This is a genomic window from Pseudomonas sp. WS 5078 (assembly GCF_012985745.1).
Lineage (GTDB): Bacteria > Pseudomonadota > Gammaproteobacteria > Pseudomonadales > Pseudomonadaceae > Aquipseudomonas > Aquipseudomonas lundensis_A.
Genome location: NZ_JAAQWX010000002.1, coordinates 168390 through 225899 on the forward strand (window position 1 = coordinate 168390; position 57510 = coordinate 225899).

At 59.4% G+C, this 57510-nt stretch carries 51 protein-coding genes and 1 pseudogene (2 of these 52 running past the window's edge); 32 read left to right on the forward strand and 20 right to left on the reverse strand.

What is annotated here, in order from left to right; genetic code table 11:
• Together HBN68_RS04080 and HBN68_RS04085 are read left to right on the forward strand one after the other, a co-directional pair.
• On the forward strand, window positions 1-33 hold the 3' end of the coding sequence (locus HBN68_RS04080; RefSeq protein ID WP_094994425.1) for an MgtC/SapB family protein. It extends 642 nt beyond the left edge of the window; the window shows 33 of its 675 coding nt (coding positions 643-675); the start codon falls outside the window, past its left edge; it ends in the stop codon at window positions 31-33.
• A gap of 119 nt (window positions 34-152) precedes the next feature.
• Window positions 153-614: an Lrp/AsnC family transcriptional regulator gene (locus HBN68_RS04085; RefSeq protein ID WP_169962783.1), complete on the forward strand. Its 462-nt coding sequence runs from the start codon at window positions 153-155 to the stop codon at window positions 612-614.
• 30 nt (window positions 615-644) lie between these two features.
• On the opposite strand, the gene metC is transcribed toward HBN68_RS04085, so the two are convergent.
• The 3 genes from metC to HBN68_RS04100 all read right to left on the reverse strand — a co-directional run bounded on the left by metC (window position 645) and on the right by HBN68_RS04100 (window position 2822).
• Window positions 645-1820, reverse strand: coding sequence for a cystathionine beta-lyase (gene metC, locus HBN68_RS04090; protein ID WP_169962785.1), 1176 nt, complete (start codon window positions 1818-1820; stop codon window positions 645-647).
• 225 nt (window positions 1821-2045) lie between these two features.
• Entirely contained in the window at window positions 2046-2261 is a 216-nt protein-coding gene (locus HBN68_RS04095) for a helix-turn-helix transcriptional regulator (RefSeq protein ID WP_169962787.1), read from the reverse strand.
• Window positions 2262-2270: 9 nt separating this feature from the next.
• Window positions 2271-2822, reverse strand: coding sequence for a DUF2975 domain-containing protein (locus HBN68_RS04100; protein ID WP_169962789.1), 552 nt, complete (start codon window positions 2820-2822; stop codon window positions 2271-2273).
• Between the two features lie 268 nt (window positions 2823-3090).
• Between HBN68_RS04100 and umuD the strand changes: the two genes are divergently transcribed.
• Together umuD and umuC are read left to right on the forward strand one after the other, a co-directional pair.
• Complete coding sequence (gene umuD, locus HBN68_RS04105) at window positions 3091-3519, forward strand: translesion error-prone DNA polymerase V autoproteolytic subunit (protein ID WP_169962791.1); 429 nt, start codon at window positions 3091-3093, stop codon at window positions 3517-3519.
• Window positions 3509-4789, forward strand: a complete 1281-nt coding sequence (gene umuC, locus HBN68_RS04110) for a translesion error-prone DNA polymerase V subunit UmuC (RefSeq protein WP_169962793.1) — start codon at window positions 3509-3511, stop codon at window positions 4787-4789. The genes umuD and umuC overlap by 11 nt, the downstream gene beginning before the upstream one ends.
• Here umuC and HBN68_RS04115 read toward each other — a convergent pair.
• Entirely contained in the window at window positions 4783-5271 is a 489-nt protein-coding gene (locus HBN68_RS04115) for a DUF2938 domain-containing protein (RefSeq protein WP_169962795.1), read from the reverse strand. The two genes, umuC and HBN68_RS04115, sit on opposite strands and share 7 nt — an antisense overlap.
• 78 nt (window positions 5272-5349) lie before the next feature.
• Here HBN68_RS04115 and HBN68_RS04120 point away from each other — a divergent pair, with 78 nt between their 5' ends.
• Both HBN68_RS04120 and HBN68_RS04125 read left to right on the forward strand, forming a co-directional pair.
• Window positions 5350-5769 carry a helix-turn-helix domain-containing protein gene (locus HBN68_RS04120; protein WP_169962798.1) on the forward strand — a complete coding sequence of 140 codons (420 nt, stop codon included), beginning with the start codon at window positions 5350-5352 and terminating at the stop codon, window positions 5767-5769.
• A gap of 36 nt (window positions 5770-5805) precedes the next feature.
• Window positions 5806-6327, forward strand: coding sequence for a DUF2867 domain-containing protein (locus HBN68_RS04125; RefSeq protein WP_169962800.1), 522 nt, complete (start codon window positions 5806-5808; stop codon window positions 6325-6327).
• Between the two features lie 301 nt (window positions 6328-6628).
• Here HBN68_RS04125 and HBN68_RS04130 read toward each other — a convergent pair whose 3' ends face one another.
• The 4 genes from HBN68_RS04130 to HBN68_RS04145 form a co-directional block, all read right to left on the reverse strand.
• Window positions 6629-8134, reverse strand: a complete 1506-nt coding sequence (locus HBN68_RS04130; RefSeq protein WP_346010193.1) for a WG repeat-containing protein — start codon at window positions 8132-8134, stop codon at window positions 6629-6631.
• Window positions 8135-8455: 321 nt separating this feature from the next.
• Entirely contained in the window at window positions 8456-8857 is a 402-nt protein-coding gene (locus HBN68_RS04135; RefSeq protein ID WP_169962806.1) for a hypothetical protein, read from the reverse strand.
• 151 nt (window positions 8858-9008) lie between these two features.
• Window positions 9009-9272, reverse strand: a complete 264-nt coding sequence (locus tag HBN68_RS04140) for a PAAR domain-containing protein (RefSeq protein ID WP_169962808.1) — start codon at window positions 9270-9272, stop codon at window positions 9009-9011.
• 59 nt (window positions 9273-9331) lie between these two features.
• Entirely contained in the window at window positions 9332-9769 is a 438-nt protein-coding gene (locus HBN68_RS04145; RefSeq protein WP_169962810.1) for a hypothetical protein, read from the reverse strand.
• Between the two features lie 121 nt (window positions 9770-9890).
• Here HBN68_RS04145 and HBN68_RS04150 point away from each other — a divergent pair.
• A pseudogene (locus HBN68_RS04150) lies at window positions 9891-10022 on the forward strand (GlxA family transcriptional regulator); the annotation flags it as partial.
• Between the two features lie 41 nt (window positions 10023-10063).
• On the opposite strand, the gene HBN68_RS04155 reads toward HBN68_RS04150, so the two are convergent.
• The 7 genes from HBN68_RS04155 to HBN68_RS04185 form a co-directional block, all read right to left on the reverse strand.
• Window positions 10064-10822, reverse strand: a complete 759-nt coding sequence (locus HBN68_RS04155; protein ID WP_346010194.1) for a PAS domain-containing protein — start codon at window positions 10820-10822, stop codon at window positions 10064-10066.
• A complete protein-coding gene (locus HBN68_RS04160; RefSeq protein WP_094994433.1) occupies window positions 10782-11558 on the reverse strand; it encodes an amino acid ABC transporter ATP-binding protein in 777 nt (258 codons plus the stop codon). Before HBN68_RS04160 ends, HBN68_RS04155 begins: the two co-directional genes overlap by 41 nt.
• 59 nt (window positions 11559-11617) lie before the next feature.
• Window positions 11618-12328 carry an ABC transporter permease subunit gene (locus tag HBN68_RS04165; protein WP_169962812.1) on the reverse strand — a complete coding sequence of 237 codons (711 nt, stop codon included), beginning with the start codon at window positions 12326-12328 and terminating at the stop codon, window positions 11618-11620.
• Window positions 12325-13044 carry an ABC transporter permease subunit gene (locus tag HBN68_RS04170; RefSeq protein ID WP_169962814.1) on the reverse strand — a complete coding sequence of 240 codons (720 nt, stop codon included), beginning with the start codon at window positions 13042-13044 and terminating at the stop codon, window positions 12325-12327. The genes HBN68_RS04165 and HBN68_RS04170 overlap by 4 nt, the downstream gene beginning before the upstream one ends.
• Before the next feature lie 122 nt (window positions 13045-13166).
• Window positions 13167-13874: a transporter substrate-binding domain-containing protein gene (locus HBN68_RS04175; protein WP_249275385.1), complete on the reverse strand. Its 708-nt coding sequence runs from the start codon at window positions 13872-13874 to the stop codon at window positions 13167-13169.
• A gap of 118 nt (window positions 13875-13992) precedes the next feature.
• Complete coding sequence (locus HBN68_RS04180) at window positions 13993-14979, reverse strand: ornithine cyclodeaminase (RefSeq protein ID WP_094994419.1); 987 nt, start codon at window positions 14977-14979, stop codon at window positions 13993-13995.
• A gap of 427 nt (window positions 14980-15406) precedes the next feature.
• Window positions 15407-16321, reverse strand: coding sequence for a LysR family transcriptional regulator (locus tag HBN68_RS04185; RefSeq protein ID WP_094994418.1), 915 nt, complete (start codon window positions 16319-16321; stop codon window positions 15407-15409).
• 269 nt (window positions 16322-16590) lie between these two features.
• Here HBN68_RS04185 and HBN68_RS04190 point away from each other — a divergent pair, with 269 nt between their 5' ends.
• The 6 genes from HBN68_RS04190 to HBN68_RS04215 all read left to right on the forward strand — a co-directional run bounded on the left by HBN68_RS04190 (window position 16591) and on the right by HBN68_RS04215 (window position 25353).
• Window positions 16591-17604, forward strand: coding sequence for a zinc-dependent alcohol dehydrogenase family protein (locus HBN68_RS04190; RefSeq protein ID WP_094994417.1), 1014 nt, complete (start codon window positions 16591-16593; stop codon window positions 17602-17604).
• Window positions 17605-18024: 420 nt separating this feature from the next.
• On the forward strand, window positions 18025-19464 hold the full coding sequence (locus HBN68_RS04195) for a hypothetical protein (protein ID WP_169962816.1): 1440 nt from the start codon (window positions 18025-18027) through the stop codon (window positions 19462-19464).
• Between the two features lie 90 nt (window positions 19465-19554).
• Window positions 19555-21204, forward strand: coding sequence for a VRR-NUC domain-containing protein (locus HBN68_RS04200; RefSeq protein ID WP_169962818.1), 1650 nt, complete (start codon window positions 19555-19557; stop codon window positions 21202-21204).
• Window positions 21201-23453 carry an ATP-dependent DNA helicase gene (locus tag HBN68_RS04205; RefSeq protein ID WP_169962820.1) on the forward strand — a complete coding sequence of 751 codons (2253 nt, stop codon included), beginning with the start codon at window positions 21201-21203 and terminating at the stop codon, window positions 23451-23453. The genes HBN68_RS04200 and HBN68_RS04205 overlap by 4 nt, the downstream gene beginning before the upstream one ends.
• 300 nt (window positions 23454-23753) lie before the next feature.
• Window positions 23754-24143, forward strand: coding sequence for a RidA family protein (locus HBN68_RS04210; protein WP_094994415.1), 390 nt, complete (start codon window positions 23754-23756; stop codon window positions 24141-24143).
• Between the two features lie 4 nt (window positions 24144-24147).
• Window positions 24148-25353 (forward strand): amino acid deaminase, encoded by a 1206-nt coding sequence (locus HBN68_RS04215; RefSeq protein WP_169962822.1) that lies wholly within the window; start codon window positions 24148-24150, stop codon window positions 25351-25353.
• A gap of 57 nt (window positions 25354-25410) precedes the next feature.
• Here the strand turns inward: HBN68_RS04215 and HBN68_RS04220 are convergent, their stop codons facing one another.
• Window positions 25411-25686 carry a peptidylprolyl isomerase gene (locus HBN68_RS04220; protein WP_047274612.1) on the reverse strand — a complete coding sequence of 92 codons (276 nt, stop codon included), beginning with the start codon at window positions 25684-25686 and terminating at the stop codon, window positions 25411-25413.
• Between the two features lie 44 nt (window positions 25687-25730).
• Window positions 25731-27899, reverse strand: coding sequence for a hybrid sensor histidine kinase/response regulator (locus HBN68_RS04225; RefSeq protein ID WP_169962824.1), 2169 nt, complete (start codon window positions 27897-27899; stop codon window positions 25731-25733).
• Between the two features lie 253 nt (window positions 27900-28152).
• Here HBN68_RS04225 and HBN68_RS04230 point away from each other — a divergent pair, with 253 nt between their 5' ends.
• The 3 genes from HBN68_RS04230 (at window position 28153) to HBN68_RS04240 (ending at window position 32422) form a co-directional block, all read left to right on the forward strand.
• Window positions 28153-29454, forward strand: coding sequence for an OprD family porin (locus tag HBN68_RS04230; RefSeq protein WP_169962826.1), 1302 nt, complete (start codon window positions 28153-28155; stop codon window positions 29452-29454).
• A 105-nt stretch (window positions 29455-29559) separates the two neighbouring features.
• Entirely contained in the window at window positions 29560-30324 is a 765-nt protein-coding gene (gene cobF, locus HBN68_RS04235; protein WP_094994411.1) for a precorrin-6A synthase (deacetylating), read from the forward strand.
• 100 nt (window positions 30325-30424) lie between these two features.
• Window positions 30425-32422: an acyltransferase family protein gene (locus HBN68_RS04240; RefSeq protein ID WP_094994410.1), complete on the forward strand. Its 1998-nt coding sequence runs from the start codon at window positions 30425-30427 to the stop codon at window positions 32420-32422.
• Here HBN68_RS04240 and HBN68_RS04245 read toward each other — a convergent pair.
• Window positions 32414-33706: a glycosyltransferase gene (locus HBN68_RS04245; RefSeq protein ID WP_094994409.1), complete on the reverse strand. Its 1293-nt coding sequence runs from the start codon at window positions 33704-33706 to the stop codon at window positions 32414-32416. The two genes, HBN68_RS04240 and HBN68_RS04245, sit on opposite strands and share 9 nt — an antisense overlap.
• A gap of 163 nt (window positions 33707-33869) precedes the next feature.
• On the opposite strand from HBN68_RS04245, the gene HBN68_RS04250 reads away from it, so the two are divergent.
• From HBN68_RS04250 to HBN68_RS04275, 6 genes are all read left to right on the forward strand, one after another.
• Window positions 33870-35057, forward strand: a complete 1188-nt coding sequence (locus tag HBN68_RS04250; protein WP_094994408.1) for an acyl-CoA dehydrogenase family protein — start codon at window positions 33870-33872, stop codon at window positions 35055-35057.
• Between the two features lie 113 nt (window positions 35058-35170).
• Complete coding sequence (locus HBN68_RS04255) at window positions 35171-36916, forward strand: FAD-binding protein (RefSeq protein WP_094994407.1); 1746 nt, start codon at window positions 35171-35173, stop codon at window positions 36914-36916.
• Window positions 36913-38610 (forward strand): FAD-binding protein, encoded by a 1698-nt coding sequence (locus HBN68_RS04260; RefSeq protein WP_169962828.1) that lies wholly within the window; start codon window positions 36913-36915, stop codon window positions 38608-38610. The genes HBN68_RS04255 and HBN68_RS04260 overlap by 4 nt, the downstream gene beginning before the upstream one ends.
• An 11-nt stretch (window positions 38611-38621) precedes the next feature.
• Entirely contained in the window at window positions 38622-39383 is a 762-nt protein-coding gene (locus HBN68_RS04265) for an SDR family oxidoreductase (RefSeq protein ID WP_094994405.1), read from the forward strand.
• Between the two features lies 1 nt (window position 39384).
• The gene (locus tag HBN68_RS04270) at window positions 39385-40416 is read left to right on the forward strand and encodes a ferredoxin--NADP reductase (protein ID WP_094994404.1); all 1032 of its coding nucleotides are present in this window, start codon (window positions 39385-39387) and stop codon (window positions 40414-40416) included.
• 19 nt (window positions 40417-40435) lie between these two features.
• Window positions 40436-42043: a FadD3 family acyl-CoA ligase gene (locus HBN68_RS04275; RefSeq protein WP_169962830.1), complete on the forward strand. Its 1608-nt coding sequence runs from the start codon at window positions 40436-40438 to the stop codon at window positions 42041-42043.
• A gap of 53 nt (window positions 42044-42096) precedes the next feature.
• Here the strand turns inward: HBN68_RS04275 and HBN68_RS04280 are convergent, their stop codons facing one another.
• Window positions 42097-42882 carry an enoyl-CoA hydratase gene (locus HBN68_RS04280; RefSeq protein WP_094994402.1) on the reverse strand — a complete coding sequence of 262 codons (786 nt, stop codon included), beginning with the start codon at window positions 42880-42882 and terminating at the stop codon, window positions 42097-42099.
• Between the two features lie 143 nt (window positions 42883-43025).
• Here HBN68_RS04280 and HBN68_RS04285 point away from each other — a divergent pair, with 143 nt between their 5' ends.
• The 10 genes from HBN68_RS04285 (at window position 43026) to HBN68_RS04330 (ending at window position 54336) form a co-directional block, all read left to right on the forward strand.
• On the forward strand, window positions 43026-43811 hold the full coding sequence (locus tag HBN68_RS04285; protein WP_169962833.1) for an SDR family oxidoreductase: 786 nt from the start codon (window positions 43026-43028) through the stop codon (window positions 43809-43811).
• Window positions 43812-43865: 54 nt separating this feature from the next.
• Window positions 43866-44843 (forward strand): OB-fold domain-containing protein, encoded by a 978-nt coding sequence (locus HBN68_RS04290; protein WP_169962835.1) that lies wholly within the window; start codon window positions 43866-43868, stop codon window positions 44841-44843.
• A 10-nt stretch (window positions 44844-44853) separates the two neighbouring features.
• Window positions 44854-45987, forward strand: coding sequence for an acyl-CoA dehydrogenase family protein (locus HBN68_RS04295; RefSeq protein ID WP_169962837.1), 1134 nt, complete (start codon window positions 44854-44856; stop codon window positions 45985-45987).
• The gene (locus tag HBN68_RS04300; protein WP_094994398.1) at window positions 45959-46378 is read left to right on the forward strand and encodes a MaoC family dehydratase; all 420 of its coding nucleotides are present in this window, start codon (window positions 45959-45961) and stop codon (window positions 46376-46378) included. Before HBN68_RS04295 ends, HBN68_RS04300 begins: the two co-directional genes overlap by 29 nt.
• An 18-nt stretch (window positions 46379-46396) precedes the next feature.
• Window positions 46397-47575: a lipid-transfer protein gene (locus HBN68_RS04305; protein ID WP_094994397.1), complete on the forward strand. Its 1179-nt coding sequence runs from the start codon at window positions 46397-46399 to the stop codon at window positions 47573-47575.
• A 9-nt stretch (window positions 47576-47584) separates the two neighbouring features.
• A complete protein-coding gene (locus tag HBN68_RS04310; RefSeq protein ID WP_169962839.1) occupies window positions 47585-48754 on the forward strand; it encodes an acyl-CoA dehydrogenase family protein in 1170 nt (389 codons plus the stop codon).
• A gap of 30 nt (window positions 48755-48784) precedes the next feature.
• On the forward strand, window positions 48785-49975 hold the full coding sequence (locus HBN68_RS04315; RefSeq protein WP_169962840.1) for an acyl-CoA dehydrogenase family protein: 1191 nt from the start codon (window positions 48785-48787) through the stop codon (window positions 49973-49975).
• A 10-nt stretch (window positions 49976-49985) separates the two neighbouring features.
• Window positions 49986-51140, forward strand: coding sequence for an acyl-CoA dehydrogenase (locus HBN68_RS04320; protein WP_094994394.1), 1155 nt, complete (start codon window positions 49986-49988; stop codon window positions 51138-51140).
• A 36-nt stretch (window positions 51141-51176) separates the two neighbouring features.
• Entirely contained in the window at window positions 51177-52865 is a 1689-nt protein-coding gene (locus HBN68_RS04325) for a class I adenylate-forming enzyme family protein (protein ID WP_169962841.1), read from the forward strand.
• Window positions 52866-52977: 112 nt separating this feature from the next.
• Entirely contained in the window at window positions 52978-54336 is a 1359-nt protein-coding gene (locus HBN68_RS04330) for a DUF1329 domain-containing protein (protein WP_094994392.1), read from the forward strand.
• Window positions 54337-54416: 80 nt separating this feature from the next.
• On the opposite strand, the gene bcsC is transcribed toward HBN68_RS04330, so the two are convergent.
• Window positions 54417-57510 carry the 3' portion of a cellulose synthase complex outer membrane protein BcsC gene (gene bcsC / locus HBN68_RS04335; protein WP_169962842.1) on the reverse strand. Its footprint extends 437 nt past the window's final position, so 3094 of the gene's 3531 nt are visible here — the last part of the coding sequence; its start codon lies beyond the right edge, outside the window; its stop codon occupies window positions 54417-54419.

Below are 57510 nucleotides of genomic sequence, written 5' to 3' on the forward strand. Positions count from 1 at the left end.
CCGGGTGTGCGCGAAGTTCTCGCGCCGCATTGAGTGCTATCAGGCGATAGGCAGGCAAGGACGGGGTAGCGCGGGAAGGGCGGGCTGCTGGAGAATGCCGGGGTTTTGCTCAATGCTGTTTACCTTTCATCCGTACAAGGCCTCAACTTCTCATGGACAAGCTTGACCGGGCAATTCTGCAAATCCTGCAGACCGATTGCACACGTGCGGTAGGGGATATCGCCGAGCAGATCGGTCTTGGCACGACGGCCTGTTGGCGACGCATTCAAAAGCTTGAAGAAGCCGGGATCATCCGCGGTCGCGTAGCGTTGCTGGATGGCAAAAAGCTAAACGTGGGGGTGATTGTTTTCGTGTCGATCAAAACCACTCAACACAATGCGCAATGGCTCGACAGCTTTCGTGCCGCCGTGGGTTTGATCGAAGAGGTGGTCGAGGTCTACCGCATGGCCGGGGACACGGACTATTTGTTGCGCGTTGCAGTGCCTGATGTGGCTGCCTATGACGCTGTCTATAAACAGCTCATCAAGGTCCCCGGACTGTCGGACATCAGTTCCAGTTTTTCCATGGAGCAAATCAAATATTCAACCAGCCTGCCTCTGCGCTACGCGCCTTGAACGTTTCATAACCCATAGGCCAGTCCCTGTTCAGGCTACGGCGACGCAAGGCTTTTGCAACGCAATGTCCAGCGCTCGCTGGAAGTCCAGCAACAAGTCGTCAATATGCTCTAGCCCGGCATGCACACGGATCAGATACCCCTGCGGCGCGGGTGTGTGTTGACGTACCGGTTGCCCGACGGGCACAACAAGACTTTCGAAACCGCCCCACGACAGACCAATACCAAACAGTTTGAGGTTATCGAAAAGACGACCCAATACCGTCGCGTCTTGCGTATCGACCTCTACACCGAACAAACCGCTGGCACCGAGAAAGTCGCGCTTCCAAAGGTCATGACCGGGATCGTTGGGCAGTGCGGGGTGCATGACGCGGGTGATGAGGGGGTGCTGTTCAAGGCTATGTGCCAGCGTGACCCCATTGCTCCAGTGGCACTGCAGGCGCACGGGCAGAGTGCGTAGCCCGCGCAATGCAAGGAACAGGTCATCAGGGCTGGCGGTCTGGCCAAAATCATGCGCGCCGGCTTTCAAAAGTGGCCAGGCCCGTTCATTGGCGGTGGCCACGCCGAGCAAGGCGTCCGAATGGCCGACGATGTATTTTGTCGCCGCGTGTATGGAGACATCCACGCCATGCGCAAAGGGCTTGAAGTAGAGCGGCGAGGCCCACGTGTTATCCAGCAGTACGAAAGCACCCACGCTATGGGCCGCCTGGCAAATGGCAGGCAGGTCGCAGACTTCAAACGTCAGCGACCCCGGCGACTCTGTAAACACTACGCGGGTATTGGGGCGCAGTTGCCGGGCAATATTCGCACCGACGGCGGGCGCGAAGTACTCCACCTCCACGCCAAGACGGGTCAGTACCGTGCTGACAAACGTACGTGTCGGGCCGTAAATATTGTCGGTGATCAGTACATGGTCACCGGCACTGACAAATGCCAACAGGGCATGAACACAGGCCGCCAGGCCTGAAGGGAATACCAGGCTGGCATGACCGCCTTCCAGCCCGGCGATTGCCTCCTCAAAGGCGCGGGTTGTCGGCGTGCCAAAGCGGCCATAGTTGGCATACGGGTTACCGTCTTTCTTGCTCGCCTCCCAGCTGTTGAAATCTTTGGCCAGAACGGTTGAGCCCCGGAACACCGGCGTATTGATAAGCCCGCCGTAAGTTTCTGAATCTCGACCGCAATGCAGGTAGTGGGTGGCATCATGCATAGGTGTTATTCCTCAATGAACGTATAAGGAATGATAGGGCCGCTCAGCGTGTTTAGTTTTGCTTTTGTTTCTGTTTTTTTGATGGATGGTAGATTTATTTTCTACCAAATTGTGATATTCGGATTTTTATTTCGACTAGTTGTTTTATAGGCGAAATTTCGCCCGTTTAGGCTCGCAAGAGCAGTAAACGGGCGAGTAGTTAAGTGGCGTGAGCGAATACCTGGCTTAATCGGTTGGTTCTGCCTGGTAATGCAGCAAGTCTCCCGGCTGGCAATTCAAGGCTGAGCAAATGGCTTCCAGTGTCCCGAGCCGAATGCCTTTGACCTTGCCTTGCTTGAGCAGTGAGAGATTCTGTTCGGTGATGCCGATGGTCTGCGCCAAATCCTTGGACTTTACTTTGCGCGTGGCCAGCATCACATCCAGCTTGATTTCTATGGGCATCTTGACCTCTCAAACAAACTGCTGATTTTCACGTGCCAGCATGCAAGCGCGATGCAGGCTACGGGCCACAATCATGACACTTGCCGCCAAAAACAGCGCCACCAGATCCGAAGGGCCAAAGCTCACGGTAAACAAACGCTCCCCCGCAGGCCGCATTATCGTGATCCATACGCTCAGTACAGGGCCGAGCAAGAAGCTGACCAATACCCACAGACCCACACTTTTCCCGACCTTGCCCAATAAATCGGCTGATTCGGGTTCGAAGTACTCACCCTTGGCGTAGAGCTTCAACAATCCGTTCAGCGCCACCAGCCCCTTGGCCAGGATCAGTAGCGGAATACTGGACAAGACAATGCCGCCTGTAATCTGCCACCAAGGCATCTGATGGATATTGGCATCCAGCGTTTCGGTCAGGGCTGTGAGATTGAAGCCAGGTCCATACAGACTCATCACATCCGGAAACAGCCAGTAGGCAATATTGGAGAGCAGCATGAGGGCCACCAGGCCCAACGTTGCGGTTGCAAGGACCTTGCTGTACTTCGCCAAACGATCTGTGTTCATTCAACAATCCTTCTTGTGTGGGAAATATAGGTGAATCGAGTCGCGGCAAGTGTGCGACGGCCGAATCATAAGTGCAGATAAAATGATTGTAAAACAATAATTAAATATTGTTTTGCAGTAATATTTGCGCGGCTCACACGGAGAAAACACCTGCTGTAATCAGTCTGATTTACATGGCCTCTCGTCGTAATTTCCTACAGATAAATTGACCTTCGGCCTGCGGCGCAGTTAACTGTATGAACATACAGTTAATAGAAAGGCGAGCGTCATGGGTTTCACGGTTTTGGGTCCTCTGGCTGAAGGTGGTGTTCGTCGTCCGTGGTGTTCGTTCAAGGTACCGGCCGGTTTTCCCTCGCCTGCGGCTGACCATGTCGAGAAACATATTTCACTCGATCAGGCGCTCAATATTCGAGCGGCTCATGTGTATCTGGTCACTATTGATGGCGACAGCATGCAGGATGCAGGGATTTTTTCCGGGGATCTGGCCGTGGTGGATCGTGCAATTGAAGCAACCCACGGGCATGTGGTGGTGGCGCTACTGAACAATGACCCGATTTGTAAACGGCTTTGGTTCAAAGGCAAAACGGTCATGCTGGTCTCTGAAAACCCCAAATACCCCAATCGCTACATCATGGAAGGTGATGAGCTTTCGATTTGGGGCGTGATTACCCACACGGTACGCAATCATGGCCACTGAGTCCCGACCGGTATTTGCCCTGATTGACTGCAACAGCTTTTATGCAAGCTGTGAGCGCGTGTTTCGGCCGGACCTGGCAAAGGTGCCGATCGTGGTGCTGAGCAACAATGATGGTTGCGTCATTGCCCGTAGTTATGACGCCAAACCGCATATAAAAATGGGCGCGCCTTATTTTCAGATCAAGCAACAACTGGAGCAGCAGGGGATCATAGCGTTCTCTTCGAACTACGCGTTGTACGGCGACATGAGTGAGCGGGTGATGAGCCTGATCGAAGCTCAAGTCCCTGCCGTCGAGGTGTACAGCATCGATGAAGCATTTGCCGACATGACCGGCATTGCAGATGTTACCGAGGTCAGTCGCCAGTTGCGAAAGCGCATCCTGCAGTGCACCGGTATCCCGGTAGGGGTCGGTATTGGTCCTACCAAGACCTTGGCCAAACTGGCCAACCACACTGCCAAACGCTTACAGGCGCATACCGGAGGCGTGGTCAATCTGTGTCCGGATCACGAACGGGCCTGGACGCTGCGCAATACTTCGGTGTCTGATGTCTGGGGAATCGGACGACGTATGACTGCGCACCTGGAAGGCATGGGCATTGTGTCGGCGATGGACCTGGCGCGGGCCGATCCGTGGACGTTGCGTAAAAAATTTAGCGTGGTCATCGAGAAAACCGCTCGCGAGTTGGCGGGCACCCCGTGCCTTGAACTGGACGAGCCCGACCCGCCGAAACAGGAAATCTGCTGTAGCCGAATGTTCGGCAGGCGTCTGACAGCCATTGAGCCGATCAAAGAAGCGGTGGCGACCTACATGATGCGTGCCTCGGAAAAACTCCGGGCGCAACAGTCTTATTGCCACAAGGTGCGGGTCAGTATCCGTACCGGCATGTTCAATCCGGATGAAGCCAAATACGCCAGAGGTATCGTCGTGACGTTGCCCTATCCGACCGATGACGTGCGTCTGCTGACTAAAACCGCCGTAGACGCTGTTGAGCATGTCTTTCAACCCGGCTTCAAATACAGCAAGGCTGAAGTCATGCTGCTGGACTTACGTCAACCGGGCGAGTTTTCCGATGACCTGTTTGCCCTCAACCAGCCCGCCGAAGCCTCCAGGGTGATGGCTGTGCTAGACCAGATCAATAACCGCTGGGGTCGGGGAACCCTGCGTGCGGCAAGCGTCCCGGCCCATCCTGACTGGAGTATGCGCCGGGATTTGATGAGCCAGAGTTACACCACGCGACTGGATCAGTTGTGGAAAGTCTCCTGTCACTGAGCCCATAGCCAGCCCGTAACATACAATCCGATACCGAATGACAGGTGTGTAGTCAGACTCCTTAGTCGCGCCAGTCGGGTATGGGGCGTGTTAGAGGCTGCTACCCCCATACCCAGTGCCGGTTGCATGATCAGCCACGGCGCAGCAACGCTGAACACGCCCATCAGCAGTGCCGGAGTCAGTGTCGGCCGATAAAACCAGTGTTCGCCAGCGACTGCCAGCAGGAGTGCAGCGAAGGCGACGCCTGTCAGGTAATGAAACAGCCAGCCGGTCAGCCGCTCATGGCGTAGCGGTTGAGCGCGGCTTATCGAATCATGGCGAAATCGCCCTGAAAGCATATGCCCTAGCCAGCGGCCAACGAGCCGATAGTCAAGGGATGGCACGTTGAATAAACGCTGGCGAAGCAGGGCAACGATGTCCATGAAAAACGTGGCACCCAGGCCAAGCCCCGTAGCGCTTGCGATCCACTGCGGTGTGTCCATGTCACGTTCTCCTTGTCGGCCAAGTATCGAGTTGTTTGAATGGCCAGTGTGCAAGTTCAAGTCGACTTGAGGTCAAGCATGAAAGAGTTCGGCATTAAGGAAGTCGCAAGGCGCTCCGGGGTTCCCGCTTCGACGTTGCGCTACTACGAAGAAAAAGGGCTGATTCGCTCGGCTGGACGACGTGGCTTGAGCCGGGTATTCAAGGCCGATGTACTGAATCAGCTCGCGTTAATCACGCTCGCGCAGTCGCTGACGTTTTCATTGGATGAAATTGCGTCCATGCTGGCGGCAAATGGCCACGTAGCCCTTGATCGGCAGCAGCTCACCCGCAAAGCGGACATGCTAGATCGTTTAATAGGCAAACTCGCCGGGGTACGTGATGACCTGCATCGTGCAGCCGCCTGCCCTGCGGTCAGCCATGCGCAATGCCCGAGCTTTCAGCAGCGGTTAAAAGATGTATCCCGTGAAGATGTATGGCAGGCCCCCTTTGGCTTTTGAAGGCAATGAAACTATCCGGCAAGGAGCGCAACTTTTATGAACCCACGCGTCACCCCCTGTGCAGTGCCGCCGGGTACGCTGATCAGCGCCCACGTTGAAGGCGCGCAATTCGTTGACAGTCAGCGCACGTTCACCCGGGAGTCAGACCGCACAGCGTTAAGCCACCTGTTGCATATCATGGCGGCCACACCGGGCTGGATCGACGCACTGATGACGACCCGCAATCGTGTGGTCAAGTTGTTGGGGCTCAAAGACCTCGGCCGATTAGGGCATATCGATTTGAACCGGGAAGAAAGCACCTATCAGGTGCATGATAGGCTTGGCATCTTCACCTTGCTGGCCAACACCCCCAATGAGGTATTGGTCGCAGACAAAGACAAGCACCTTGATGTGTACGTGTCATTGAGCCGCTCTGGCGTTCAAACCGATGGCACGCGAGAAATCGTAGTGGCCACTGTGGTGCATACCCATAACCGTCTTGGCCGCCTGTACATGCTGCCAGTCGCTCCGGTTCACCGGTATATCGCACCTTTGATGCTGGCGCGCATACCGGGTTGATCCGCAAGAAGAGCAGGTCAGGCGGGTGTCGGGTTGAATACGGGCAATTCGCGTCACGGCATCAGGCCTTCCCAGCCCGAAAAGCAATACTGGGCGCATTGCGTGTTGAGCAACAGCACCTGCCAGGCCGTGTCCTGCGGTACCCCGTTCAACAGCATGATGCAACGCATCAAATACGCCGTGTGGACACAGGTAAATGCCATGGCGACGCAAGGGTTGTCAGTGAGTGGTAAGTGCGCAAGATCCAGGCCAAACGTGTGCACTTGGCGCCCGTCGGCGCACACCAAGGGGCGCAGCAGTCTCAACCCTGTTGTTGGGTCTCGGCGGCGTCGTCTGACTCACGGCACAAGTGTTCTGGGTCGGTAGGCCATAACACCTTGCCGCTGCCATCGATCACTTGTTGCACGTCGCAACCTACCGTTCGGGTTTGAAAAACGGGGCTACCGTCCAGGCTGTACAAGGCGCGCAAGCTGCGGGTCTCATCAGATGGCGTACCCTCCAGCTCGTAGGCGAAGAGGGCACCACGGTGTTCATCGATAACCACTTCTTGCCAGTGGGCGGGTACCAATAACTTGCCGTTCAGGTCATATAACGCGGTCGTTGCCAGGCGGGATGTACCAGTCCATGCACGGATGAAGCGACCACTTTTATCCAGCGTAAGCGCGACGTATTGCCCGGGTTCAATCAGCACGGAGCCCTTGGCGTCCATGAGCCCCAGCGTTGGCAACTGATGGGGGGCACCCAAGAAAGTAATGGTCCTTTTCGGCGAATCAGGTTTTGCGAAAACAAACCGGTCAGGGGTCAAAACACCGATTTGTGCATATTCCGGCTTGAACAGCTCAACCCCTTTATCGGTGTCGAACAGGCCGAAGTAGACGGTGAGCATGTTCTTTAAGTGACCGGTCTGGGTAAAGCCCGGAACAGACTCGAACATTCCCAGCGGTGAGTGCACCGCCGGTTCTGCCGAATCGAAGCTTGGCTGAATCAGCCACTCTCCTGAACGTGCGAGAAAGCCATATTTGCCCCTGTTTCCATCGTGGCCCACGGCCTTGACCAGTGCGCCTTTGTGACCAAACACCTCGCAAGCGTCGTAGGTCGGCGCGATGGCAACCTGACCTTTAAAGTCCAGATAGCCGCAGAGGCTGTCGAAGTTCTCCTTGAAGGCCACCAAACCATCGCCAGGTACGCCCATCCAGTCATACTTGAACTCGGTCAGTAGCGTATTCGACGCGTCTGCCAACCCTTTTTTTCTGCCCAGTGAAACGACGAAATGCTCATTGGCGTATTCAACGAACTTGTCGAAGCCGACAGACTTGACCTCGCGTGTTTGCAGGTTGATTGCCCAGTTCTGGCCGTCACGTTCAGCACTCACCCAACCACCCGCCAAGGCACTGTCTTTATAGGTCGAGAAAGAGTCGAAGAGAGGGGCTGTGATCACATGCCCCTCAGCGCTGAGCAGACCGTATTTATCGTCCACCCCGTAGACGATGTACTGGCCCAGCGCAGTCCCGCCGCCGGGATAGATATCATCATAAGCTGGCGGTTGAACTTCATTGCCTTGCTGGTCCATGACACCCCACTTGCCATCACGCTCAAATCCGAAAAAACCGGGTGTCAGCAAGCGCAGCCCCTCGGTGAACGCGGGTTTTATAACCTGTGTACCGTCGGCATTGGCCACGTTCCATTGACCGTCTTCGGCATAAATGAACGTGCTGTTCAACGGCACTGAGAGGGCGATGGCATAGGTGTTGTCGCCGTTGACTAACACAGAGCCCTTTTGGTCCAGCACCAGACATTCACCGTTCACACAAACGGGGATCACCATGGCAGCCAAAGGGGCAACTGAGTGCGGGGCAGTGGAGTGGCTAGCAGCGTCTTCATGACAACCCGCCAGAAATAAAGCTGATAACGAAAGCGCTAAAGGCATAAGGCGGGCAATGAATATTTTTTCCATGACAAAACACATCCTTGCAAAGGTAAACCAGACGCGCACTTCCTGATGAATAAGAAAGTGCGCATCTATTCGCGTTAAATCCAACTGACGTTTACCGCGTTGTCAGGCGAGCAACCGATAAACTATCGAAGCGATGAGCCATTAATAAACATCGTGGTTAGATGAACGGACCATTTATTGCTGCATGGATTTCAGGCCTTGACGCAGGCCTTCATCCGCACCTTTGCACCACGCCTCAAGGCCTTGAGGCGCATCGGATATATTCACCAGTTTGCCGTCACTGCCCTGAATGTTGCCTTGACGCCCGTTTTTTTCCATTGCGTCGCCTGAGCTTTTGTCGAACTTGGCTGGCATGTTGTTGACGTAATCCGTCATTTTTTTGGCTTCAGCCAAGCTGTCTTTCTTCAGTACACCCTGGTCGACACAGTACGAAATCAGGCCCGACATCGAACGGCTGGTGTCATAGATTTGCTTGAGGGTTGTAGCATCGGGCATGTCTGCGGCAGGGGCCGCTTGAACGACAGAACACATTGAAACAGAGGCAGCCAACAGCAGAGTTGAAAGTTTAAGGCTCATGTTTAATCCATTAAAGCAGGTGCAAATTTTAGTTTGCAGGGGAGAATCCTGCGCGGATCTAAAAGTACCCGCGCAGGGGGAAAACACAACCGCTTAGAATGAGTTCAATACGGGTGTGCAGTGTTCTGAGTGGTGTGTCATGCATATGTGATCAACGGTTAACGGCACCTTTAGGGCCGCTGGCAATCAACGCTGCGCCACAGGCCGTTTTCATACCGTCGAGCGCAACTGCGATGCCGTCTACGGAGTAAGTTGCGCTGCCCTCGATAATGGGAAAAATCCCTTTGCATAAAGGGCAACTAACCTTATGCCCGACCCCGGCAATCGGTTTGCCGTTAAGGTCAATCTGGGAAAAAGCTTCAAGAACGACGCCCCCATGGGTGGTGGGATCGCCTAGGCGGATGATGTCTTTCATTACGACTCAATTCCTTCTGTTTTTTAAACATTAAACACACAAAATACTCAATGCATTCTCTAGGTAGCGTTACGTTGCCACCATTTTTCTGCACTGTCACGCCGGGTATTTACGCCATTAATTCTAGGGTTCCGTTTTCCATGTTTAAAATGTATTGGTAATGCATACTTAATGCCATGAAATTTCATTATTTCGACTGTCCACGCCGCGCCGGAGCGAGTCTCGGTATCGACTAAAATCGCCTGATCATACTCGGGTAGCCGCTCAGTGCCTAAGGTGTCGAGTCGAGTAGCACCAAGAGCATTCAAGGTTTTTAAACTAAGATTTTCAGAGGATATATCAATCGATTGTGCTTTAGCACCAGCATCAATCCGACATTTGTAGTCAGTATTACATGTGTCATGGTAAGTTTTTCTTTCAGTATGAAAGGCCGCTTCCCACACGATTATCTGATTTATAAACGTTTGAACCCTCTCTGCAGGTGACATTGTTTTCATCTCTGCTTCAACAGTTGCCAGAGCATGGATTGAGATATATTGCGAGACGCAGTACTTGCTTAAAATCTGGCTTTATACAGAGTTGAGTAGGGCGGGGTAGCGTTCTCATCACTGATCGGGTCTGCAACACACGGCGCTGTCACAGGTGGACGTGCTGGTGGCCTGCGGTTTTGTGTCACCCAGTCATTTCAGCAAATGCTATAGCGCCTTTTTTGGTTACAGACCTTCCAAAGAAGTACGTTTGGTAAGGTGACGTGTGCAGGCCGTATTGAGCGACGGTAGTGGCACAGCGGCCTATTCTTTAGGCGTGGCTTTCAAATAGTTGTAAACCGTCGCTCGAGAGATACCGAAATACTCGCCGAAATAATCGATGAAATTACGAATATCCAGCAGTCCGGCGGTGCGGGCTTGCGCCAGGGCTAACATGATTTCGGTACGCCCGAAATCGCTTTGCCGCACGTTGTGCTTAACGGATATCGCCTGGACGATAGCATTGAGCTGTTCACGCCAGTCGGTCCTGAACAAGGGCGCTGGACGTGTCTGGGGCTGCACGCCCACCACGTAGCCACTCAGCAGCTTTTGCACGTGGGTTAACACTGTCACATCGAAGTTCAGGCACAGCAATGCTGCAACCTGGCCGTCTGGCCCACGTGCAGCAATCGAGATTGAGCGCAGGGAGCGGTTGTTCAGTCCCGCTTTTTCATACGGGCCGATGACGTCCAGCCCTTTGTTCAATTCGGGTAAGTCACTGATCAATGAGGCGTCGCCGACCTTGCGCTTGGAAAAGCCGTTAGCAATGTGCGCGATCTGTCCGCTGCGAAGATCGTGGACCACAGCTTCCAGGTCTGGGAAAAGCAGGGCGGCAATGCCGTCTGCTGTTGCGTTCATGAAGGCGATATCGACCATAAGGGGCAGACAGTTCGTGAAAGTTGAGAAGGGGATTGTACGCAATCGACCTGTAATTGACAGGAGACCCGCAGGGTTGAATCGAGCACGCTTGTCATCAATGCGTTCAACGGTGGATTTGTGCCAGAAACGCTTGAGCCCGGTCACTTTCAGGGGCAGTAAAAAAACGCTCGGGGGGTAAGTCTTCGACAATGCGCCCCGCGTCGAGAAACAGTACCCGGTCAGCCACTTGACGGGCGAAGCCCATTTCGTGCGTGACGCAAAGCAGTGTCATGCCTGTATCAGCCAGCTTGACGATAACGTCCAGTACTTCATTGACCATTTCCGGGTCGAGCGCTGAGGTGGGTTCGTCGAATAGCATGATTTTTGGCGCCATGCACAGCGCCCGGGCAATCGCCACCCGCTGTTGCTGACCGCCCGAGAGCTGGCTGGGGTATTTGTTTGCCTGGTTCTCAACCCCGACTTTGTCCAAGAAGTACCTCGCCTGTTCTGCAGCCTTCTGACGTGACAGGCCGCGTACCGAGACCGGGGCGAGGGTGCAGTTTTGCAGAACAGTCATGTGGGGAAAGAGGTTGAAGCTCTGAAACACCATGCCAACTTCCCGCAGCGCCAGGCGTCTGGCCGGTGAGGGTTTCGTCAGGTCGACACCCAATGTATGGATGATGCCCTCTTGGGCAACCTCCAAGTGACTGATACAGCGGATCAAGGTCGACTTGCCTGAGCCGGACGGTCCGCACAGCACGATACGCTCCCCTTGCTGTACCGTCAGGTCGATACCGTGCAGCACTTGAAAAGGGCCATACCATTTATTCAGCCCGCTTATGTGGACTACGGTCTCTCGTGCGGTCAACGCTGAAGTGGACTGATCGTGTGACGCTGTCATGACGGGCTGCATGGCATATTCCCTCGATAAATGTGCGCAGGTTTGGAGTGGTGTGCGGGTCATCCGGCATGCTTGCTCAGTGACTGTTCAAGCCATTTGAGCGCACGCCTGACGCCTTCTACGATCAACAGGTACAGCAGCGCCGCCCACAGATAGACCTGAAAATCGAAACTGCGGGAGAACGCCACTTTGGCCACCCCCATGACGTCATATATCGTAACCAGCGAAGCGAGGGCGCTGGCTTTGATCATCAGAATCAGTTCGTTGCCTAATGGCCTGACAGCCACCAGCAACGCCTGCGGCATGATGATGTTGAAGAAGGTGACGCGACGGGGCAGGCTGAGAACTTGCGCGGCTTCGCGTTGACCCTGCGCAACGGCCATTAACGCACCGCGCAGGATTTCGGCCTGATAGGCAGCCGTGTTCAAGGTAAATGCGAGCAGGGTGCAATACCAGGCATCGCGGAAAAACCACCAAAGCCCTATCGACTCCCAGAACTGTTTGAAGGAGCCGAGGCCGTAATACAGCAAGAACAGTTGAGCGAGCAGCGGCGATCCCCGAAAAAAATACACATACACGCTGCTGAAACCGCGCAGTAAGCGACGGTCAGATAACCGGCTGAGGGCAATCACCAGCCCTAGCAGCATGCCGAGGCTGAAAGAAATCGCCACCAGTTTGCCGGTGACCAACAACCCGTCGACAAAGCGCGGACCATAGCGTTCCAGGAGCTGCGGGTTAAAAAACAGGTCGAGCCAGTCACCGGCACTCATGGCTGTGCACCCCGTTGGTGACGGTTGAAATACTGTTCGAGAACGTGGAACAGGCGGCCGGACAGTGCCGAGAAAAACAGGTAGCCAAAGCAGGCTACGGTGTAAAACAGCATGGGCTCTTTGGTGACACTCACGGCCAGACTGGTCTGACGCATCAGGTCGACCAGAGAAATAGTCGACACCAGCGAGGTCTCTTTAAGCAACGCCAGCCAATTGTTTGACAAGCCCGGTAAGGCCACACGCGCCAGTTGTGGGAGCAGCACGTTGCGAAACATCGCGCTGGTGCTCAAACCCAGCACCTTCGCCGCTTCGAACTGGCCTTTGGGTATGGCCTTGAAGGCGCTTAGCCAGACTTCACTCGAAAACGCCGCAAACACCAGGCTGAAGGCAATCATCGCCGCGACGAATGCATTGATTCTCACGTCTGCCGGGTAGCCCAGCGTGGCAAGGAGCTTCTGTGCTCCGATCTGGCAGCCGTAGTAGATGATCAGTAACGTCAACAGCTCCGGCAAGCCGCGAAAGACCGTGGAAAATGCCGTGGCACTCAGACGCAGCCAGCGTCGCCGGGACCGAGCGGCAAACGCAACGCCCAGGCCCAGCGGCAAGCCCAGCGGCACACAGCTCAACGCCAGTGCGAGTGTTACCAGGGCGCCCATCAACAAGGCTGCGCCCCAACCGCCGCTGGCAAAGGATAACAAGGTCAACTGCTCAGGCATGCCCGAACCCTCTTGCGCGATCTATGAGGGGCATGACGTCGTCGCGCCAAATGGCTGCGCGAGGCGAGGTCACGATGGGGAGCAGGTGCGCCGGGGACCCCGTGGCGCACGCTCCCTGAGGGTCAATAAATGTCGAAGTCGAAGTAACGGCTGACGATTTTTTTGTAAGTGCCGTCAGCGATTATTTCAGCCAGCGCATTGTTCAATCGTTCACGCAAGGCGTTGTCTTCCAGGCGCACGACGATAGCGGCATCGGCGTTAGTGCCCTTTACGTCACCCAGAAACTTGCAACACTCTTTTCCTTTGCCCGGCGCTTTGAGCCAGGCCAGCAACGGGTATTTATCAGCGATGACAGCATCCAGGCGCCCGGCGGCCAGATCGCTGACAGCCTCATCCTGAGAGGGGTAGAGCTTCACAGTGGCGCCGGCAGCGGCGTAATGCTCTTCGGCGTAGATCGATTGTGTCGAAAACGATTGGGTGCCCACCGTTAACCCCTTGAAATCGGTCTGGGCATCGCGGATGGTTGAGTCTTTGGGCACGGCAAGGGACAAGGGTGTGCGGTAATAGCGATCAGTGAAGGCCACCTTCTTTTTGCGCTCTTCAGTGACATTCATCGACGCCACAATGGCGTCGAATTTTTTTGCCAGCAAGGCCGGAATCATGCCTTCCCAATCTTGGGTGACAAATGTACACGTGACCTGCATCCGCTCGCACAGGGCGTTAGCAATGTCGATATCGAGCCCGTGCAACGTATTGTCCGGGTCAATGTAATTGAACGGCGGGTAAGCCCCTTCGCTGGCGATGCGCAGTGTTTCTGCCTGAGCCGTCATGGTGATGGCGAACAACAGGCAAGAGGTGAAAACGGCTGTAACGCGGACCAGGGTGTTCATGTGAGTACCTTCTTTATTGTTTTTGTTGAATCAGGCGCTTTTTACTCAGGGTGCAGGATCAGGGCGGGGTGGTGCGCGCACCGGTAGCGGGTGAATGTTGTGCCCTCTCTACCGCCAGGGTAGCGATGGCAATGTCTTGGGCTGCAAGCCCGGTAAGGTCTGCAACGGTTATGTCGTTATCACTGAGGCGGCCTGGGCGCGTGCCCGCAAGCACATGCCCCAGCGCAACATCCGCGCCTTCTGTAATCAGCCCAGCACGCAAGGCATACGCCAACTCGCCGCGTTCGGCACATTGCTGATGATCGTCGGTCATGATGACTCTGGCTTGAGCCAGAATGTGCGGGTCCAGTTCTTGTTTACCCAGGCTGTCAGCCCCCAGCGCGACAATGTGGGTCCCGGGTTTTACGGCGCTGACAGGGACGATCGCCCGGTTTGAGGGCGTGCAGGTAATCACCACATTGCAGCGTTCAAACACGTCCTCTACCGCCGATACTGCATGGGCATTCAAGGCATTAAGCCGTAATGTTTCGGCCAAGCGGTCAGCTTTTTCCGCAGCCCGGCCCCAGATGACCACCCGCTGTGTCCCGAGGTGGTGTGCAGCCCAGAGCGCTTGCAGTTCGGCCTGATGCCCGCTGCCGAGGATACCCAGGGCTGTAATGCGCGACGGAGCACCCGCTTGTGCGGCCAGGGCTCCGGCAGCGGCGGTACGCCAACTGGTCAACCAGCCTTCATCGTTGAGAATGGCGATTAAAGTGCCAGTCAGCGAGCTGAAAACCAGCATCAGCCCGTTGTTAGTGTCCAGTCCACGGGACGGATTCTCGTAAAAGCCCATGGCCACCTTGACCACAAAAGCGGGAGCACCGCGAAAATATCCGAACCGGATATGGCAATCGCCCGGCGGGTCCTGAAACAGCAGTTCACCCGATTTCGCGCTGATCACCTTGTCGCGCGCATGCTCAACACAGGCGTTGCGCACCACTCGCAGTATGTCGTGGCGCGTCAAGGCTGCGCGCAGACTGTTCAAGTCATAAAGCAGCGGGCTCATAGGCCACTGCCCCTGTGGCAAAAAAGGCTGCGAGCCCGGTGATGCCGCGCACTTGAGCCTGTTTGTGGCAGCCTGCGTTTCACGACGACCATAGTGTTGGACCTGATACGGGGTGTAAGTCTGCTGTACGGCCTATAAGTGGCAATACAGGTTGTGTGGTGCTGTGCTGAGGTTAAATGGTTTTAGACTAATTTTCTAACATGAATACATTGTCTAATTGTTGCGGGCGTGCGGACGCTCTCTGATCAAGGCCCAGATCTTTGGCGTACGTGTCTCTACGCCGAACGCTGCGCGGCCTCAGGCGAAGCGCGTCATTGGACGTGAGTCAAGGGAGTCGTGTTTGGTTCGCTTGCGCAGTGTGAAGCGTGCTCGGGCCGTGCGGCCAAATCCCGAATCGATCTGACCTGGCCCTCAGCATTGCGTGATGTCAGAGGCTGTCCGGATCCCCGAAGAACATCTGGATCCGTGACCGCAGCCAGCGCTCTCCGGGATCGTTGTCTTGAGCGCCACGCCAAGCCATGTGCAGTTCAAAGGTCTGGGTATCCAGCGGCGGGTCTTCAGCCCGAATACCGCCGGCGGCTGTCAAGGCTTCGGCGGTGTAATCGGGCACGGTGGCGATGATATCGGTACCGGCAAGCAAGGTGCTCAGGCCGTTGAACTGCGGAACGGCCAGCACCACGTGGCGCTTGCGGCCGAGTTTTTCCAGCTCGGTATCGATAAAGCCGCTCAAGTCACCGGCAAATGACACCAGTGCGTGGGGGCGGGCGCAGAAGTCATCCAGCGACAGTGCGCCGGGTACGCTATCGGCGCGCAGCAGTTTGGGTTTGCTGCGGCGCAGCACTTTACGTTTGGCATTGGCCGGCAGGTCGTTGGTGTAGCTGACGCCGACTGAAATTTCACCGGATGCCAACAACGGCGGCATCAGGATGTAGTTCACCCGCCGCACCACCAGCACAATGCCAGGCGCCTCGGCACGCAGGCGTTTGAGCAGCATGGGGAGGAGGGCAAATTCCACGTCGTCCGACAACCCGATGCGAAAGACCGAGGTGCTGGTGGCCGGGTCGAATTCCGAAGCGCGGCTGACCGCAGTGGAAATAGAGTCCAGCGCCGGGGACAGCAGTGCAAAAATCTCAATCGCCCGCGCGGTAGGCTCCATGCTGCGGCCGGTCCGCACGAACAGCGGATCATCGAACAAGTTGCGCAGGCGCGATAACGCCGCACTGATCGCCGGTTGGCCGAGGAACAATTTCTCTGCGGCACGGGTCACACTGCGTTCATGCATCAAGGTTTCAAAGACGATCAGCAGGTTAAGATCGACGCGACGCAAGTCGTTACGGTTCATCTCGCTGGCTTCACAGGCGGTTCTTCAGGGACTTAGGTGACGGATCTTACGGGCATACATGCCAAATCGTCACTGCCTAGATTTGCTTTCTGATTGCCTGATCGGATTAACTTTGCGCCTTACGCAGCTTTTTTACGGCCTCTTTGGCACAAGCACTGCGGTCGCGGATCAATGTCAGGCATGTCGACTATTAATGCTGTCTGTTAGTCTTGCGCCCAAAGCCCCGATAAAGTCCCGGGGTATTAGCGATTAATTTGGCGAGGTTTGCGATGTCGCGCACGATCCGTTTTCACAAGTTTGGCTCGGCCGAGGTGCTCAAGTGCGAAGAGCACGAGGTCGCTGCGCCCGCGCCCGGAGAAGTGCAGGTGCGCGTCGAAGCCATTGGTATCAGTTGGTATGACGTGCTCTGGCGGCAAAATCTGGCGCCGTCCCAGGCTCGCCTGCCTGCCGGTATTGGTCAGGAGATGGCGGGGATCGTGACCGCTGTCGGTGAGGGCGTGAGTGACTTGAAACCGGGGGACAAGGTCGCCAGTTTTCCTGCACACAGCGCCAATGACTACCCGAGCTATGGCGAGCGTGTCCTGATGCCACGCTGCGCATTAACCCGCTATCCAGAGGTGCTGAGTCCGGTTGAGGCCAGCGTCCATTACACACCGTTGTTGATCGCCTATTTTGCCTATGTGGATCTGGCGCGGGTCAAGCCGGGCCAAACCGTGTTGATCACCGACGCCAGCCATTGCGCAGGCCCATCGTTCGTACAGATGGGCAAAGCGTTGGGCGCCACGGTCATTGCAGCCACTAAAGAAGCGGCCGAACGCGACTACTTAAGCGAACTTGGCGCCGACAAAGTGATCGTTACCGAAGAACAGGACTTGCTGATGCAGATCAACAAGATCACTGACGGTCGAGGCGTAGACACCGTGTTCGACGGTTTGGGTGGCCCGCAAATGTCTGTGTTGGGGGATGTGCTTGCGCCCCGTGGCAGCCTGGTGCTTTACGGCCTGCAAGGGGGTAATCAAACGCCATTTCCGGCTTGCGCGGCGTTTCAGAAGAACATTCAGTTCTTTGTGCACTGCATCGGTAATTTCACCGGCAAGCCGGAATTGGGCATCGCCCAAGACCAGGAAGCCATGGCGCGCGCATTGCGAGCCATCAATGAATGGACGGCCGACAGGATCCTGCGCCCGCTGGTGGTTAAAGTCTTTCCTTTCGATCAATTTGTGCAGGCGCATCGTTATATGGATGAGTGCCCTTGCCGAGGACGAGTCGCCCTGGAAGTTTGAACCTGTGCGCCACAGTTCTAGCCTCTGCCAATAAAACGCCACGACGCCTCAACGGGTCGTGGCGTTGTTGTATGTATTAATCGAGCAAGTTGAAAAGTCTTGATTGAATGTTTAAAAGTAGTCGCCGTGTTTAAAGGGGGTGTTGTAACTTTTACGGCCTGTTTAAATTTTAACTATGACCGGTCGGTCTAATTATTTATATGCGCAAATAGCTTTTCTTTTGGGTATAAATACTGATAGCTTACTGATGGCCACTCATATGGAAATTGATTGGCGTCGGGCGCATCTGGATGAATGCTAGCTGCGTAGTCGAATTCTTACATTTAAGTAATACCGGTCTTTTTTTATAAGAGGCAGGGTATGCCTGGCCGCTTTGAGTGAGCCTGCAATTACTAACCAGACGTTGCGGAGGGTTAACCCATGAGTACCTTTCATGAGCAGGCCATGAGCTTTGTATATCAACAAGTTCTGCATCGCCTGACAGGCTTCTTCAGTCGACATGAGCGCATTGCGCTGCAATTGTTGATTCAGCGGTTATTGGTGGCAGCCGGAGGGATCGAGCGCATAGGTCAGTTCCGGGTGATGGTGGTGCATGAGGGGGGTAAGGAAAGCGCTTACACCCTGGCGTTTCTCCGCGCCGCGCAGTTGAGTATTGCAGCACGGGCGCCCGTTACGTTTATGTTACGTCTGGCCGTACTACGCCAGCCCAGACTCACCGCATCCGTCATGGCCAGGTTCCATAACCAGTGCAATGAGTTGTTCTTGTATGACGATGATCGGGTTGAATTGCTTCAGGTCGATGAGACGGGCGCCCATCCCGTCACACGTCATACCCCGTTCAGTGAATGCCCGCCAGAAGCCGGGAAACTCGATGTCTTGATGTGGGGGCATGTATCGGAGGGGGATGCACGGGCGACGTTTTTGTACAGCGACCTGTTGTCACGGGCCCCGCTGTTTCAGACAGCTTATAGGTGGGGTGGCGCGGTCAATGCGCTGATCGACAGACGCCCACCGCCGCACTTGGGGGAATACGCCCACTGGATGTTAAAGGTGGCTGAACAGCTGGGGCACTGTGAGGCCAGTTCCACCGACGATGTGCTGCCGGCTGCGCTGGATATGTGTTTAAAACTTGAGAAGGCGTCTCGCTCGATACTGCACCCGCAATCCATACCCGCAGAAACACCCGCGCTGTCGGCGGGCAGCGAGTGGGTTGTTATTAACGTATTTGATTGTCTCTCCTGCGAAGTGGAAGTCCTGAACTCCGAAGCGCTTAACTTTACCGAGGGCCACATTAATGCCGCGGGTGTCAATATTGAAGAGCCTCAAGCCGCAGTGATATTAGTTGAAGCGCATGTGCAAGGGTTGCGTCACGTTTATACCGAAGCCGGCGATTATTGCAGTGGGGTCAGTTCATACTTACATGCGCTGGTTCGGGAGAATGAATGTAATTCTCGATACAAGGGGCAACTTGTGAGTGTCATTGCCGGTGCGTTTAATACACCAAAGCGAATTCAGAAGTTACGCCAGCAGATGGCCGACTATTTAAATGATCTCTATAACGTGAAGGACGAGCAGATCAGTTGCTTTATTCAATCGCCTTTTGTTGAACAAGGCGGGCAACTCGCAGCGTTTGTGCAACGCAACTACCCTGACAAATTACCGTGGGTGCCCGATCTGCACGACGCCTTGCAGGCTCACCCCCAAGCATGTGCGCGTCAGGCAGCCTGGCTCGAAACCGTGAGCGGGCTGCCGTTGAAGTCCCTGCAAGCGCTTTACACCCTGAGCAAGATCGACCTGGCTGAAGGCACCACCCTGATTGACCTTATGGGGTCCCATGACCCGGCCAGACGGTCGCGCTGAACCATTCATCCATTAGCCATTGCCAACCTGCAGGACGAACTGATATCTGTACGCTTATCCAGTATTTAACGTCAGTGGTTCGTTCCGCCTGTGATTTCCAATCCCCTCGAAGACCCGTTGTACTACCTGAAGAACTTCCAGCACGTCCTGCACTGGATCAAATCCCGTTACGACGATCTGCTGAACCTTGAAGAGCAGTGCTTCATCGACACGTTCCTCCAGTTGCCCGGTGCTTCACAGGCACTGTGGGTCAGGCTGGTCATGCGCAAGGGCACGCACTTTCGCGCGAGCAAGCTCAATTACGCCGAAATCGGTGATATCGCCTCTGCCGCGGCCCCCTTGCTGGACCAAGGCTGGGTGAATGACCAGGCGACGATCAACCTGACAGATGTGTTCGAGGTGCTCCAAAAGGCTGAATTGCTGCGTTTTTTCGCTGCGCATATTGCTGATTCAAAAGGCCGAAAGGCCGACTGGAAGGCCCGGTTGAGCCTTGAGCTGACCGATGAGCAACCCCTGGGGAACTGGTGCCCGGGCCTGGAAGACCGGCTGTTTACCCTGACCAACCGTGCCTTGGGTGATCGTCTGCGCCTGATGTTTTTCGGCACCCTCAACCAGAGCTGGTCCGACCTGGTACTGGCGGATCTGGGCCTGTTTACTTACGAAGCCGTGCCATTGAGCCCGGCGTCGCGTGCCCTGCGTTGCCGGGCTGATATCGACGGCTATTTGCACCTGCATGCGTGCCGCGAACAGTTCGAAGCCGCGCAAGACGTCGACCTTGTTTTGCAGCACGTACTTGACTACACGGCCGACAACCGCTGGCTGGCGCGCCGTCGCGCGCGTTTGTTGTTTCAATTGGGGCAATACCACGAGCGGGCAGGCGATCACCTGCGCGCCCTGCACATTTATCCTCACAGCCAGCACCCGCAAGCCCGGGTGCGCACGGTGCGCTGCATGGAGCACCTGCAAGCGTTTGAGCAAGCTTATGCGTTGGCTCAAGCCGCCGAACAGGCACCGCTGACCGATGAGGAGTCTCAACAGTTGCAGCGAATGCTCCCGCGGCTGCGACGCAAACTCGGACTGCCCGCAGAGCCACGTGCCCGCCCCGGCGCCCCGCAACGCCTCGACCTGTGCCTGGAACGCCATGCGGGACGTTCGGTGGAGTTCAGCGTGGCTGCCCATTTGCACACCGAGGATGCGCCGGTGCATTACGTGGAAAACACGCTGATCAACGCCCTGTTCGGGTTACTGTGCTGGCCCGCCATTTTTGCGCCGCTGCCGGGCGCGTTTTTCCATCCGTATCAAAGCGGGCCCGCCGATTTGCTGGAAGACGACTTCCACGCACGTCGATCCGAGCTGTTCGACGCCTGTTTCGCGCAATTGCACGATGGACGATACCGGCACACCATTCGCGACACGTACACCCGAAAATATGGCGTGCAGTCGCCATTCGTGGCGTGGGGCCATCTGAACGAACAGTTGCTGGAGCATGCGCTGAGCTGCCTGCCGCCTGAGCATTTGCAACGGTGGTTCAGTCGATTGTTACTGGACATAAAAGCCAACCGCACCGGTATGCCCGATCTGATCCAGTTTTGGCCCGCGCAAAAAACCTACCGCATGATCGAAGTCAAAGGGCCTGGGGATCGCCTGCAAGACAACCAGCTGCGTTGGCTGGCCTTTTGCGAGCAGCATCAGATGCCAGTCACCGTGTGTTACGTGCAATGGCAAGTGTGTACCGCGTGAGTTATCGCATTGCAGTCAGGGCCTTGTGTGAGTTCACGGCCAAAATTGGCGATCTGGACCTGCGTTTCACGCCGTCCCCGAGTGCGCAACAGGGCATTGCCGGGCATCGCACTGTCGCCTCACGCCGCAATGCTGACTATCAAGCGGAGCTGAGCCTTGAAGGCCAGTACCGCACGCTCTGTGTGCGGGGCAGGGCCGATGGCTACGACCCGGTGAATAATGTACTGGAAGAGGTGAAAACCTTTCGCGGCGACTTCGCGGCCCTCCCGGCCAATCACCGTCATTTGCACTGGGCGCAGGCCAAAGTCTACGGCGGGTTGCTGTGTCAGCGACTGGAGCTGCCTGCGGTCAATTTGGCGCTGGTGTATTTCGACATCGTCAGCGAAAAAGAAACACGGCTGCAGGAAGAGTGGAGTGCCGCTGATCTTCAACAGTTTTTCATACAGCAATGTCAGCAGTTTCTGGCCTGGGCGGAACAGGAAGTCGCGCACCGTGGCGTTCGCGATGAAGCCGCGCGCACGCTGGCTTTCCCCCACCCGGCGTTTCGCACGGGGCAACGCCCGTTGGCCGAGGCGGTGTACAAAACCGTCAGCACCGGCCGTTGCCTGATGGCCCAGGCGCCCACCGGCATTGGTAAAACGGTGGGCACGCTGTTTCCATTGCTCAAGGCCATGCCCACGCAACAACTGGACAAGCTGCTGTTTCTCACTGCCAAAACACCCGGCCGCAAACTGGCTCTGGATGCCGCGCAGGTGCTGTACCCCGACGAAGGGCCGGGAGCGCTGCGCGTGCTGGAGCTGGTGGCCCGTGAAAAAGCCTGCGAATACCCGCAAAACGCCTGTAACGGCGATGCATGCCCGCTAGCCAAAGGGTTTTATGACCGCTTGCCTGCCGCGCGCCAGGCCGCCGTCCAGCACGCGCACCTGGATCAGGCCGCCTTGCGCGAGGTGGCACTGACGCATCAGGTGTGCCCGTATTACCTGAGTCAGGAAATGGCGCGCTGGGCCGATCTGGTGATTGCCGATTACAACTATTACTTCGACTTCAGTGGTTTGTTGTACGGACTTGCGCAGGCCAACCAATGGAAGGTGGCGACCCTGATCGACGAAGCCCATAACCTGGTGGAACGCGGCCGCCAGATGTACAGCGCCAGCCTTGACCAGTACAGCTTGAACGCCGTGCGTCTCAACGCCCCGGCGCCTTTGGACAAGGCGTTCAAACGCTTGAATCGCGAGTGGAACGCGCTGCATCGTGAGCAAGTCGGGCCCTATCAGGTTCATGCGCAGGTACCGGGCAAATGGCTGACTGCGTTGACGGCTTGCATCACCGCCATCGGGGATTACCTCAACGATCACCCGCAAGGCATGACCGGCGAGTTGCAGGGTTTTTACTTCGATGCGCTGCAATTCAACCGGGTCGCGGAGCTGTTCGATGGGCATTTCATTTTCGATGTCACCCTGCGTGAAACCGGCAAGCGCCGCCTGTCGCAGCTTAATTTGCGCAATGTGGTGCCTGCCGCTTTTATTGGGCCGCGCCTGGCCAGTGCCCACAGTAACGTGCTGTTTTCTGCCACCCTGAGCCCACGGGTGTATTACGCCAATCTGCTCGGTCTACCGCCAGACACGGTGTGGATCGATGTGGAGTCGCCGTTCAAGGCTGAACAATTAACCGTGCGCGTGGTAAACCACATTTCCACCCGTTTTACCCACCGTGAGCAGTCACTGGAGCCGATTGTCGAGCTGATGGTTCAGCAATATGAACAGCGGGCGGGCAATTATCTGGCGTTCTTCAGCAGTTTCGACTACTTGCAGCAAGTGGCCGGGCTGCTCGCTGAACGTCACCCGCACATTGCGCAGTGGCAACAGGCGCGTCGGATGGATGAAACCGCGCGCCAAGGCTTCCTCGACCGCTTTACGCTGACCGGGCAGGGCATCGGTTTTGCGGTGTTGGGCGGGGCGTTTGGGGAAGGCATTGACCTGCCCGGCGCGCGCCTGATCGGCGCCTTTATCGCCACCCTGGGACTGGGCCAGTTCAACCCGGTCAATGAACAGATCAAGCTGCGCATGGGGGCGTTGTTCGGGGCGGGCTATGACTACACCTACTTGTACCCGGGCATGCAAAAAGTCGTCCAGGCGGCCGGGCGTGTGATCCGTACCCAAAGCGATCAGGGGGCGTTGTTTTTGATTGATGACCGGTTTGCCGAGCCCAACGTGCAACAGCTTTTGCCCAAATGGTGGTCACTGCGATAACCGATCCACTGATCGGATATTTTCCGCGATAGGAGGGGCGCAATATCACAGCGATATCACTGGCTGATAGACTGCGCGCCGCTGAAAATCTGCCAGTCGTCAGAGCAGATTGGCCCCCTTGCAGTTGAGTACTGAGCGTGAAACGTGCGTTTTTGCTGTATGTGGTCTGCATGTCCCTCGTTTTAGCCGGATTCGCCTGGATCTTCATCACCCTGTATCACTGACTCTTCGCCTGCACGTGTATGGCAAACTCCTACGCCTTGGGCGCATTCGCCGCCTGTACGTATCGAGGAGTTTGTTATGAGCATCAAACGTTTCGGAACCGGCGCCGTGGGCGCAGGTGGTCAGCCGTTGCCCTTTGCCCGTGCCGTAGAAGCGGATGGCTGGTTGCACGTCTCGGGGCAAGTGGCGATGGAACAGGGCGAAATCATTGCGGGCGGTATCGTCGAACAAACCCATAAAACCATGCAAAACCTGATCGCGATCCTCGAAGAAGCCGGTTACGGCCTCGAAGATGTGGTGCGTGCAGGCGTGTGGCTGGCCGATCCGCGAGACTTCTGGAGTTTCAACAAAGTGTTCGCCAGCTATTTCAGCAGTGAACACGCCCCGGCCCGCGCCTGCGTACAGGCAATGATGATGGTGGACTGCAAAGTCGAAATCGACTGCATCGCCTACAAAGCCAAAGGGTGAACCTATGAACCTGCTTGACGTGGAGAAGGGCGCAGCACGGATCGGGGACCACCTGCTGTGTGACGTCAGCCTTCCGGCGCTGGTGATTCATCGCCAGGCGCTGGAACACAACATTCGCTGGATGCAGGATTTCGTCACGCGCAGCGGCGCGGTATTGGCACCGCACGGCAAAACCAGCATGGCCCCTGCGGTGTTTCGTCGGCAGATGGCGCAGGGCGCGTGGGCCATGACCCTGGGCACCGCCGTGCAGACCCGCGTGGCGTATGCAGCCGGTGTGCGCAGGGTGCTGATGGCCAACCAGTTGGTGGGGCGCCCGAACATGGCACTCATCGCGGATTTGCAGGCCGACCCCGGGTTTGAATTTCACTGCCTGGTGGATCACCCGGACAACGTCGCCGCCCTTGGCGCCTTCTTCGCTGAACGTGGTCAGCGCTTGAACGTGATGATTGAGTATGGCGTCACAGGCGGGCGTTGTGGTTGCCGCACAGAAGCGCAGGTTATGGCCCTGGCGGCCGCCATCAGTGCGCAACCGGCATTGGCCCTGACCGGAATCGAAGGCTATGAAGGGGTGATTCACGGTGCACAGGCCGTCACGGACATCCGTGCCTTTGCCGCCTCGCTGGTGCGTCTGGCGCTGGCGTTGCAGCGTGGCGGCGCCTTTAGGCGCGACACGCCGATCATTACTGCGTCAGGTTCAGCCTGGTATGACCTGATTGCCGAAGCCTTCGAAGCCGAGGCCGCCAGCGGACGCTTCCTGAGTGTTCTGCGCCCCGGCAGTTACGTGGTCCACGATCATGGGATCTATAAAGCAGCGCAGTGTTGCGTGCTGGACCGGCGCAGCGATTTGCACGAAGGCCTGCGCCCGGCGATGGAAGTGTGGGCACACGTGCAATCATTGCCGGAACCTGGCTTGGCCATCGTGGCGCTGGGCAAGCGTGATGTGGCCTATGATGCCGGGCTGCCGGTGCCGCTCAAGCGCTACCGCGAAGGGAAGGTGGATGCCTCGGGCGATGACGTGAGCGCGTGCACAGTGACTGCGCTGATGGACCAACATGGGTTTATGACCGTTGGCCCTGGCATTGAGCTGCGGGTGGGCGACATCATCAGCTTTGGGACGTCCCACCCATGCCTGACGTTTGATAAATGGCGTACGGGCTGCCTGGTAGACGAGCAGCTGGCAGTGGTTGAACCGTTCGAGATCGTGTTTTAAGGCGCGTCGGTGTCGGGGAACGAAGCCGCGCTCAGTCGCGCCGCCTCGTCCCCGCGCTTAATCGCGGAAAAACACTTGCACCAAGTGGTAACCGAACTTGCTTTTGACCGGGCCATGCACCACACGCAGCGGTTTTTTGAAGATGATCTGGTCAATCACACCGACCATTTGCCCCGGCCGTACTTCCCCCAAATCGCCTCCGCGTTTGCCAGAAGGGCAGGTCGAGAACTTCTTGGCCAGCACATCGAAGGCTTCGCCCTTGGCGATGCGTTGCTTGAGGGACTCGGCTTCTTCTGCGGTCTTCACCAGAATATGGCGGGCTTGAGCTTTCATGGGGCGTATACCTTGCAGCTATTGGGCAAATTCGAGGGCGCGGATTATGCCTGAGTTTTCGCCGGGATCATTGCCCGAATCAGGGTTGCCAGCTTATCCACCGAGAACGGTTTGCCGATCATGTCCATGCCCGAGTCCAAAAAACCCTCGCGCTGGATGGCGCTTTCCGCATAGCCGGTCATGAACAGTACATTCAGGCCGGGACGCTGTTGACGGGCGATTTCCGCCAACTGGCGGCCGTTCATACCGGGTAACCCCACGTCGGTCACCAGCAAGTCGATGCGCAGCGATGACTCCAGCAGTGACAACGCGGTTTTGGCATCCGGCGCCTGATGGGCGGTGTAGCCCAACTCATCCAGCACATTAAGCACCAGCGTGCGCACGGCGGGGTCATCCTCCACTACCAGCACGCTTTCACCCTCAATGGCGCAGGGGGCATCCGGGCTGACAACCGGCGGGCGGGGTTGCACTTGCAGGTTGTAATGGCGGGGCAAGTACAGGCGCACACAGGTGCCGTTGCCGCTTTCACTGGTGATGGTCACGTGCCCGCCCGACTGTTGGGCAAAGCCATAGATCATGGACAGGCCCAGCCCCGTGCCCTGGCCGATGGGTTTGGTGGTGAAAAACGGATCGAAAGCCTTGGCCAGCACCTGAGGCGTCATGCCCGAGCCGTTATCGCTGACTTCGAGCATCACATAGTCACCGGCCTTGACTGGCTCCAAGGTACTGATATCACTGCCGTCGAGGTAGCTGTTGCGGGTTCGCACGCGCAAGGTGCCGCCCTGAGGCATGGCATCGCGGGCGTTGATGATCAGGTTCAGCAAGGCACTTTCCAGCTGACCCGCGTCGGTGTTCACCGCCCAGATGTTGTCGCCCAGTTGCACATCAAGGGTGATATGGGCGCCTTTGGTGCGCCTGAACAGCTCCTCAAGTGACGTCACCAGATGATTGGGGTCCAGCGGCTTGCGGTCCAGCGACTGGCGCCGTGAAAATGCCAGCAGCCGATGGGTGAGTGCGGCCGCCCGTTGTGCCGAGGAAACGGCCGCGTCGGTGAAGCGGCCAATCTCGGCACTTCGGCCCGCAGCAATGTAGCGCTTCATCAGGTCGAGACTGCCGATGATGCCGGTGAGCATGTTGTTGAAATCATGGGCGATGCCGCCGGTCAATTGGCCCACGGCTTCCATCTTCTGCGCATGGCGCAGCGCATCTTCGGCCCGTTCGCGCTCCTGCATTTCGCGTTGCAGTTGCTCGTTGGCCTCAGCCAGCGCCTGAGTACGTTCGGCCACGCGCTCTTCAAGGGTTTCATTGAGGTGGAGCAGGGCTTGTTCGGTTTTTTTGCGTTCGGTGATGTCCAGCGCTGCGCCCATGAACCGCTGGGCGCGTCCGGGGTCCGCACTGAAGCAACGACCGCGGGCGAAAATCCAGCGGATTGTGCCGTTGGCGTCCAGCAGGCGGTATTCCTCGGCGTATTCGCCATTGCTGGCCAGGCAGGCTTTGATCGAACGGGTCAGCAGCCCCCGGTCTTCAGGGTGTACGCCTTCTAAATACGCGGTAATCGGTAACTGCCCGGACAACTGCGGCTCAATGCCATGCATCTGCGCAAATCGGCTGTCGGTGACGAACAGGTCCTGGTCGATGTTCCAGTCCCATGTGCCCACGCCGTTGGTGACGGTCTGCGCCAGTCGCAGGCGTTCCTCGGTGTCGTGTTGGGCCTTGCGGGTGGCTTTTGAGCGTTGCCGCAGTTTGATGGCCGTACGGCGGCGGCGGGACGCCTTGACCGCCATCATCAAGAGCCCTGCCACCTCGCCGGTGTCGTCGCACACCGGGCTGAACGTCAGGTCGAGCCACATTTCATTGGCGTGCTGGCAATCAGGGATCAAAAAATACTGATCGATGTGGCTGCGGCTTTCACCTGCCAGCACGGCGTCAATGATCGGCTGGGTGAATTCCCGGTACTCGGGCCAGCTCTGGTGCACCGGCTGGCCAAATGCGTCCGGGTGTTTGTCGCCGGCCAGCACGGCAAAGCTGTCGTTGTAGATCTGCGTCAACTGCTTGCCCCACAACAACAGCATGGGCATGGGCGAGTTCATTAACAGCTGGACACAGGTGCGCAGGCTTTGCGGCCAGTCAGCCACCTCGCCCAGCGGGTTTCGTTGCCAGTCCAGGCGTTGCGACAGGGGCGCGAGTTGACTGAGGGAAAATACAGCGCTCATGAAAAATCCTGAGGGGGTCAATCGTCGGTGCGTCTATTTAAGGCCGGATATGGGTTAAACGCTATTAACTAAATGAACGGGGCTAAATGTGGGCAAAAGGCCATCATTTGCGACTAAGGTCGTATGAGGCAGCAGCTTAGCCTTTCGTACAATTGCGCCCCCTTTGCATTGAGCGCTTTCGCCCCGGTTTCTAACCGAAGGTGCAGGCTCAATGGTTTTCGTCTTGCGAATGATTCGCTGCTGGAGCTTGTACATGGTTGTCCCTTTTTCGTTGTTGCCGCAATGCCGGGCTGCACGCCTGAGCGCGCTGGCGGTGTGCGCCGGTTTTGCTGCACAAACCCAGGCCGGCGGTTTTATTGAAGACAGCACGGCCAAGCTGGAAGCCCGTACCGTGTACTTCAATCGCGATTTTCGGGACGGCAGCACGTCTAGCCCGCAAGGCGCTTCCAAGCGTGAAGAAACCGCCCAGGGGTTCATCCTCAACGTGCAATCGGGCTACACCCAAGGCACGGTGGGTTTTGGTCTGGACGCGCTGGGCATGCTGGGCCTGAAACTGGACTCCAGCCCCGCCGACAGCAACAGCGGGCTGTTGCCTTCGACCGGCAGCGACCCGCGTCGTTCCAAGGACCAATACGCGAAAATCGGCGTGACCGCCAAAATGCGTTTATCCGATACCGTGCTCAAGTACGGTGCCTTGCTCCCGGATCTGCCCTTGCTCAAGTACAACGATGGCCGTTTGCTGCCGAACATGTTCAACGGTGCGATGCTGGTTTCCAGGGACGTAAACGACCTTACGATCATGGCCTCGCGCCTTAATCGTTACACCGCGCGCGACTCCACCGACCCGCAGGATTTACGCCTCAACTGCAAGAACAAGCGTTATAGCTGCAACATCACCGCCGACCACTTCAACATGTACGGTCTGGACTACAAGGTTAATGACCGACTGACGGCGCAGTACCACTACGCCGAACTTGAAGACATCTATCGCCAGCAATTCGTGGGGCTGCTGGCCAACCAGCCGATCGGCCCGGGCGTGCTGTCGGCTGACGTGCGCCTGTTCAAAAGTGACGATGCCGGTTCTGCCAAGGCCTCGACCATCGACAACCGTGCCCTGGGGGCCATGCTGGGTTACTCGCTGGGCGGGCACAAAGTCAGCGCGGGCTGGCAGCGCATGAACGGTGACAGCTCCATGCCGTATCTGGATGGCAGCAACCCGTACTTGGTCAACTACTTGCAAGTCAACGATTTCGCCAACGCGCAGGAACGCTCCTGGCAATTGCGCTACGACTATGACTTCAAGGCCATGGGTTACAACGGCTGGTCGTTCATGACCCGCTATGTGAACGGCGACAACATCAAGGTTGTAGGCCGCGCCGAAGAAGGCAAAGAGTGGGAACGCGACACCGAGGTCAAATACATTGTGCAAAGCGGCACGTTCAAAGACCTGAGCCTGCGCTTTCGTAATGCCACCTACCGCACCAACTACTCCAAGTTCGCCCGTGACGTGGACGAAACCCGCCTGATCGTCAGCTACAACCTCAACATCTGGTAACCCTTGCGACCGCGGGTCAGTCCGACACACAGGGCTGATTCGCGGTGCGTTCACCGGCACGGCGCTCTATAGTCAGCGGCACGACTTTGGTGGAGCCTTCTGTGCATGAAAACCCTTCTGCTGATTGGCATGGGCGCTGGCAATCCTGAGCACATCACGGTGCAGGCGATCCATGCGCTGAATCGGGCGACCGTCTTTTTTGTACTGGATAAAGGGTCCATCACCCAGGATCTGGTACGCCTGCGGCTGGAGATCTGCCAGCGATACATCCGCGAACCTGCGTACCGCGTGGTGCAAGTCAGTGACCCCAAGCGCGACAGCACAACCCCTCGCTACACCGATGGCGTGGAGCAATGGCACGCGCAACGTGCCGAGGTTGTTGCCCGACTGATTGAACACGAATTGCAGGACGGGGAATGCGGGGCCTTTTTGTTATGGGGAGAGCCGGCGCTGTACGACAGCACCTTACGCATGCTGGATCGGGTCCGTGACCAGGGGCTGACCGGGTTCGACTATGAGGTGATTCCCGGCATCAGCAGTGTGCAGGCCCTGGTGGCGCGGCACCGCATTGCCCTTAACGGTATTGGGCAGCCAATCCGGATCACCACCGGGCGACAACTCAGCGCAGCAGACCTGGACAACGTGGTGGTCATGCTCGACGCCCATTGTGCGTTCGAAGCGTTCGTGGACCAGGATGTCGACATCTATTGGGGCGCTTACATTGGCACCGCAGATGAAATCCTCATCGCAGGCGAACTGTCCGACGTGTGCGCGCAGATCAAGCAGGTCAGGGCACAGGCCAGGCTGCGCAAAGGCTGGATCATGGACACCTACCTGTTACGACGGCGCAGACGGGGGGCGGAAAACTAGGCCAAGGTACTACGTCGAAACAAGATGGGGACTACTGCTCAATGCGTAACGCAAGGTTACTGTCCTTACCGGTCAACAGTCCGTGCGAGCAGGTTCCCCGATGCCTCACCATTCTTACGCGCACATCCACGGCATAGATGGCCTGCGGGCCATTGCCGTACTGGCGGTGATCATTTTCCACAGCGATTACCTGAATGTCCTGCCCGGCGGTTTTGTCGGGGTGGACATGTTCTTTGTCATCTCGGGGTATGTCATCAGCCAATCCCTGAGTGAACGGCCGTCATCCGGGTTGTTGACGTATCTGGCCGACTTTTATCGACGCCGCTGTCTGCGCATCCTGCCCGCGTTGCTGTGCGTGCTGCTGGTCAGCTTTATGCTGTCTGCGATGTTCATGCCGCAGTTTTGGCTCAGCGATCACATCAATCGCACAGGGCTTGCGGCATTTTTCGGGCTGAGCAATGCCGTGCTGGCACTGCACACAGACACTTACTTTTCCCCCGGCAGCAACCTCAACCCGTTTCTTCACACGTGGTCACTGGGGGTCGAAGAACAGTTCTACCTGCTGTTCCCCGGGTTGTTTTGGCTGTGGCTGCGTTACCGCACACAATCATGGCTCGCACGGGCGCTGCTGCCCGTACTGGCCGCCGTGTCGCTGCTGGTGTGCGCCTTGCAGACCAGCAATGCGCCGTTGTCAGCGTTTTACCTCTTGCCCGGCCGCTTTTGGGAACTGGCCGCCGGCGCCATGCTGTATCAGGCCATTGGCGCCAAGCGAGGCGTGTTGACCTCTGTGCCTCTGGGCACTATTACGTTGTTGGCCGGGGCAGCCTTGCTCATCGGCAGTTTCGGGTTGGCCCGGCCCAGTCAGTTTCCGTTCCCGTGGGCGGTGGTCACGGTATCGGGCACGCTGTTGCTGCTGACGGCGATCATCCTGCCAGCGCCACACTGCGCGATGCCGTTGCAGCGGGTGTTGCAAGGTCGCGCGCTGACGTACATCGGTCGTTTGTCCTACTCCCTTTACCTGTGGCACTGGCCGGTGCGGGTGTTTTTCCAATGGACGACCGGGCTGGAACTGTTATGGGTTCAATGCCTGTACCCCGTACTGGTCTTCGCACTGGCCGCTGCGTCGTATCACTGGCTCGAAAGGCCGGTGCGTGCCAGCCCCTTACGGCAGCTACGCGCCCCCGGCCTGACGCTTGCCGTGAGCGGTGCGGCAGTCGGGCTTTTGGCGCTCACGTGCGTGGCGATGACCCGTCAAACAGAACACCTGTCCTTGAGCCAGACCCGCGACACGTACACCTGGTATGCCTACCGGCATTGGCCCGCAGAGCCGCTGCCCGCCCTTGACGAGCCGCGTTTGCAGGGGCGACGGCTGTTCGTGCTGGGCGACTCGCACGCTGCCGCCTATCGCACCCTGTTCACCCTGATCGCCCTGCAAATGGGCATCAAGGTGATTGAGTATGAGCGGGGAGGCTGCGGGGTGGTGACCCTGATTGCCGCCGACCCGCCCGGATGCGCTGCCCGGCGTGAGGCGGATTTCAAGGATCTGGAGGCCCGCGCCCGGCCTGGGGACATCGTGTTTCTGCCGTCCCTGCGCATGCCGGAGCTTCAGGGGCTTGAATGGTCAAAAGGGGAAACCCCCGTGGTCGACGACTTGCTTGCAGGGATTGAGCACGAGCAGGCGGCCGCGTATGCATCGGCGCTGGCAACCCTCAACCGTTTGCAAGCAGCCGGGCTGCAGGTGTTGATCGAGGCCCCCAAACCATTATTCAAGGCACCGCCCAGCCGCTGTTCCGACTGGTTCAATCACATGAACCCGGTGTGTGCCCCCGGCCTGACGGTGTTTCGCAGCACCTTGCAACGCTTGCGTGCCCCGCAACTGGCGTTGCTCGAGCGTTTACAACAGCAGCAGCCCGCGCTGGCAGTGTGGGACCCGTTCCCGGTGTTGTGCCCGACCGCCCTCTGTTCGGCCTATGACAGGAAAAACGGCAAACCGTTGTTCTTTGATTCCAACCACCTCAGCGGCCACGGCAATCGCATCCTAGCGCCCTCATTCAGCGCCGCGCTGCAAACCTTGTGGGGCATCAAGCCGTTAAAGTGAACGGTTTTTGGCCTCGATCCATTGCGCCATGTACTGCGTACTTTTGTGATGATGGTGGCGCAACATGGCCCCGGTGAAGTTATTGCGACGGTGACGTGGCAGGTCTGCGCGGCAGGCTTCAATCCGTTGCACCAGTGCCGGACCATGAACGTTTTGCTGGTAACGTTCGGCAAGCAGTGTCCGCCCGTGCTGTTGAGCCTGATGCCATGCCGAAGGGGTGCGATACAGCTCCACCGCAGCGGCGGCTATCGCAGAAGCCGACGTCGCGATGGCTCCGGCCCACGGCAGGTCACCGTGCATCCCTTCGGCGCCGATTGGCGTGGTGACGTTAGGCGTGCCGCACAGCATGGCATCGGCAATCTTGCCCTTGATGCCCGCACCAAAGCGCAACGGCGCCAGACACACCCGCGCCTGGCTCATCACGGCCAGCGCGTCCTCGGCCCAGTTCAGCACATGAAAACCCTGGGCCGGGTTATGCAAGGCAGTGGCCTTGGGCGGGGTGTAGGCACCATAAATGTGCAACTGGGCATCGGGCAGTTGCTGACGAATCAAGGGCCACAGCGTGGTCTTCATCCACAGCACCGCGTCCCAGTTTGGCGCGTGGCGAAAGTTGCCAATGCTCAAGAAGTGCTGACGTTGCTCGTAGGGCACACAGGTGTCGGGTACGCCATCCACCATCAACGGGCACAGGTGCAGCAACGCAGTGGGGACGTGAAATTGCTCCACCAGCAAGTCGATCTCGAACTCGGAAATCATCAGGTTCAGGTCGCTGCGGTAAATCGCGGCCAGTTCGCGCTGCGCCAAGTCCGTTTCAGCCATTTGTTCGAAGATCTCGTCGGTGGCCGGGGCGAACAACGCACTGAAATCGTCCAGGTCGCCACTGTGCTTGAGGCGTGCCTTGAGCTGCTGATGACGAGCATCGCGCAGGCTCTGCAGATCAGAGGTTTCCAGCACCCGCAGGGCGTCGGGGCAGTGTTTTTCGACCCGCCAGCCGAATTGCTCTTCCATCATGAAACGGTCAAACAGCACGATGTCCGGCGCCAACGCGCAGATGAAGGCATCGAAGCTGCTGTTGTTGAGCTCGATGCTGACCTCATCGATGCCCAAGGCCGCCAGGTCTGCCTTGTGCTCGCCCACACCGGCCGGGCTGCTGAAGGTAATGTGCCAGCCTTGCTGCAAAAAGCTCTCGATGATTTGCATCATGTGCCCACCCGCCGCTGAGGAGCGCGGCTCTGGCCACACGTAACCGATGATCAGGACGCGGGTGGGGGCAGTCGACGGCATGGGGCTGTTCCTTGAAACACGGAGGCTGAAAAAAGGCGGCAATTAAAACACAACAGGGTTGGGGCTAGTCCGCTTTGACGATGATGCCGGGCGTTACAGATCGGATTATTCGTCACAGACCGCCCGCGCATCCGCGCAGCGAGAGACTGACGGAGAACCAAAGATGGACCCGACCCGAGTGAAAAGTCCGATAGAGCTTGAGCTGCTGGAACGCGCACGCACCCTGATCCCGGCTTTGCAAAGCCGTTCGGCCCAAGCCGACAAAGACTGCAAGTTGCCGGATGCCACGGTGCGTGACTTGCAGGAAACCGGTTTGCTGCGCGCCCTGCAGCCCAAGGCGTGGGGTGGTCACGAAGTGGACATTCGCACGTTCTTTGAAATCCAGATGACCCTGGCCGAAGGCTGCATGTCCACGGCCTGGGTGTTTGGCGTGATGGGCGTCCACCCATGGCAACTGGCACGCTACCCGGAACAGGCCCAGCGCGATGTGTGGGGCGAAGACAGCTCGGCGCTGGTGGCCTCCACCTACATGCCAGTGGCCAAAGTGACGCCGGTCAAGGGCGGGTATCAGGTCAGCGGCCGTTGGGGGTTTTCCAGTGGCAGCCAGCATGCGCAGTGGTGTTTCCTCGGCGGCATCGTGCCGCAAGACGAGACGGGCCCCACCGAGCATGGGACCTTTCTGATTCCGGCCAGCGATTACCGCATTGAACAGAATTGGGACGTGCTGGGCCTGCGCGGCAGCGGCAGCCACGACATCGTGGTTGAAGACGTCTTCGTACCCGCCCACCGCGTACAGCGCACCAATAACTACAGCGTCGAAGCGACCCCCGGGCGACGGATCAACACCAACCCGATGTATTCGATCCCGTTCGCCCAAGTGTTTGCCCGGGCGGTCTCGACCTCGGCCATTGGCGCGTTACAAGGTGCAATCAACGCGTTCCGCGACAACGCCGCCGGGCACATCGGCAAGCATGGCGCCAAAACCGCTGAAGACCCTGCGGCGCAAGCTGCCGTGGCTGAAGCGATTATCACCGTGGACGCCCTGAAACTGGTGTTGGCGCGCAATTACGGGCACCTGCTGGCCCTGGCCGAAGCGGGCGAGTACCCGGATGTCGAAACGCGCTTGCTGTACCGCTATCAGTCGTCCCACGTGACCAACGTGTGTGCCGACCGGGCCAGCGACCTGCTGCGGTGCATGGCGGCGTCAGGCCTGTACAGCGGCAACCCGGTGGCGCGCTATTTCCGCGACCTGCATCAAGCGCGCGGGCATATCGCCAACAACGAGGCGGCTTACCGCCGCAGTTACGGGCTGGTGCAACTGGGCCTGCCTAACGCCGACCCATTTGTGTAAACGGCTCCACACGCGTTGAACGCACCGCGCCCGTCACTGCCCGTGCCTGCACACGGCAGCGGCGGGCGTGACGTCAGCATGAATTTCAGACCTCAGCGGATGGCACAACAACAATGACGGCTCAAGTTCAGTCTCAGTCCAGCTATGACGTGATCGTGGTCGGCTCCGGTGCCGGCGCCATGACCTCGGCCCTGTTCGCCGCCGATCAGGGCCTTTCGGTGCTGATTGTCGAAAAAAGTGACAAATATGGCGGAACTTCAGCGATATCCGGCGGCGGCATCTGGATCCCCAATAACCACTACTTCAAAGCCAAAGGCGGGCATGACAGCCCTGAGTTGTCGATGCAATACCTCAAGGCCGCCACCGGCGAACACGGCGATGAAGCGCGCCTGCGCGCCTATCTGGACAATGCCGCGCCGATGATTAAGCAACTGACGCATAACAGCCGCGTGCGTTATGCCGTGGCGGAAAAATACCCCGATTATTACCCGCACTTGCCCGGTGCCTTGCCCGGCGGGCGGACGCTGGACCCGGAGCTGTTCGACACCAGCCTGCTGGGTGAAGAGCTGGCGAACCTGCGCAAACCGTCACCGTCCACCTTGCTGATGGGGCGCATCGCGTGGACCGCACGTGACGCGCACGTCGCCATGGCCCGCAGTTTTGGCTGGCAATGGCTGATCTTCAAATTGATGGCGCGCTACAAACTGGACTTCAAATGGCGCCGTAAAAGCAAATTCGACCGCCGCGCTGCGCTGGGCAGCTCGCTGGTCGCCTCGCTGCGCCGCTCGCTGATGGACCGCAACGTGCCGCTGTGGCTCAACACTGATTTTGAAGAGCTGGTGGTCGAGGATCAGCGGGTCACCGGCATTAAAGTCCGTAGCGCTGGCAACCTGCTGACGCTCAAGGCGCGGCGCGGCGTGATTTTTGGCTCTGGCGGCTTTGAACAGAACCAGGCCCTGCGTGAAAAATTCCTGCCGCAACCTACCCGCGCGTCCTGGAGCGCGACGCCGCCGGGCAATAACACCGGGGCGGGGTTGCAAGCAGGCCTCAATGCTGGGGCTGCCACGGCGTTGATGGACTGGGCCTGGTGGGCGCCCACGATTGCCGTGCCCGGCGAAGAAAAACCCCGCGGCGTGTTTGCCGAGCGGGCATTTCCGGGCGCCATCGTGGTTAACAGCCTCGGCCATCGTTTTGTCAATGAAGCGGCGCCGTACCTGGAGTTTGTTGACGCCATGTACAAAGACAATCTCAAGACCGGAGGGCGCTCGGTGCCTGCGTGGGTCATTTTTGACGGGCACTTCCGTTTTCATTATGCGATGGGGCCGTTAATGCCCGCCCAAGTCATGCCGGACAGCCGCTTGCGTAAAGAGTGGCTCAACACCGTGTACTGGAAAGCCGACAGCCTGGAGGCGTTGGCTGCGCAAATCGGCGTCGATGCCCACGGCTTGGGCGACACGGTGCAAAAGGTCAATGAGTACGCCCAAACCGGCGAGGATCTCGACTTCGACCGGGGCGGCAATGTCTTTGACCGCTATTACGGCGACAGCAATCTCAAACCCAACCCGTGCCTGGCACCGATCCGCAAAGGCCCGTTTTACGCCATGCGCCTGGATGCCGGAGACATCGGTACAAAGGGCGGCTTGCTGACCAATCAACACGCCCAGGTGGTGCGTGAAGACGGCCAGCCGATTGCGGGGCTGTACGCCATTGGCAACTGCTCGGCGTCAGTGATGGGCACCAGCTACCCCGGCGCCGGTGGCACCCTTGGCCCGGCCATGACCTTCGGCTACATTGCCGCCAACCACATTGCCCGCCATGCGCCCGTGGCGTCCGCGCCCAAGGCCGAGGCGGCAGTATGAACCGCCCGGCAGCGCACACCAGCAACACCGACATCCTCGCGCCATTGCGAGTGTGTGACGTGGCCGATCAGGCTTGGCACGACAGTTGTGACGTGCTGGTGATCGGCTGGGGCGCCGCGGGCGCCTGTGCCGCGCTGGAAGCCCGTACCCACGGCGCCAGCGTGATCGTTGCCGACCGCTTTACTGGCGGCGGGGCCAGCGCCAAGAGCGGTGGTGTGGTCTACGCAGGGGGCGGCACCCGGCAACAACGGGCAGCCGGTTTTGATGACAGCCCACAGGCGATGTTCGATTACCTCAAACACGAAACCGCTGGCGTTATCAGCGACGACACCTTGCGTCAATTCTGCGCGGACAGCGTCAGCAACCTGAACTGGCTCGAAAGCCACGGCGCGAGTTACGCCCACAGCGTGCCCCCGGGCGGCAAGACGTCCTACCCGTCCGATGGCTACTTTCTGTATTACTCCGGCAACGAACTGGTGCCGTCCCACAGCGGCACGCACGCGCCGGCGCCACGGGGCCATCGCACGGTTGGCAAAGGCCAGTGCGGCGCCGTGTTATATGGCCATTTGCAAGCTGCCTGCCTGCGTGCCGGGGTGCAGCCGTTGCTGCAATCGGCTGCGCGTCGGTTAGTGGTGGATGAGACGGGCCGGGTCGTCGGTGCTGAGCTGTGGCAGATGCCTGCCGGATCGCGCGAGGCGCAGCAGCATGCACGGTTGGCGGCACGGGCCGAGCGCCTGCAGAACTTTGCGCCGGGCTACTGCGACCGTTTGCGCCACACCGTCAGCCAGCTGGAGCGCGAGCATGCCCGACCTGTGCTGATACGGGCGCGCCAAGGCGTGATCCTGAGCACGGGCGGCTTTATCTTCAATCGCGACCTGATCCGCGAACATGCCCCCAAATTTCGCCGCAACTTCAAGGTCGGCGCTACCGGCTGCGATGGCAGCGGCCTGCGCCTGGGGCAATCGGTGGGCGCACACGGTGATCGCCTGAGCCGGGTGTCGGCATGGCGCTTTATCAACCCGCCGTTTTGCTGGCCTAAAGGGATTGTGGTCAACACCGAAGGCCGACGTTTTTGCAACGAAGAAGTGTATGGCGCCACCCTCGGCCAGCCGCTGTGTGAAGAGCAGGGCGGCAAGGCCTGGCTGGTGCTGGATGCGCGCTTGCGCAAGCAGGCGATTCGTCAGGCGCTGTTCGACGGCTATTGGTGGTTTCAGGCATTGCCAGCCTTGGCATTGATGCTGTTCAAGGTGCGCAAAGGCCGCGATGCGTCGCAGCTGGCCAGCGCTTGCGGCATGCACGGCGAAACCCTTGAGGCTGCGTTGCAAGCCTATAACGCAGGCGCACGTGGCACGGCGCCCGATGCGTTTGGCAAGTCGCCGGGCAGCCGCCAGGTGTTGGATCAGGGCCCGTTCTACGCCTGTGACATCAGTGTCAGCAACCCGGTGTTTCCATTGGGGGCGCTGACCTTGGGCGGCCTCAAGGTCGACGAACATAACGGCGCGGTACTGGATGGCAACGGCCAACCGATTGCCGGGTTGTACAGTGCCGGGCGAACCGCCATCGGCATCGCCTCGCATTTGTACATCAGCGGCCTTTCGCTGGCCGACTGCGTGTTTTCCGGGCGCCGTGCAGGCAAGGCTGTTGCTACTGACAGCCAGCCCGCTCGGGCCCAACTGGCGGCTGAAACCCTGTGAAGGAGCACCCTATGAGCGCACGCGTAGCAGGCAAAGTGGCGTTGATTACCGGTGGGGCCAGCGGTGTGGGACGCGCCAGCGCCCGGCTGTTGGCCCGAGAGGGGGCGCAGGTTGTGATCAGCGACATTGACGTCGCGGCCGGGCAGGCACTGGCGCAGGCAATCGGTCCCGCCGCCCTGTTCCTGGCGCATGATGCGGCCAGCGAGGCGGACTGGGCGCGGGTCATTGACGTGATTCGCACCACCTACGGACGCTTGGATATTGTGTTCAACAACGCGGGCATTCTGCTGCACGGTGACATTGAACACACCGACTACCGGGACTGGCAGCGCGTGCAACGGGTCAACAGCGACAGTGTTTTTCTGGGCTGCCGGGCGGCACTGGGGTTGATGAAAGAGGGCGAGGGCGGCTCGATCATTAACATGTCGTCGATTGCCGGACTCGCCGGACGCGACGACTACACCGCCTACAGTGCTTCCAAAGGGGCCGTTGCCGCCCTGACCCGTACCGTGGCGGTGCTCTGCCGTCGGCGCAAATACCGCATCCGCTGCAATTCATTGCACCCGGACGGGATTCTTACCCCAATGACAACCGGCACGTTCCCGGCCGGACTGGACCCCGCCAGCCTGACCATCGAGAGTGACCCGATGCACCGGATGTGCCTGCCTGAAGACGTGGCCAACAGCGTGTTGTTTCTGGCCAGCGATGAGTCGCGCGCGATCAATGGTATAGAGCTGCGCATCGACAGCGGCCAGTTTGTGATGAGTATTTAAAATGAATACACCTGCCTACCATTCGCTGCGCATCGCGCAAATCATCCCTGAAACCGCTGATTCGCGCTCACTGGTGTTCGACATTCCGCCTGCGTTGCGCGAGCAGTTCACCTACAAGCCCGGTCAATTCCTGACCCTGCGCGTGCCGTTCGAAGGTGCATGGCTACCGCGCTGTTATTCGCTGTCCAGCACACCGCTGCACGATGAGCCACTGCGGGTGACCATCAAGCAAGTGCGTGACGGCCGCGCCTCTAACTGGCTGTGTCAGCAACTGCGCGAGGGCGATCAACTGGACGTGCTGGCGCCGGCGGGGGCGTTCGTGCCACGTCACTTTGACGATGACTTTGTACTGTTTGGCGGCGGCAGCGGGGTGACGCCAGTGCTGTCGATCCTGCGCTCTGCGCTGATTGCCGGCAGCGGGCGGGTTTTGCTGATCTACGCCAATCGCGATGAAGCCTCGGTGATCTTCGCCGCCGAGCTGAAGGCCCTGGCCAGCGCCTACCCCCAGCGGCTGCAAGTGATTCACTGGCTGGATTCGGTACAGGGCATTCCGGCGGTGGCGCAATTGGCAGAAATCGCCCGCCCGTGGGCCCATGCCCAAGCCTTTATCTGCGGCCCGGGGCCGTTCATGGACGCCGCCGTCAGCGCCCTGCAAGGGCTGGGCATGCCACACGGGCGTATTCACGTGGAGCGCTTTGTTTCACTGCCCGAAGAAGGCAGTGTGCCAGAGCTGCCCGCGGTGAACCCCGATGGCGTCAGCAGCCAACTGTCGGTACGCCTCGACGGCGAAGAATTCGAAGTCCCGTGCGCCGAGGGTGAAACCCTGCTCAATGCCATGCAACGCGCCGGGCTGAGTCCGCCCAGTTCGTGTCTGGTGGGGTCGTGTGCCACCTGCATGTGCACGGTCGAACGCGGTGCGGTAGAGATGCTGCGCAACGATGCCCTCGATCAGCAGGAGCTCAGTGAAGGCTGGGTACTGGCCTGCCAGTCCATCCCCCGCAGTGAACAGTTACGCGTGTGTTTCCCCGAATAATTCGCCAGACGAGTGACCGATGAATTCCACCCTTGACGTCCTGCGTGACGACACCTTGAGCCTGCCAAGCTCCATTCCTCACTTGTTGCAGCAAGCGGCGCAACAGCATGCCGGGCGCACGGCCATTGAAGCGCATGGGCAGCGCACTGACTATCGAGACTTGCCCCGACTCGCCCTCGCGGTGACCCGCAGCCTGATGGCGCTGGGGATCGAGAAGGGCGATCGGGTGGCAATCTGGGCGCCCAATGGCCGCGACTGGATCATTGCCGCGCTGGGGATTCATTGCGCCGGGGCAGTCATGGTACCCATCAACACCCGGATGAAAGGCAGTGAAGCAGCTGACATCCTGCAACGCAGCGGCAGCCGTGTGCTGTTTGTGCAGCCGCATTTCCTTGGCACCAATTACTTGGCGTTGCTGGCCCCTTGTCGCCCCGCCAGCCTTGAACACATGGTGCTGCTGGAAGAAGGGCAGGTCGCCAGCGCCCTCGACCTGGATTGGGATGAGTTCCTGGCCTTGGGCACCACGGTCAGCGAACATTCTGCGCAGGCGCGTTCGGACAGTGTCCAGGCCAACGACTTGAGCGATCTGCTCTTTACGTCCGGCACTACGGGCAAGCCCAAGGGCGTGATGAGCGCCCACGGGCAAAACCTGCGCGCCTTCAGCGAGTACGTGAAGGTGATTGGCTTACAGGCGGGCGACCGGTATCTGGTCATCAACCCGTTTTTCCATGCCTTTGGCTACAAGGCGGGGTGGCTGACCTGCTTGTTGGCCGGGGCGACCATCTTGCCGCACGCGGTATTTGATGCCGAGGCGGTGTTTCAACGCATCGCCGCAGAACGTATTAACGTGCTGCCGGGGCCGCCTACCTTGTACCTGTCGATGCTGGCCCACCCGAAACTGGCCGAGACGGACTTGTCGAGCCTGCGGATTGCTGTCACCGGCGCAGCAACGATTCCGCCCATCCTGATTGAGCGCATGCGCCGTGAGCTGGGGTTCGCCGTGGTGACCACCGCATATGGCCTGACCGAATGCGGTGGGCTGGCGACCATCTGCGACCCGCACGATGCGGCCGAGACCATCGCCGGCACCAGCGGCCGGGCGATTCCCGGTACAGAAGTGAGCATTCGCGACCCGCACAACCGCCCCCTTGCAGCAGGCAACACCGGCGAGATCTGCCTGCGCGGCTTTCATGTCATGCAAGGCTATTTCGAAGACCCGGTTGCCACTGCGCAAACCATTGACAGCGAAGGCTGGCTGCACACCGGCGACATTGGCGTGCTGGACGCTGCGGGAAACCTGCGCATCACCGATCGCCTGAAAGACATGTTCATCGTCGGCGGCTTCAACTGCTACCCGGCCGAAATCGAGGCCGGGCTGATGGAGCACCCGGCTGTCGCGCAGGTGGCGGTCATCGGTATTGCCGATGAGCGCATGGGGGAGGTGGGTTGCGCCTGTGTTGTGCTGCGCCACGGCCAGTCACTGGATCAAGCCCAGTTGATTGAATGGGCGCGTGAACACATGGCCAATTACAAAGTGCCCCGGCAGGTGCGGTTCTTTGAGGCGTTGCCGATCAATGCGTCGAACAAAGTGGCGAAGAATGAATTGCGCGCAAAGGTGAACGCCTGACCCACACAATAACGGGCCCGCGCCAGCCTTGAGATGCTGACGCGGCCCCGGGTTTACTTACCTTCAAACCGTGGCGTGCGTTTCTCGATGAACGCCTGCATGCCTTCCTTCTGGTCCCGTGACGCAAACAGCAACGCATTGGCTTTGCGCTCCAGCGCCAAGCCGGCCTCCAGCGGTGCGTCCATCCCGGCCAGGATCACTTCTTTGATTTGCTCGGCCGCCAACGGCGGCATTGCCGCAATCTGTCTGGCAATGTCCAGTGCCTGGGCTTGCACCTGGTCATCGTCCACCAGGTCGCTGACCAGCCCGGCCGTCCAGGCTTCTTCTGCGCTGATGGGTTGACCGGTCAAGGCCATGCGCATGGCTTTGACCTTGCCCACGGCCCGTACTAGCCGCTGCGTGCCGCCGATCCCCGGCATGATGCCGATGCGGATTTCCGGCTGGCAAAATTTGGCCCCGCGCCCGGCGACGATGATGTCGGCCAGCATCGCCAGCTCACAACCGCCGCCATAGGCGTAGCCGCACACCGCAGCGATCACCGGCTTCGGGCACTGCTGAATCGGCGCCCAGACCCGTTCGGTGTGGCGCTGATAAATGTCGATCGGGCCAACCCCGGCCATGCTGTTGATGTCGCCGCCCGCCGCAAACACCTTCTCGCCACCGGTGAGCAGGATGCAGCGCACCTCGGCATTTTCTGCAAGTTCCACGAAATAGCGTGACAACAAAGCCTGTAATTCAAGGCTCAGGGCATTGGTGGCCTGGGGCCGATTGAGTCGCAACAGGGCGACGCCCGGGCTCGGGAATTCGAGCAGAACCGGGTCGGTGGAAGGGGCTGACATGGCGTTCCTCATGAGCGATGGCTGGCAGTGCCGCGTGCGCTGAAGTGTTGCGTTGGCGTGGCGCGGCTTCATCGTCCATTCAGACGACGAGCACCCGCGAATAAGCCCCTAGAGTGGCTCCATCAGAAGAGAAGGAGCGCCTCATGGGCCAACATTCAGGACTCGATTACACCGACAAGGTGGTGCTGATTACCGGCGGAACCAAAGGCATCGGCGCAGGCATTGCGTGCAGTTTTTTGCAGGCCGGAGCGCGCGTCATTGTGTGTGGCCGTACGGCGCCCGAAGCACTGCCACAGGCCGGTTCGGCGCAGGCGATCTTCATGGCCTGCGATGTGCGTGACCTGGATTCGCTCAAGGCCCTGTTCGACGGCATCCGTGCCGATTTCGGGCGTCTGGATGTGCTGATCAACAACGCCGGTGGCAGCCCTGCCGCCGACGCGGCCAGTGTTTCGCCCCGTTTTCATGAAGGCATTATCCGCCTCAACCTGATCGCTCCCCTGAATGTGGCGCAGCAGGCCAATGCGCTGATGCAGCAACAGGCAGACGGCGGCTGCATTGTGTTTATCGGCAGCATCAGCGCGTTGCGTGCCTCGCCGGGTACGGCGGCTTATGGCGCAGCCAAGGCCGGTGTGTTGGCGCTGGTGCAATCGCTGGCGGTGGAATGGGCGCCCAAGGTGCGCGTGGTGGCGGTCAGCCCCGGTTTGGTGCGCACCGAACAGTCGCATTTGCATTACGGCGATGAACAGGGTGTCGCCGCCGTCAGCGCCGGGATACCGGCCGGGCGCATGGCGCTGCCTGAAGACATTGGTAACGCCTGCCTGTTTATCGCATCGCCCATGGCGGGGTATGCCAGCGGTTGCAACCTGTTGCTGCACGGCGGCGGCGAACGCCCGGCTTTTCTGGGTGCCGCGCAGAACGCCGGGCATTGATCGACCCTCTGCGGCAACCCGCAAGTTGCCGCGCTCATCCTGCAGGAGACGAACTTGGCTGATTCTCAATTGCTAACCGACGTGCGCGCCCTGGTGGGGCGTGAATATGGTCGCGTGTACGCCTGGGACGATGTCAACGCCCCGATGATTCGCCAATGGTGCGAAATCATGGGTGTCGATAACCCGCTGTACACCGATCCCGCCTTTGCTGCCAACAGTGAGCAGGACGGACTGGTGGCGCCGCCTTCGATGTTGCAGGTGTGGTGCATGGAAGGCTTTCACGCCAACCATTACCCGCCTGGCTCAACCACCGAAAACCCTTACGAAGTGCTCAAACTGATCGAGTCCTACGGTTACCCGTCAGTGGTGGCGGTGAACTCGGAGTTGACCTTCAACCGCAACCTGCGTCCCGGCGAAAAGCTCTACTACACCACGCGCCTGGATTCAGTGGGCGACGAGAAAACCACGGGGTTAGGCACCGGGTTTTTCGTCACGTTGGTGATGCAGTATTTCGTGGAGCATAAAAGCGGCGACGAAGCTGTCGGGGAACTGTTGTTCCGCGTCTTCAAGTTCCGCCCGGCGCACCCGCCAGCCGCGCCCCAGGCCCCGGCCGATGTGAGCGCTGCGCCCGTGGTCAAACGCCCGAAACCGGGAATGAGCGACGACACGCGGTTTTTCTGGGAGGGCTGCGAAGCAGGCAAGCTGTTGATCCAGCGCTGTACCCAGTGCCAGACCCTGCGGCATCCGCCAGCGCCGGTGTGCATCGAATGCCATTCCTTTGACTGGGACAGCGTCGAAGCCAGTGGCCGTGGGCATCTGTACTCCTTCGTGATCATGCATTACCCCGAAGTCGCGCCGTTCGATCACCCCAACCCCATTGGTCTGATTGAGCTGCAGGAGGGCGTTCGGCTGGTAGCAGGGCTGACCGGGGTCACGCGTGATGCCTTGCGTATCGGGCAACCGGTGCAATTGGAGTTCCAGACCTTTGACGGTGAGTTGACCTTGCCGCTGTTCCGGCCTGTGGCCGAGTAAGGGGGGGCGTATGGATTTCGAATTCACAGAGGATCAACACGCGATCGCTGAAATGGCCGGCAGCGTGTTTGCCGACTATTGCACCGACGACCGCCTGCGCCAGTTTGATACGGGCGATCAGGCCTTCATGGAACCGCTGTGGGAGCTGTGCATAGAGACTGGTTTGCAAGCCTTGGCCATTCCTGAAGCTCAGGGCGGCAGCGGGTTGGGCATGACCGACCTGATGCAGGTGCTGCAAGCCCAGGGCAATGCCTTGGGGCAAGTGCCCTTGTGGCGCCATCAATTGGCGGCGGCCACCCTCGCCGGTTTCGGTGATGACACCTTACAAGCCTGGGCCACGGAGGCGGCGGCAGGGCGTGCGCTGCTGACGCTGGACCTTGGTGGTTTGCACAGTGCCCTTGGGGTGCAGGTGCATGCACATCCCCACGCGCAGGGCTGGCAGTTGAAAGGCCGCGTGTCGGCACTGGCCTTGGCCGAGCAGTCCCAGGCCGCGCTACTGCTGGTGATGGCGGAAGGACAACCGCGACTGGCCTGGGTCGAGCTGGCGGCCAAGGGCATCACGCATGTGCCCGGGCGCATGACCCACGGCGAGGCCATCGCGGACCTGCGCATTGACGGACTGATTATCGGGGCCGGGCAGCTGTTGCCCACCGCGGCCTTGCAATGGCTAGAACCCCGGGCCACGGCGGCGCTGGCGGCGTTGCAATTGGGTGTCAGTGCCGAGCAGTTGCGGCGCACGGTGGCGTACGTCTCCGAGCGCCGTCAGTTCGACCGCGCCATCGGCAGTTTTCAGGCGGTGCAAATGAGCATGGCCGACGCCCACATCGCACTCGAAGCCCTGCGCAGTTGCCTTTGGCAATTGTGTTACCGCCTCGACGCCGGCCTGCCGGCGCCATCCGAAGCACTGGCCACGGCCTGGCAAGCGTGCGAAGCCGGGCATGTGATCGGGCACAACGCGCAGCACGTACATGGCGGCATTGGCGTCGACCTGACCTACCCGATGCACCGTTTTCTCTACTGGAGCCGGGCACTTGGCAATGCGCTGGGCGGTTCGGCCGCCAGCCTTGAACACCTCGGCAATTGGCTGAGCCACCACGACAAGCTGGGATGGAAATATGACCTCGAAGAACACCAAGCGCTTTGACGACGTGCGTCCCGGCGAGACCCTGCCGGAACTGGCCATTCCTATTACCGTTGGCCTGATTACCGGGGGGGCGATTGCCACGCGCGATTACTTCCCAGGTCATCACGACATGCAGGCGGCGCAGGCACTGGGCTCGCCGCACATCTTCATGAACATCCTGACCACCAACGGGCTGGTGCAGCGTTATGTCGAAGAGTGGGCAGGCCCGCTAGCGCGCTTTGCTTCCTTGAAGATCAAGTTGGGGGCGCCGAATTACCCCGGCGACTGCATGACCTTCAACGGCGTTGTCAGCCATCAAGACGCAGCCACGCGCACGGTGGAAATCACCCTCAGCGGCAAAAATTCCATGGGCAACCACGTGACCGGCACGGTCGCGCTGGTTTTACCCTGACAGCGGGAGACAGTTCACATGTCGCAATCGTCACTCTCCGGGCGCGCCGCCATTGTCGGTCTGGGCGCCACCGAATTCTCGAAAAATTCCGGGCGCACCGAACTGCGTCTGGCGATGGAAGCCACCCTGGCGGCCCTTAAAGACGCAGGTATCAACCCTGCTGACGTGGAGGGGTTCAGCTCCTACTCGGTGGACAAGGTGCCCGAGTATGAAATCGCCCGCCTGCTGGGCTGTAAAGACGTCAAGTTCTTCTCCCAGGTGCCCCACGGCGGTGGCGCGGCCTGCGCGCCCATCATGCACGCCGCCATGGCGGTGGCCACAGGTGTGGCCAAAGTCGTGGTGGTGTACCGCGCCATGAACGAGCGTTCGTGGTACCGGTTTGGCAGCGGCAGCTATGGCTTTGCCTCCACGCCGATCTTTGAAAACGTCAATTACGGCTGGTACATGCCCCACGGTCTGCATACGCCGGCATCGTGGGTGGGCATGTTTGCCCAACGGTATATGCACACCTACGGCGCCACCTCGGAAGATTTCGGCCGCGTGGCCGTGGCCGTGCGCGACTTTGCCGCCACCAACCCGGCCGCCTTCTTTTACGGCAAGCCGATCACGCTGCAAGAGCATCAAGCGTCGCGCTGGATCTGCGAACCGTTGCACTTGCTCGATTGCTGCCAGGAATCCGATGGCGCCGTGGCCATGGTCATTACCTCGGCCGAGTACGCCAAGGACCTGCGCCAGAAGCCGGTGATGATCAAAGCGGGGTCCCAGGGCATCACCTCGGGGCAGCAGATCATGACCTCGTTTTACCGCGATGACATTACCGGGCTGCCGGAGATGGGCGTGGTCGCCAAAGAGCTGTATCGCCAATCAGGGCTGGGGCCGGACGCGCTGCAAACCGCCATTATCTACGACCACTTCACGCCGTTTGTACTGCCGCAACTGGAAGAGTTCGGTTTGTGCGAGCGGGGCGAAGCCAAGGAATTCATCCGGGCCGGGCACCATGCCCGAGGTGGCAAGCTGCCGATCAACACCCACGGCGGCCAGTTGGGCGAAGCCTATATCCACGGCATGAACGGTGTAGCCGAGGCAGTGCGTCAAGTGCGCGGCACCTCGGTCAACCAGGTCGATGATGTGCACAACGTGCTGGTTACCGCCGGCACCGGCGTGCCTACCAGCGGTTTGATTCTCGGCGCAGCCTAAGGAGCTTTTATGTTTGTTGACCTTACGCCCGAACAACATGCCCTGCGCCATACCGTGCGCGATTACTTTCAACACTTGATGACACCGGCTTTGCGCGCACAGTTGCGCGGCAAGGAAGGCGGCGAGCAGTACCGCGACACGATCCGCCAGATGGGGCGCGATGGCTGGCTGGCGGTGGGATGGCCCAAGGAACATGGCGGTCAGGGGTACGGGCCGACCGAGCAGTTCATCTTCTTTGAAGAAGCCAACATTGCGGGTGCGCCCCTGCCGTTTGTGACCATCAGCACTGTCGGTCCCGCCTTGATGGCGTACGGCACCGAGGCGCAGAAAGCCCAGTTTTTGCCGGGTATTGCAGCCGGGGAAATCATCTTTGCCATCGGCTATTCGGAACCGGAGGCAGGCAGTGACCTGGCGATGCTGAAAACCTCGGCGCGCCTGGAAGGCGATCACTTTGTGGTCAATGGCAACAAACTCTGGACCTCTGGCGCGGAATCGGCGGATTACATCTGGCTGGCCGCGCGAACCGACCCGGAGCGCCCTCGGCATAAAGGCGTGTCGATCCTGATTCTCGACACCCGGGCCGAGGGCTTTTCAACCACCGTCATCCCGACCACCAGCAACCCGACGGCCGCCACGTACTACGACAACGTCAAGGTGCCGCAGGGCATGCTGGTCGGTGAGTTGCACGGCGGCTGGAAGCTCATCACCGCGCAGCTCAATCACGAGCGGCTCGGGTTGGGTGCGTGGTCGGACAAGGTGGTGGGGCTGTTCCGGCGTGTCTGGGCGTGGGCGCGTCAGCCTGACGAAAATGGTGTGCGCGCCATGGATACCGCGTGGGTACGTGCCGGGCTGGCCGAGTGCTATGCGCGTCTGGAAGCCATGCGCCTGATCAATCTGCGCATTGCCGCCGACCTGGAGCGTGATCGCATGGACGTGGCGCTGGCGTCCACCACCAAGGTGTACGGCTCGGAATCCGGGATCGAGATTTTGCGCCTGCTGAGCAACATCGTCGGTGCCAGCGGTTTGGTGCGCAGCGGGTCAGACGCCGCTGTGCTGCACGGTGACCTGGAGTACGAAGTGCGGGCCTCGGTGACCCTGACGTTTGGCGGTGGCACCAATGAAATCCAGCGCGAGCTGATCGCCCAATTCGGCCTGGGCATGCCACGCACCCAGCGTTAACCCGTTTCCCATGATCAACAGGTGAGTCACATGAGTGCGATTGATCAGTTCAGAGAACAAACCCGCAGTTGGCTTGAAGCCAATTGCCCGCCCTCGCAACGCAAGGCGATTCCTGAAGGGGAACTGGTGTGGGGTGGCCGTGACGTGGCGTTTGCGAGTGAAGACGCCCGCGTCTGGTTTGAACGCATGCGCGATAAAGGCTGGTTTTGCCCCGATTGGCCCGTCGAATACGGTGGCGGGGGCTTGAGCCCTGAATACAACGCGGTGCTGGAAAGCGAACTGCGGCGCCTGAAATGCCGTCCGCCACAGATCAACCTCGGCATCTGGATGCTCGGCCCGGTGTTGCTGGAATTTGGCACCGAAGAACAGAAAAAAACGTTGTTGACCCCCATGACCCGCGGTGAAGTGCGCTGGTGTCAGGGGTTTTCGGAACCGAATGCGGGCTCCGACCTGGCCAGTCTCAAGACATCGGCCAAGGACGCGGGCGACCATTTTGTGGTGGATGGCAGCAAAATCTGGACCTCGTACGGCGACAAATCTGACTGGATGTACGCGTTGGTGCGTACCGATCCCGCAGCGAGCAAACACACGGGCATCAGCCTGATTGTGCTGGACATGAAAAGCCCCGGTGTCAGCGTCGCGCCAATTGATTTGATCAGCGGCAAATCCGCCTTCTGCCAAGTGTTTTTCGATGGCGTGAAGGTGCCCAAAAGCCAACTGATCGGCCCGCTCAATGGTGGCTGGAATCTGGCCAAACGCCTGTTACAGCACGAACGCAAGGCCATGTCCAAGTTCGGCGAGTTCAGTTTGCCGACGCATTTTCATTTGCTGTCGCTGGTGCAGGACTACCTGCCGAACCCGCAGGGACAGTCTGAACACGCGCTGGTGGCGCGGGCTGTCGCGTGCGCCATGGATGAGCAGGCTTACAACCTGACTGTCCAGCGCATGGGCGAAGAGGCCCGGGCCGGGCAAGACGTCAGCGGGCTGATGTCGATCATGAAACTGGTGCACACCGAACAGGAGCGCAACAAGTTTGAAGTGCTGCTGGAGGTCATGGGGTATCACGCGCTGGGTTGGGACAAGGACGCTTTCACCCCGCAGGAACAGGCCATCACCCGCGGCTGGTTGAACAGCTTCGCCCTGACGATCTCGGGCGGCGCTTCGGAAATCCAGCTCAATGTCATCGCCAAGCGGGTCCTCGGCCTGCCTGACGTGAAGTAAGGAACCCACCATGACTCTGCTTTATAGCGAAGAACAACGGCTACTGGCCGACAGCGCCCGCGAGTTTCTGGCAGCCCGCAGCCCGGTCACACGGCAACGTGCACTGCGCGATGAGCACCGTGCACCCGGTTTTGACACGCAGGTGTGGCAGGACGCCGTGGCGCTGGGCTGGAGTGCGATTCCGTTCCCGGAAAACCTCGGCGGGCTGGACTTTGGCTGCATGGGGTTGGGGCCGATTTTTGAATCCATCGGCCAAAACCTCAGCGCCACGCCGTTGCTGTCCAGCGTGGTACTCAGCGGCTCGCTGATGCACGTGCTAGGCAATGCGCAGCAGCAAGACGTGTGGTTGTCTTCGGTGATCAACGGCGAGCGCCGTCTGGCCCTGGCCCTGGAGGAGCGTCCACGTCACAGCCCGCAGTGCGTGAATTTGACCGCGCAAGCGGATGGCGACGGTTACGTCCTTGATGGCCACAAGTACTTTGTGGTCGACGGGGTCGGTGCCGATGCGTATCTGGTGGCGGCGCGTACCGCACACACATCGATTCCGGAGCAGGGCATCAGCCTGTTTCTGGTGCCTGCCAATGCACCGGGCCTTACGGTCAGCGCGTTGCCCCTGATTGACTCGCGCAACCATGCGCAAGTGCGCCTGGAACAGGTGCGACTTGGCGCCGATGCGTTGCTGGGCGATCCGGGCACAGCGTGGCCTGCGCTGAACACGGCGCTGGACCGGGGCCGGGTGTGCCTGGCGGCTGAACTGTTGGGCATGGCCGAAAAACTGTTTGAAATGACCCTCGATTACCTCAAGACCCGGGTCCAGTTTGATGTCGCGATCGGTTCGTTTCAGTCGCTGCAACATCGGGCGGCGCAGTTATATGTCGAACTGTCACTGGCACGCAGTGCCGTGATGGCCGGGCTTGCCGCGCTGGACGACCCGGCGTTGGCTGAGGGCGAGCGTCAGCGGGTGGCCAGCCTGGCCAAGTGGAAGGCCGGTTCAATGGCCGTGCGCGTGGCCAATGAAGCCGTGCAAATGCACGGCGGTATCGGCGTGACCGACGAGCTGGATGTCGGGTTGTTTCTTAAACGCATCCGCGTTGCCCAAGCGTGTCTGGGGGATGCCGATTTCCACTGCGAGCGCTACGCCTCGCTGGCGTTCGCGCCCGCCTGAGTCGGTATAGGCGCTTAACGTCTGGAGAATAACAAGATGAAGCTTGAGCAATGGCAGGGCGCCTGGCAGCAACTGATTGGCCCGGGCTCGCCCTATGAAGTTCAGACCACAGCGGGCAGCGGCCTGAAGTACTTCCGCCACACCGCCGCCAACGTGTGGGCAGCCATCGACAGCGGTCGGGTGCACGGGGACCGCGAATTTTTGGTGTGGGAACAGCAGCGGCTGACGTTCAGCCAATTTTTCGATCAGGTGGACCGTTTCGCCGGGCAACTGGTGCGGCGCTTTGGCGTGCGCCAGGGGGATCGTGTCGCCATTGCGATGCGCAATCAACCGGCGTGGCTGGTGGCGTTTGCCGCCGTCCAGCGCTGCGGTGCCGTGTGTGTGCCGCTCAATAGCTGGGGCCTGCGCGATGAGTTGTTTCATGGTTTGCAAGACAGCAATGTTCAGGTGCTGGTGTGCGATGCACCACGCTTGCAGCTGTTAGCCCGCGACCTGCGTGAGCAGGGGCTGGCGACCGTGGTGGTGGGCACGCCTGACGGCACGCCACTGGAAGAACATTGCCAGCGCCTTGACGACCTGCTCGCGGAGCCGCCCGTACGTGTTCCGGCAGCGACTGTCAGTGCCGATGACCCGGCGCTGATTCTGTACACGTCGGGCACCACCAGTCTGGCCAAGGGCGTACTGTCGACGCACCGTGCGGTATGTCAGGCGCTGGTGGCGCTGGAGTTTCAGGGCGCATTTTGCGCGGTGAGTTCGCCCGAGCGCATCAGTGTGGTGATCAACAGTGGCTATGCGCCGACGACGCTGATGGCGGTGCCGTTGTTTCATGTCAGCGGTTTGCACGCGCAGTTTCTGCTGGCCTTGCGCAGCGGTCGACGCCTGCTGCTGATGTACAAGTGGGACGTTGAAACGGCCCTAGACCTGATTCGCGACGAGCAATGCACCCAGTTCAACGGCGCGCCGGTGATGATGCAGCAGCTGTTGACGTCACCGCGTTTCGGCACCGCTGACACCCGGAGCCTGTTCGGCCTCGGGCTGGGCGGTGCCGCTCCCTCCAGCAGCCTGCTGGCACATTTGACCCAGCGTAAACCTGAAGCCGTCGGCGGCAGTGGTTATGGCTTGACGGAAAGCAATGGCATCGGCGCTGCGATTGGCGGCGATCAGTTCGTTTATAAACCGGCTGCTGCCGGCTGGCCACTGCCCATCGTGGATGTGCGCATCGGCGACAGCCCCGATCATCCGGTGCCTGCGGGTGTCAGCGGTGTGATCTGGCTGCGCTCGCCAACCTTGATGAGCGGCTACTGGAACCTGCCTGATGCCAGCGCGCAGACCTTGCAAAATGGCTGGCTGGACACCGGAGACATCGGAATGCTCGATGACGAAGGTTTCCTCTATATCACCGATCGCGCCAAAGACTTGATCAATCGCGGCGGCGAAAAAATCTCCGCCGCGGAAGTGGAGTCCTGCGCCTGTGAAATGCCTGGCGTAATCGAAGCGGCGGCTTTGGCCATGCCCGATGAGGCATTGGGCGAAGTGGTATTGCTGGTGGTCAGCGGCGAGGCGGGCCGGGCCCCGGACAGTGACGCACTCAAGGCCTTCATGGCGGCGCGGCTGGCCAGTTACAAAGTTCCGGCACGGATTCACGTGCAGCACACCCCGTTCGAACGCAACGCCTCGGGCAAAACCCTCAAGGGCGTGCTCAAGACGCTGCTACTCAGCGCCTGATTAGTCTTTGTGGACGATGTATACGGCTGCAGATGGCGAAGAATGGCACCACACCCCCAGCAAGCTTTATTCGCGTAGGAGGCAATACATGAAAATAACAAGAACAGGCGTCATGCTCGCAGCCACCCTGACCGTCAATGGACTGGCGATCAGTGCCGCAATGGCCCAGGTGTCCCCCGAAGAGGCGGCCAAATTGGGCAAGGAGCTGACCTGTGTCGGCGCCGAAAAGGCCGGTAACGCGGCGGGCACCATTCCGCCTTACACCGGTAAGTACCTGGGGGAGGTGCCGGGCTGGAAACACGTCAAATTCTCCGGCGACCACCCGGTCGACCCTTACGCTGACGAAAAGCCGATTTTGGTCATTACCGCGCAGAACATGGCGCAATACGCCGATCAACTGTCCGAGGGCCAGAAAGCGCTGCTCAAGCGCTACCCGGATACCTACAAGATGAACATCTACCCCGGCCACCGCGATTACCGTTACCCGGACTACGTGTGCCGCCGGGCCATGAGCAATGCGTTGAATGCCAAGCTGGTGGATGACGGCATGGGCATCGAAGGGCTGGGGCAAATTCCGTTCCCGATCCCGAAGAACGGCATGGAGCTGTTGTGGAACCACCAATTGCCGGCACGCGCCTGGACGGAAGATAAAACCAGCGACCTGGCGTCGGTATTGCCCAATGGCAGTATTGGTTGGGGCCGTGCCTACGGCAAAGGGCTGTCGCCTGCCAACTCACCGACCGTGGAGCCGCGCACCGAGGACAAGCTCCAGTCCTACACCAACAACACCACCCTCAAGCCCGCACGGGATAACGGGGTCATCAACATTGCCCACGAACCCTACAACTTCAAGACCGACCCGCGTCAGGCCTGGACCTACAGCCCTTCGACCCGCCGTGTGCGCCAGTTGCCGGGTTATGGTTATGACCAGCCGATGATTGGCACCAACGGCACCATGACCGTGGACGAAGACCGGTTGTACAACGGCTCGCCGGAGCGTTTTACCTGGAAGTTGATCGGCAAGCGTGAAATGTACATCCCGGCCAATGCCTACAAGGCAAATGCGGGCACGGCGAAATATGCTGACCTGTTGACTGTCAATCACCCGAACCCGGACTACATGCGCTATGAGTTGCGCCGTGTGTGGGTGCTCGAAGCCGACTTGAAGGAAGGCTACCGTCACGTCTATGGCAAGCGCGTGCTGTTCATTGACGAGGACACCTGGCATTCGGTGATGGCCGATAACTACGATTCCCGCGGGCAGTTGTGGAAGCACGCCATGATCAACTACTTCTACCACCCGGACATGAGCGCCTGGCAGGCAGGTTCGCAATTCTTCATGGACTTGAACTCGGGCCAGTACACCGGTTACGGGATGACGAACGAGTCCAAGAAAGGGGCGATTCTGAACGAAGGCAAATTCACCGCCGATCAGTACACCGCTGACGCAGCACGGGCCATGGGACGTTAATTAACCGCTGTAAAACGACACGCCGCCTGCCCCGGTGATGCCCTTGTAACAGGGCATCGCGGGGCAGGCGGCGCGTTTTTTTATCTGAAGTCTGCGTACGGAATCAGCGGCTCCACCGGTAATGGCAGGTTGCCTTGCCACGGATCGAAGGTATAGCGCAGGTACATCAACGCGCGGCTGGGCGCGTAATCGTCGCTGTGCTGGTAGAGCACACCTGCACCCAACACCAGGTTGTCGCTCAGCCTGCGTTCCACCAGCCCCTGCACTTTGTAGCCTATTCCATTGCTGGCACTGGACGCCGTCTTGCCCAACGGCTCGGCCAGTTCATAACCCGCCTGGTCCAGCGCCCCCAACAGTTTTGAGTTCAAGCCGTTGAGCGGGTAGAGGTCGTTGCCATCAGACTTGGAGTGGGACCAACTGACCGAGCTTTCCAGTGACACCGACCAGTTGGCGGTGCGAAAGGCGTAGTTGAGCGGCACACCGATCGAGTAGTACTGCTGCGGGCTGTAATACCCGCCCTGGCCCAAGGTGTATTCGCTCAAATCCTGATCGTAGCTCCAGTACATGAGGGTCAGGCCGGTGCGCATGCGCTCATCGGCACTGTCACGCAAACGGTAGTAGTAACCGGCCATGGCGGTGTTTTTATGGTTGTCGGCCACGTTTTTACCGCGCAGCCAGTGTTGCCCGAGGCTGGCCCAAACCCCGTCCACGCCGCCTTCGTCGTGGCTAAGCCCAAGTGTCACGCCGTTGGATGTCACGCCACCCCAGGTCACGCCAGTGTTGCGATCCGTCGCGCCGCTGTAGGACAGAATCGAGTTGCTCAGGGGCCGACGCGAACCGGTCAGCGTCCAGCCCACCGATCCGATTTTGTTGCTGTACGACACGCCACCCAGCCAGTTGGGCACTTTGAACGTGTCCGGGGTGCGGCCGACGTCGATTTCCCAGGTTTCATTCTTCCATCCGGTAGCCAGGGTCGTGCCGCGTGCCGATTGCGAGTGATTGTCACAGCCCGAGAACACCGGTTCTGACGTTCCTTTTGCAACCACACCGACGGAGCACGTGCCGTAGTTTTCGCGCACCAAGCCGTCATCGTCGGTCTTGAACTTGCCCGCATCCATGTCCAGTTGCTCGGCCCGCAGCCAGCCTGTGCCGTCCACCACCGGCAGGTCGAGTTGCAGGATAGTGGTTTGGGTGTCGGTATCGGATGTGCCTTTCGAGGCGTTGTCCGAGCGCCAGCCGTAGTCGGTATACAGGTGCACCGTCGGGTTCTGGCGCTGGTACAGCTCATCGACGTCACTGCGCAGGCTGCCTGGCAGCCATTCGTCATTGTCCTTGGCCCGGCTGGCCAAGGTCATGGCGCGGTTATCGCGCGGGTTCGCTTGCTCAGGGGTGATCAACCCGGCACCTGCCATGCCCTTGGCGTAATAGTCCAGGGCCTGTTGCGGCGCCTTGGCCGCGATCAGGCGCGCCGCGTCGCGGTATACCACGGGCTCTGCCTGCGGGCTTTTGAGCAGTTCGGTGAACAGGGCGCTGGCTTTTTCCGGTTCCCCGACTTCTGACCAGGCATTGGCCAGCCGCCGTTGTTCAGAGGCACTCAGTTCGGTGCCTGCGGCCGGTGTGAATTGGGTCAATTGCTGGCGCGCCGCAGGCAATTGGCCGGCACTGATCAGCGTTTCAATCTGCCCCAACCGGGCGCTCGTGTTGCCCGGCTCTTGTTGCAGCACCTGGTTGTAGAGTGCGCCGGCCTGGAGGGTGTCGCCGCGCTCGCTCGCCCAACGGGCCACGGTCAGCACGTCGTCGGTGCTGGGCTTTTGCATCAGCAGTGCAATGGCTTCAGGTTCCTGACCGGCTTCACGCAGGCGTTCTGCACGGGCCACCAGCAGGTTGCGTTGCAGACGGGCGCCCAATTCGCGCATCGCATCCGTCCAGCGGGTGCCGGGCAGCTGTTCCAGCACACTCAGCGCGCTGGCATCGCGGTCGGTACTCGACAGGTAGAGCGCATAGGCATACAACGCTTCGGGATTTTGCCCCTGACGGCGCATCAATTGTTTGAAACTGTCGTCTGCGGCGCCGGGCTGGTTGATCTCCCGTTGCGCATTGGCCAGCCGGTAGGTGAGCCAGGGCTCGTCCGGGGTCAGCGTGCGAATTTTGCTTAACAACGCCACCACCTGTGGCCAGTCTTTGCGGGCGCTAGCGGCATCGGCCTGCTGATTCAGTTCGTCCAGTTCAAAACCGCGACGCAGCCCGGCAAACTCTTGCTGGTTGGAGGCGGGCAAGCTGTTGAGGAATGCCTTGGCCTTATCCGCAGATTGCGCGCTGTACAACCTCACCAGGGCCCGAATGGCGCTGCCATTGCCGGGCTCCAGCTTGCGCGCCTGCAACAACAGGGCTTCGGCCTGGATGTCATTGAGCTCGCCACGTGCGGCCGCCGCCAACCCGATCAACGCGTCGGCATCGCGGGGTTTGGCCTTGCGCGCCTGTTCGAACGCGCGGCGTGCGGCAGCGTAGTCCTTGCGATCCAGTGCCTTGTCGCCCTGACTGAGCAGCATCAGGTAGTGGCTGGCATCCATCAGGTCTTGCCACTGACTCATGTAAGAGGTGTCTTGCTCCTTGCTGCGCGCCAGGATGAAGGTGGCATTGGCTTCTTCATAGCGGCTCTGGCGCAGCAACGCCAGGCCCAGCGCGCCATACAGGCTCGGATCGTCGGGGTAGCGTTTGATCGCCCGGCGCAACAGTCCTTCTGCCACCGCAGGCGAGCGCTGCTGCTCGATCATCTGCTTGCCTTGCGCACCGGCGACCCATGCCGGATCTGCCAGCAGGCGTTGCTGATTGAGCAGGATCTGATTGGCTTCAACCACAGCCTGTGACGCTGGATAGCGCTTCACAAACGCCTGCCAGGCCTGCACGGTCTTGTTCTCTACCGGCAAGCTCTTCAAGTATTCGTATTCACGATCGGCTGCCGCGTTGCTGGCTTGCGGGTCGCTGGAGAGTTGATCGAGCACCGCCAGTGCTTCGGCCGGGCGCTTTTCTCTGAACAGCAAATCGGCCAGTGTCTGTCGCAACCCCGCGTTACCGGGGTATTGGCTGTCGAGGGTGCGCAGTTGCTCAATCACTTTGGGACGCTGGCCGGGGATATTGCTGCGGATGCGCAGGTATTCGAGCGCTGTGGCGAAA

Excerpts from the sequence above, each read along its gene's own strand:
- HBN68_RS04255 (WP_094994407.1), top strand. The coding sequence starts at position 35,171 with ATGACGGCTCAAGTTCAGTCTCAGTCCAGCTATGACGTGATCGTGGTC.
- HBN68_RS04225 (WP_169962824.1), bottom strand. The coding sequence starts at position 27,899 with ATGAGCGCTGTATTTTCCCTCAGTCAACTCGCGCCCCTGTCGCAACGC.
- HBN68_RS04280 (WP_094994402.1), bottom strand. The coding sequence starts at position 42,882 with ATGTCAGCCCCTTCCACCGACCCGGTTCTGCTCGAATTCCCGAGCCCG.
- umuC (WP_169962793.1), top strand. The coding sequence starts at position 3,509 with ATGGCCACTGAGTCCCGACCGGTATTTGCCCTGATTGACTGCAACAGC.
- HBN68_RS04170 (WP_169962814.1), bottom strand. The coding sequence starts at position 13,044 with ATGCCTGAGCAGTTGACCTTGTTATCCTTTGCCAGCGGCGGTTGGGGC.
- HBN68_RS04185 (WP_094994418.1), bottom strand. The coding sequence starts at position 16,321 with ATGAACCGTAACGACTTGCGTCGCGTCGATCTTAACCTGCTGATCGTC.
- HBN68_RS04175 (WP_249275385.1), bottom strand. The coding sequence starts at position 13,874 with ATGACGGCTCAGGCAGAAACACTGCGCATCGCCAGCGAAGGGGCTTAC.
- HBN68_RS04230 (WP_169962826.1), top strand. The coding sequence starts at position 28,153 with ATGGTTGTCCCTTTTTCGTTGTTGCCGCAATGCCGGGCTGCACGCCTG.
- metC (WP_169962785.1), bottom strand. The coding sequence starts at position 1,820 with ATGCATGATGCCACCCACTACCTGCATTGCGGTCGAGATTCAGAAACT.
- HBN68_RS04315 (WP_169962840.1), top strand. The coding sequence starts at position 48,785 with ATGAGTGCGATTGATCAGTTCAGAGAACAAACCCGCAGTTGGCTTGAA.
- HBN68_RS04260 (WP_169962828.1), top strand. The coding sequence starts at position 36,913 with ATGAACCGCCCGGCAGCGCACACCAGCAACACCGACATCCTCGCGCCA.
- umuD (WP_169962791.1), top strand. The coding sequence starts at position 3,091 with ATGGGTTTCACGGTTTTGGGTCCTCTGGCTGAAGGTGGTGTTCGTCGT.
- HBN68_RS04195 (WP_169962816.1), top strand. The coding sequence starts at position 18,025 with ATGAGTACCTTTCATGAGCAGGCCATGAGCTTTGTATATCAACAAGTT.
- HBN68_RS04165 (WP_169962812.1), bottom strand. The coding sequence starts at position 12,328 with ATGAGTGCCGGTGACTGGCTCGACCTGTTTTTTAACCCGCAGCTCCTG.
- HBN68_RS04250 (WP_094994408.1), top strand. The coding sequence starts at position 33,870 with ATGGACCCGACCCGAGTGAAAAGTCCGATAGAGCTTGAGCTGCTGGAA.
- HBN68_RS04320 (WP_094994394.1), top strand. The coding sequence starts at position 49,986 with ATGACTCTGCTTTATAGCGAAGAACAACGGCTACTGGCCGACAGCGCC.
- HBN68_RS04270 (WP_094994404.1), top strand. The coding sequence starts at position 39,385 with ATGAATACACCTGCCTACCATTCGCTGCGCATCGCGCAAATCATCCCT.
- HBN68_RS04120 (WP_169962798.1), top strand. The coding sequence starts at position 5,350 with ATGAAAGAGTTCGGCATTAAGGAAGTCGCAAGGCGCTCCGGGGTTCCC.
- HBN68_RS04190 (WP_094994417.1), top strand. The coding sequence starts at position 16,591 with ATGTCGCGCACGATCCGTTTTCACAAGTTTGGCTCGGCCGAGGTGCTC.
- HBN68_RS04100 (WP_169962789.1), bottom strand. The coding sequence starts at position 2,822 with ATGAACACAGATCGTTTGGCGAAGTACAGCAAGGTCCTTGCAACCGCA.
- HBN68_RS04240 (WP_094994410.1), top strand. The coding sequence starts at position 30,425 with ATGCCTCACCATTCTTACGCGCACATCCACGGCATAGATGGCCTGCGG.
- HBN68_RS04210 (WP_094994415.1), top strand. The coding sequence starts at position 23,754 with ATGAGCATCAAACGTTTCGGAACCGGCGCCGTGGGCGCAGGTGGTCAG.
- HBN68_RS04285 (WP_169962833.1), top strand. The coding sequence starts at position 43,026 with ATGGGCCAACATTCAGGACTCGATTACACCGACAAGGTGGTGCTGATT.
- HBN68_RS04265 (WP_094994405.1), top strand. The coding sequence starts at position 38,622 with ATGAGCGCACGCGTAGCAGGCAAAGTGGCGTTGATTACCGGTGGGGCC.
- HBN68_RS04140 (WP_169962808.1), bottom strand. The coding sequence starts at position 9,272 with ATGAAAGACATCATCCGCCTAGGCGATCCCACCACCCATGGGGGCGTC.
- HBN68_RS04160 (WP_094994433.1), bottom strand. The coding sequence starts at position 11,558 with ATGACAGCGTCACACGATCAGTCCACTTCAGCGTTGACCGCACGAGAG.
- HBN68_RS04115 (WP_169962795.1), bottom strand. The coding sequence starts at position 5,271 with ATGGACACACCGCAGTGGATCGCAAGCGCTACGGGGCTTGGCCTGGGT.
- HBN68_RS04300 (WP_094994398.1), top strand. The coding sequence starts at position 45,959 with ATGACCTCGAAGAACACCAAGCGCTTTGACGACGTGCGTCCCGGCGAG.
- HBN68_RS04095 (WP_169962787.1), bottom strand. The coding sequence starts at position 2,261 with ATGCCCATAGAAATCAAGCTGGATGTGATGCTGGCCACGCGCAAAGTA.
- HBN68_RS04325 (WP_169962841.1), top strand. The coding sequence starts at position 51,177 with ATGAAGCTTGAGCAATGGCAGGGCGCCTGGCAGCAACTGATTGGCCCG.
- HBN68_RS04330 (WP_094994392.1), top strand. The coding sequence starts at position 52,978 with ATGCTCGCAGCCACCCTGACCGTCAATGGACTGGCGATCAGTGCCGCA.
- HBN68_RS04310 (WP_169962839.1), top strand. The coding sequence starts at position 47,585 with ATGTTTGTTGACCTTACGCCCGAACAACATGCCCTGCGCCATACCGTG.
- HBN68_RS04245 (WP_094994409.1), bottom strand. The coding sequence starts at position 33,706 with ATGCCGTCGACTGCCCCCACCCGCGTCCTGATCATCGGTTACGTGTGG.
- cobF (WP_094994411.1), top strand. The coding sequence starts at position 29,560 with ATGAAAACCCTTCTGCTGATTGGCATGGGCGCTGGCAATCCTGAGCAC.
- HBN68_RS04215 (WP_169962822.1), top strand. The coding sequence starts at position 24,148 with ATGAACCTGCTTGACGTGGAGAAGGGCGCAGCACGGATCGGGGACCAC.
- HBN68_RS04180 (WP_094994419.1), bottom strand. The coding sequence starts at position 14,979 with ATGAGCCCGCTGCTTTATGACTTGAACAGTCTGCGCGCAGCCTTGACG.
- HBN68_RS04295 (WP_169962837.1), top strand. The coding sequence starts at position 44,854 with ATGGATTTCGAATTCACAGAGGATCAACACGCGATCGCTGAAATGGCC.
- HBN68_RS04085 (WP_169962783.1), top strand. The coding sequence starts at position 153 with ATGGACAAGCTTGACCGGGCAATTCTGCAAATCCTGCAGACCGATTGC.
- HBN68_RS04220 (WP_047274612.1), bottom strand. The coding sequence starts at position 25,686 with ATGAAAGCTCAAGCCCGCCATATTCTGGTGAAGACCGCAGAAGAAGCC.
- HBN68_RS04135 (WP_169962806.1), bottom strand. The coding sequence starts at position 8,857 with ATGAGCCTTAAACTTTCAACTCTGCTGTTGGCTGCCTCTGTTTCAATG.
- HBN68_RS04145 (WP_169962810.1), bottom strand. The coding sequence starts at position 9,769 with ATGAAAACAATGTCACCTGCAGAGAGGGTTCAAACGTTTATAAATCAG.
- HBN68_RS04305 (WP_094994397.1), top strand. The coding sequence starts at position 46,397 with ATGTCGCAATCGTCACTCTCCGGGCGCGCCGCCATTGTCGGTCTGGGC.
- HBN68_RS04275 (WP_169962830.1), top strand. The coding sequence starts at position 40,436 with ATGAATTCCACCCTTGACGTCCTGCGTGACGACACCTTGAGCCTGCCA.
- HBN68_RS04125 (WP_169962800.1), top strand. The coding sequence starts at position 5,806 with ATGAACCCACGCGTCACCCCCTGTGCAGTGCCGCCGGGTACGCTGATC.